53 protein-coding genes and 1 pseudogene (1 of these 54 only partly in view) are annotated in these 48869 nt (G+C 71.0%); 21 read left to right on the forward strand and 33 right to left on the reverse strand.

Annotation, left to right across the window (positions count from 1 at the left end):
• Together ABH941_RS29420 and ABH941_RS29425 are read left to right on the forward strand one after the other, a co-directional pair.
• Positions 1-406, forward strand: partial view of a DUF402 domain-containing protein gene (locus ABH941_RS29420; protein WP_370132599.1) — the 3' portion only. 272 nt of this gene lie to the left of the window's left edge; the window shows 406 of its 678 coding nt (coding positions 273-678); the start codon falls outside the window, past its left edge; the stop codon is at positions 404-406.
• 160 nt (positions 407-566) lie between these two features.
• Positions 567-908 (forward strand): WhiB family transcriptional regulator, encoded by a 342-nt coding sequence (locus ABH941_RS29425; RefSeq protein WP_370132653.1) that lies wholly within the window; start codon positions 567-569, stop codon positions 906-908.
• A 143-nt stretch (positions 909-1051) separates the two neighbouring features.
• On the opposite strand, the gene ABH941_RS29430 is transcribed toward ABH941_RS29425, so the two are convergent.
• On the reverse strand, positions 1052-2323 hold the full coding sequence (locus ABH941_RS29430) for a hypothetical protein (RefSeq protein WP_370132600.1): 1272 nt from the start codon (positions 2321-2323) through the stop codon (positions 1052-1054).
• Between the two features lie 1130 nt (positions 2324-3453).
• On the opposite strand from ABH941_RS29430, the gene ABH941_RS29435 reads away from it, so the two are divergent.
• A complete protein-coding gene (locus tag ABH941_RS29435) occupies positions 3454-4551 on the forward strand; it encodes a hypothetical protein (RefSeq protein WP_370132601.1) in 1098 nt (365 codons plus the stop codon).
• A gap of 26 nt (positions 4552-4577) precedes the next feature.
• The gene (locus ABH941_RS29440) at positions 4578-5240 is read left to right on the forward strand and encodes a helix-turn-helix domain-containing protein (RefSeq protein WP_370132602.1); all 663 of its coding nucleotides are present in this window, start codon (positions 4578-4580) and stop codon (positions 5238-5240) included.
• A 149-nt stretch (positions 5241-5389) separates the two neighbouring features.
• Here the strand turns inward: ABH941_RS29440 and ABH941_RS29445 are convergent, their stop codons facing one another.
• From ABH941_RS29445 to ABH941_RS29470, 6 genes are all read right to left on the reverse strand, one after another.
• Positions 5390-6022, reverse strand: a complete 633-nt coding sequence (locus tag ABH941_RS29445) for an HAD-IA family hydrolase (protein WP_370132603.1) — start codon at positions 6020-6022, stop codon at positions 5390-5392.
• Between the two features lie 182 nt (positions 6023-6204).
• Positions 6205-7188, reverse strand: coding sequence for a phosphotransferase family protein (locus ABH941_RS29450; protein ID WP_370132604.1), 984 nt, complete (start codon positions 7186-7188; stop codon positions 6205-6207).
• Positions 7148-8473, reverse strand: coding sequence for an MFS transporter (locus tag ABH941_RS29455; protein WP_370132605.1), 1326 nt, complete (start codon positions 8471-8473; stop codon positions 7148-7150). The genes ABH941_RS29450 and ABH941_RS29455 overlap by 41 nt, the downstream gene beginning before the upstream one ends.
• A gap of 127 nt (positions 8474-8600) precedes the next feature.
• The gene (locus ABH941_RS29460) at positions 8601-9386 is read right to left on the reverse strand and encodes a DUF6292 family protein (protein WP_370132606.1); all 786 of its coding nucleotides are present in this window, start codon (positions 9384-9386) and stop codon (positions 8601-8603) included.
• 122 nt (positions 9387-9508) lie between these two features.
• Positions 9509-10384, reverse strand: a complete 876-nt coding sequence (locus ABH941_RS29465) for a hypothetical protein (RefSeq protein WP_370132607.1) — start codon at positions 10382-10384, stop codon at positions 9509-9511.
• 193 nt (positions 10385-10577) lie between these two features.
• Complete coding sequence (locus tag ABH941_RS29470; RefSeq protein ID WP_370132608.1) at positions 10578-10946, reverse strand: hypothetical protein; 369 nt, start codon at positions 10944-10946, stop codon at positions 10578-10580.
• Between the two features lie 162 nt (positions 10947-11108).
• Between ABH941_RS29470 and ABH941_RS29475 the strand changes: the two genes are divergently transcribed.
• Positions 11109-11969, forward strand: a complete 861-nt coding sequence (locus ABH941_RS29475; protein WP_370132609.1) for a hypothetical protein — start codon at positions 11109-11111, stop codon at positions 11967-11969.
• A gap of 151 nt (positions 11970-12120) precedes the next feature.
• On the opposite strand, the gene hisG is transcribed toward ABH941_RS29475, so the two are convergent.
• Together hisG and ABH941_RS29485 are read right to left on the reverse strand one after the other, a co-directional pair.
• Positions 12121-12981: an ATP phosphoribosyltransferase gene (hisG, locus tag ABH941_RS29480; RefSeq protein WP_370132610.1), complete on the reverse strand. Its 861-nt coding sequence runs from the start codon at positions 12979-12981 to the stop codon at positions 12121-12123.
• A 36-nt stretch (positions 12982-13017) separates the two neighbouring features.
• Entirely contained in the window at positions 13018-13350 is a 333-nt protein-coding gene (locus ABH941_RS29485) for a hypothetical protein (RefSeq protein WP_370132611.1), read from the reverse strand.
• 309 nt (positions 13351-13659) lie between these two features.
• On the opposite strand from ABH941_RS29485, the gene ABH941_RS29490 reads away from it, so the two are divergent.
• Positions 13660-15630: a DEAD/DEAH box helicase family protein gene (locus tag ABH941_RS29490; RefSeq protein ID WP_370132612.1), complete on the forward strand. Its 1971-nt coding sequence runs from the start codon at positions 13660-13662 to the stop codon at positions 15628-15630.
• On the opposite strand, the gene ABH941_RS29495 is transcribed toward ABH941_RS29490, so the two are convergent.
• Positions 15627-16664, reverse strand: a complete 1038-nt coding sequence (locus tag ABH941_RS29495) for a hypothetical protein (RefSeq protein ID WP_370132613.1) — start codon at positions 16662-16664, stop codon at positions 15627-15629. The genes ABH941_RS29490 and ABH941_RS29495 overlap by 4 nt on opposite strands.
• Positions 16665-17000: 336 nt before the next feature.
• Between ABH941_RS29495 and ABH941_RS29500 the strand changes: the two genes are divergently transcribed.
• The 3 genes from ABH941_RS29500 (at position 17001) to ABH941_RS29510 (ending at position 19573) form a co-directional block, all read left to right on the forward strand.
• Positions 17001-17420 (forward strand): GFA family protein, encoded by a 420-nt coding sequence (locus ABH941_RS29500; protein WP_370132614.1) that lies wholly within the window; start codon positions 17001-17003, stop codon positions 17418-17420.
• A gap of 127 nt (positions 17421-17547) precedes the next feature.
• On the forward strand, positions 17548-18474 hold the full coding sequence (locus tag ABH941_RS29505) for a hypothetical protein (RefSeq protein ID WP_370132615.1): 927 nt from the start codon (positions 17548-17550) through the stop codon (positions 18472-18474).
• A 184-nt stretch (positions 18475-18658) separates the two neighbouring features.
• Positions 18659-19573: a hypothetical protein gene (locus ABH941_RS29510; protein ID WP_370132616.1), complete on the forward strand. Its 915-nt coding sequence runs from the start codon at positions 18659-18661 to the stop codon at positions 19571-19573.
• Between the two features lie 479 nt (positions 19574-20052).
• Here the strand turns inward: ABH941_RS29510 and fxlM are convergent.
• Positions 20053-21006, reverse strand: a pseudogene (fxlM, locus tag ABH941_RS29515) (methyltransferase, FxLD system); the annotation flags it as partial.
• 586 nt (positions 21007-21592) lie between these two features.
• On the opposite strand from fxlM, the gene ABH941_RS29520 reads away from it, so the two are divergent.
• The 10 genes from ABH941_RS29520 to ABH941_RS29565 all read left to right on the forward strand — a co-directional run bounded on the left by ABH941_RS29520 (position 21593) and on the right by ABH941_RS29565 (position 32062).
• The gene (locus ABH941_RS29520) at positions 21593-22183 is read left to right on the forward strand and encodes an XRE family transcriptional regulator (protein WP_370132617.1); all 591 of its coding nucleotides are present in this window, start codon (positions 21593-21595) and stop codon (positions 22181-22183) included.
• Entirely contained in the window at positions 22180-23373 is a 1194-nt protein-coding gene (locus tag ABH941_RS29525; protein WP_370132618.1) for a M20 family metallopeptidase, read from the forward strand. The genes ABH941_RS29520 and ABH941_RS29525 overlap by 4 nt, the downstream gene beginning before the upstream one ends.
• Before the next feature lie 149 nt (positions 23374-23522).
• The gene (locus tag ABH941_RS29530) at positions 23523-23645 is read left to right on the forward strand and encodes a hypothetical protein (protein ID WP_370132619.1); all 123 of its coding nucleotides are present in this window, start codon (positions 23523-23525) and stop codon (positions 23643-23645) included.
• A 101-nt stretch (positions 23646-23746) separates the two neighbouring features.
• Positions 23747-25336 (forward strand): asparagine synthase-related protein, encoded by a 1590-nt coding sequence (locus ABH941_RS29535; RefSeq protein WP_370132620.1) that lies wholly within the window; start codon positions 23747-23749, stop codon positions 25334-25336.
• Positions 25337-25439: 103 nt separating this feature from the next.
• Positions 25440-27290 (forward strand): ATP-binding cassette domain-containing protein, encoded by a 1851-nt coding sequence (locus ABH941_RS29540; protein ID WP_370132621.1) that lies wholly within the window; start codon positions 25440-25442, stop codon positions 27288-27290.
• Between the two features lie 579 nt (positions 27291-27869).
• Entirely contained in the window at positions 27870-28538 is a 669-nt protein-coding gene (locus ABH941_RS29545) for a hypothetical protein (protein ID WP_370132622.1), read from the forward strand.
• Between the two features lie 157 nt (positions 28539-28695).
• Positions 28696-29334 carry a hypothetical protein gene (locus tag ABH941_RS29550; protein ID WP_370132623.1) on the forward strand — a complete coding sequence of 213 codons (639 nt, stop codon included), beginning with the start codon at positions 28696-28698 and terminating at the stop codon, positions 29332-29334.
• 115 nt (positions 29335-29449) lie between these two features.
• Positions 29450-29746, forward strand: a complete 297-nt coding sequence (locus tag ABH941_RS29555; RefSeq protein WP_370132624.1) for a hypothetical protein — start codon at positions 29450-29452, stop codon at positions 29744-29746.
• A gap of 952 nt (positions 29747-30698) precedes the next feature.
• Positions 30699-31130: a GNAT family N-acetyltransferase gene (locus tag ABH941_RS29560; RefSeq protein ID WP_370132625.1), complete on the forward strand. Its 432-nt coding sequence runs from the start codon at positions 30699-30701 to the stop codon at positions 31128-31130.
• Positions 31131-31132: 2 nt separating this feature from the next.
• Complete coding sequence (locus ABH941_RS29565; RefSeq protein WP_370132626.1) at positions 31133-32062, forward strand: alpha/beta fold hydrolase; 930 nt, start codon at positions 31133-31135, stop codon at positions 32060-32062.
• A gap of 165 nt (positions 32063-32227) precedes the next feature.
• Here the strand turns inward: ABH941_RS29565 and ABH941_RS29570 are convergent, their stop codons facing one another.
• A complete protein-coding gene (locus tag ABH941_RS29570) occupies positions 32228-33232 on the reverse strand; it encodes a hypothetical protein (RefSeq protein ID WP_370132627.1) in 1005 nt (334 codons plus the stop codon).
• Between the two features lie 293 nt (positions 33233-33525).
• Between ABH941_RS29570 and ABH941_RS29575 the strand changes: the two genes are divergently transcribed.
• Positions 33526-33756, forward strand: a complete 231-nt coding sequence (locus ABH941_RS29575) for a hypothetical protein (protein ID WP_370132628.1) — start codon at positions 33526-33528, stop codon at positions 33754-33756.
• Between the two features lie 351 nt (positions 33757-34107).
• On the opposite strand, the gene ABH941_RS29580 is transcribed toward ABH941_RS29575, so the two are convergent.
• From ABH941_RS29580 to ABH941_RS29645, 14 genes are all read right to left on the reverse strand, one after another.
• Positions 34108-34797, reverse strand: a complete 690-nt coding sequence (locus tag ABH941_RS29580; RefSeq protein ID WP_370132629.1) for an RES family NAD+ phosphorylase — start codon at positions 34795-34797, stop codon at positions 34108-34110.
• Positions 34794-35378: a hypothetical protein gene (locus tag ABH941_RS29585; RefSeq protein ID WP_370132630.1), complete on the reverse strand. Its 585-nt coding sequence runs from the start codon at positions 35376-35378 to the stop codon at positions 34794-34796. Before ABH941_RS29585 ends, ABH941_RS29580 begins: the two co-directional genes overlap by 4 nt.
• An 886-nt stretch (positions 35379-36264) precedes the next feature.
• Positions 36265-36591: a hypothetical protein gene (locus ABH941_RS29590; protein ID WP_370132631.1), complete on the reverse strand. Its 327-nt coding sequence runs from the start codon at positions 36589-36591 to the stop codon at positions 36265-36267.
• Between the two features lie 137 nt (positions 36592-36728).
• A complete protein-coding gene (locus ABH941_RS29595) occupies positions 36729-37772 on the reverse strand; it encodes a hypothetical protein (RefSeq protein ID WP_370132632.1) in 1044 nt (347 codons plus the stop codon).
• A gap of 194 nt (positions 37773-37966) precedes the next feature.
• Entirely contained in the window at positions 37967-38272 is a 306-nt protein-coding gene (locus tag ABH941_RS29600) for a hypothetical protein (protein WP_370132633.1), read from the reverse strand.
• A 757-nt stretch (positions 38273-39029) separates the two neighbouring features.
• A complete protein-coding gene (locus ABH941_RS29605) occupies positions 39030-39455 on the reverse strand; it encodes a hypothetical protein (RefSeq protein WP_370132634.1) in 426 nt (141 codons plus the stop codon).
• A 79-nt stretch (positions 39456-39534) separates the two neighbouring features.
• Complete coding sequence (locus ABH941_RS29610) at positions 39535-39852, reverse strand: hypothetical protein (RefSeq protein WP_370132635.1); 318 nt, start codon at positions 39850-39852, stop codon at positions 39535-39537.
• A 188-nt stretch (positions 39853-40040) separates the two neighbouring features.
• Positions 40041-40211, reverse strand: coding sequence for a hypothetical protein (locus ABH941_RS29615; RefSeq protein ID WP_370132636.1), 171 nt, complete (start codon positions 40209-40211; stop codon positions 40041-40043).
• Positions 40212-40261: 50 nt separating this feature from the next.
• The gene (locus tag ABH941_RS29620; RefSeq protein WP_370132637.1) at positions 40262-40717 is read right to left on the reverse strand and encodes a hypothetical protein; all 456 of its coding nucleotides are present in this window, start codon (positions 40715-40717) and stop codon (positions 40262-40264) included.
• A 65-nt stretch (positions 40718-40782) separates the two neighbouring features.
• Complete coding sequence (locus tag ABH941_RS29625; protein ID WP_370132638.1) at positions 40783-41214, reverse strand: hypothetical protein; 432 nt, start codon at positions 41212-41214, stop codon at positions 40783-40785.
• Between the two features lie 148 nt (positions 41215-41362).
• Positions 41363-42391, reverse strand: coding sequence for a hypothetical protein (locus tag ABH941_RS29630; RefSeq protein ID WP_370132639.1), 1029 nt, complete (start codon positions 42389-42391; stop codon positions 41363-41365).
• A 544-nt stretch (positions 42392-42935) separates the two neighbouring features.
• A complete protein-coding gene (locus tag ABH941_RS29635) occupies positions 42936-43244 on the reverse strand; it encodes a hypothetical protein (RefSeq protein ID WP_370132640.1) in 309 nt (102 codons plus the stop codon).
• Positions 43245-43263: 19 nt separating this feature from the next.
• A complete protein-coding gene (locus ABH941_RS29640) occupies positions 43264-43986 on the reverse strand; it encodes a mucin-2 (protein WP_370132641.1) in 723 nt (240 codons plus the stop codon).
• A gap of 177 nt (positions 43987-44163) precedes the next feature.
• Positions 44164-44958, reverse strand: coding sequence for an RNA ligase family protein (locus ABH941_RS29645; RefSeq protein WP_370132642.1), 795 nt, complete (start codon positions 44956-44958; stop codon positions 44164-44166).
• 285 nt (positions 44959-45243) lie between these two features.
• Here ABH941_RS29645 and ABH941_RS29650 point away from each other — a divergent pair, with 285 nt between their 5' ends.
• Positions 45244-45456 carry a hypothetical protein gene (locus ABH941_RS29650; RefSeq protein WP_370132643.1) on the forward strand — a complete coding sequence of 71 codons (213 nt, stop codon included), beginning with the start codon at positions 45244-45246 and terminating at the stop codon, positions 45454-45456.
• 56 nt (positions 45457-45512) lie between these two features.
• Here ABH941_RS29650 and ABH941_RS29655 read toward each other — a convergent pair whose 3' ends face one another.
• The 7 genes from ABH941_RS29655 to ABH941_RS29685 form a co-directional block, all read right to left on the reverse strand.
• Complete coding sequence (locus ABH941_RS29655; protein WP_370132644.1) at positions 45513-45776, reverse strand: hypothetical protein; 264 nt, start codon at positions 45774-45776, stop codon at positions 45513-45515.
• A 50-nt stretch (positions 45777-45826) separates the two neighbouring features.
• Positions 45827-45985: a hypothetical protein gene (locus ABH941_RS29660; protein ID WP_370132645.1), complete on the reverse strand. Its 159-nt coding sequence runs from the start codon at positions 45983-45985 to the stop codon at positions 45827-45829.
• Between the two features lie 218 nt (positions 45986-46203).
• Positions 46204-46917, reverse strand: a complete 714-nt coding sequence (locus ABH941_RS29665) for a mucin-2 (protein ID WP_370132646.1) — start codon at positions 46915-46917, stop codon at positions 46204-46206.
• Positions 46918-47138: 221 nt separating this feature from the next.
• On the reverse strand, positions 47139-47645 hold the full coding sequence (locus ABH941_RS29670) for a hypothetical protein (protein WP_370132647.1): 507 nt from the start codon (positions 47643-47645) through the stop codon (positions 47139-47141).
• Positions 47646-47740: 95 nt separating this feature from the next.
• Complete coding sequence (locus ABH941_RS29675; protein WP_370132648.1) at positions 47741-48112, reverse strand: hypothetical protein; 372 nt, start codon at positions 48110-48112, stop codon at positions 47741-47743.
• 65 nt (positions 48113-48177) lie between these two features.
• Positions 48178-48450, reverse strand: coding sequence for a hypothetical protein (locus ABH941_RS29680; protein ID WP_370132649.1), 273 nt, complete (start codon positions 48448-48450; stop codon positions 48178-48180).
• A 41-nt stretch (positions 48451-48491) separates the two neighbouring features.
• Positions 48492-48725, reverse strand: coding sequence for a hypothetical protein (locus ABH941_RS29685; RefSeq protein ID WP_370132650.1), 234 nt, complete (start codon positions 48723-48725; stop codon positions 48492-48494).
• Positions 48726-48869 lie beyond the last annotated feature (144 nt).

Genomic DNA, 48869 nt, shown 5'->3' on the forward strand with positions numbered 1-48869 from the left:
GGTGCTGCTGATGTGGAAGCCGCCCGACGCCTGGTACTCGATCAACGCCTTCTTCGAGCCAGGACCCGAGCAGCACGACCTTCTGCGGTGGTACGTCAACTTCGAGCGCCCAATGCTCCGTCGGGCCGTCGGCTTCGATACCTTCGATCTCCTACTGGACCTTGTGATCGCCCCGGATCTGTCGCGATGGGAATGGAAGGACAGCGACGAGTACGAGCAAGGACGCAGACTGGGCATCATCGGACCCGAGGACCACCAACATGTCGAGGCTGCCCGCGACCAGGTCATCGACCTGATCGAGCACCGGTCCGGCCCGTTTGCCCCGTCGAGCGGCTGGGCGACGTGGAGATCCGACCCGACAGTGCCGCTCCCGAAACTGCCCGACCTCATCGAGATCCACCCCTGACGCCCGGTCGGTCGTGGCCTGACCTGCCCGAAGGGCATCGGGTACAACGCCGCGGGGAGCGTCACCCGATCGTGCGGCCCACCGCGCCCGCTGTCAGACGGGTGTCGTAGCCTCACCTCTCAGAGGTGACGCAGGCGGGGGAGAGGACGACGACGTGGTGATGTCTGAAACAGCCGACGACTGGTGCAAGGACGCCAGTTGCCGGACAGGCGACCCGGAAGAGCTGTTCGGCGAGGGATCGGTCCAGAACCGGGCAAAGGCCCGATGCGCCGGCTGTCCAGTGTCAACAGAATGCCTAGCCCACGCGCTGGACGGCCGTGTCGAATTTGGCGTGTGGGGCGGCATGACGGAGAGAGAGCGCAGGGCATTGCTGCGTAGAAGGCCAACGGTGACGTCGTGGCGTCGCTTGCTGGAGGCGGCGAGGGCCGAACACGACCAGAGCCTCGACCGCAGGGGGCCGCTGAAGGCCGCGAGAGGCCACGACTTGTCACGTGCGAGCTGAACACCACAGACCGCCGCGTTCACCCAGGACGGTATTCGTGGAAGATCACCATCCGGCACCCCGAAGCGCAGGGGACCGGATGGTTGGCCTGACCCGGGCCTACGGGGTGGTGACCGCGGTCAGCCCCGCCGCGGCCCCTCACCTCATGCGTGGGCCGCCCGCCTCTTCCATCGTTTGGCAGTAGTGGAATGAATACCGAGCCTCGCCGACAACTCGTCAACTGATGCGTCCGCGGCGGCATTCAACAGTGCCGACGCCCGGCCCGCCTTGACCTGTATACCGTACGTGTTGAGTCGGGCACTGAGTGCTGTGGCGGACTGGTGGCGAGTGTGGTTGCTTGAACTGGGGAAGAGCCAGCGCGACGGTACACGCTGCTGATCCTCTTCGCTGGTCGTATCCGTGGCCGTCAGTCGGGTCACCAGAAGCGTCAAAGGCTGCGGCATCAGGACCGGTACCTCTCCCAGGACGATGTAGCCCTCAGCCCCTCGAGAGCGAAGGCGATCTCGCGAGAGGGAGGAAATCCGACTGACGTGCTGCCCGTAGAACAGGACGAGCACGCCGGCAACCCGCACATCGAGAGGGAGCTCCTCGTCGCGAAGGCACCGCTGCAGCGCTCCCCAGTGAGCTCGGGCACCCATGCCGACCGGCGAGGGCTTCTCGCGGTGCGGCACGACCAGCTGCCGCGCACGACCGTGGTCCGCAGCCCAGACCAGGAAGTCGCGCGCGTTGTGACGGGTACTGGGGCCTTCACCGACCCACTGGTCGAGCTGCTCCTGGGTGAGCTGACTCAAGGCGATGCCCTGGCGCCGTGTCGAGGTCAGCAGTTGGGCCGCCGCGTTCATGCGGGCCATGGCCCACCCGACGACGTACTCCGTGGCAGGGCGCTCGCGACCGCGCAGTCGGGGCAGCACGGACTGGTAGCCATAGGCATGGAGGTGGTCGGCGAGGCCCGGATGTTCGGCGATCAACCGCGCGATGCGCCGATCGACCACGGCGAGATGCTGGTCCAGAGGCGGGAGGACCCGGACGTCGGCCAAGAGATCGCGAAGATTGCCGACAACCTGTTCGAGGCCAGCGCTGCGGCAGACCGCATCGAGCATCTCGTGGCTGAGCGGGGCACCGGCGGAAGCCAACTCGGACAGCAGCCGGGCGGCACCCGACTGCCTCAGCCACGACTTCACTGTCCGCGGCGTCGGATGCTGCAGGAGGCGGTCTTGCAGCGGACGCAGTTGCTCCCGGACGGGAGGGGGCAGGACCTCGAAGAATTCGGCGACCCTGTCCCCGAGGTCACACCGTCCGCACAGGCCGCCGCCAGAGATGGCGACCGATGTGGAGCAACGAATACAAGGACGGTCGTCCTCCGCGCCGGCGCACCGGCCGCAGATCGGTTCCCTGCCGTTGCGGCCGGTCAACACGCGGGTGACCCCGCATGCTGAACACGCTGCTGGGCTCCGTCGGGCCCGGTTGTAGCAGCTGATGCATACCGGCCCGACCGGCCAGCGTGCCTGGGCCTTGGCGTGCTTGCCGCACAGAGAACACGGCACGGAACGGTGCGGCCTGCATGCGGCGCACCGGGACTTGCCGTCACCGCGTGAGCGCTGGCAGACACGGACCTGATGGCAGTCCGCGCAGGCCGTCTTCGGACTCCTGCGTCGCAGGTGCCGGGCGTAACAGGCCGAGCATAGGCCTTGCGATGGCAGCGGCTGGTCACGCCGGCACTGCCGACAGGTTCCAACGGATGCGGCATATGCGAGTACACCCGCACATCCGCCGCACACACGCCCGCCCTCGACAGCCTTGACCAACGGCCGGACGCCCCCGCATCGACTGCAGAGGGGAATCTGGACGCGATCGGCCCCGGAGTCGGCGAGGGCCTGAATGAGCCGTTGGACCGGCGGGGGTGCCAAGGAACTTCCGCTGACCAGCGCGTCCCCGTGCTGGGCCAGGTGATCGTGCACCGTCCGGAGGGATCTCCCGTAGATCGCCGAGATGATCTCCTCGATCCGGGCACGCTTCAGCGCGGGCAGCACTGCGGATATCTGTTGGACGACTTCGGCCCGCATGAGAGAGACCTCGGTGGCCGCAGTTCGCACGGTCCGTCCGGACGTCGCGTTCGTGGTGTGCACAATCCCCCTTGTCCGCTGTCGGCTTCACCAGCTGAGGCTGCTGGTGATCCGGCACTGTCCGGGACGTCCGCGGCTCGCCGACCGCTTCGCAGCCGTCGAGCCGCGGGCCCCACACCTCATCGCCCCTCCTACATGATCCCCATGATGCCGCAGGCCTCTGACACTGCCGGCTGAGATGTCATCCGCGGACCGCAACGACCCGCCGCCCCCGGAAGGCGATGGCGGCCGGCGAGGTGAGGACGTGTGAGGCGAGGCCAGCCGGGTTGAAGGCGCGGCCGACGCCGTTGAAGGTTCCAGGGCCTCGCTTCCGCTCGTCTCCGCAGAGGAGCGGAGCGGCATCCGGTCGCTCGAACCGTCTCTGTGGCAGTCGGAGGGTGGCGTTTCGGGCGAAGCTATATTCTGATGCGTAACGCATCAATATGGAGCTCGATCTTCGCGGCAGAAGCGGAATGCCCAGACCGGAGGACTTGATGACCAGTGCCCAGCCCACGGCCGACTCGCAGCCAAGGAAGCACGTCGGCCACGGGAGCGCCGATGCGACACACGTTCCCATAATCATTCCGAAGCGTAGGCGAACTGCGGATCCTGCTGAGGACGAAGCAGGCCACAGGGCTGGCGGCCGGCGGCGGATTCCGCTGCACCGCGGTCCTCGCTGGTCCTGTCGCGCGGGACGGCGAAGCGAGGGAAGTGATCGGACCGCGACGATCTACCGTATCCAGGCGCTGCTGAGACGCTTCGACGAGTTCGACGTGAGCCAGGGGCAGCTGACCGGCCTGCTGGGGTTGGCCTTCGGCGAGATCCTCCTGCTGGACCTCCTCGCCCATTCTCTCGGACCGGTCGGCGCAGAGCTGCTCGCCGAGCGGCCTCGCCGCGATGACGCTTCCTTCGACCCCCTGCTCGCACCCTGTCCGTCGGTCAGAGACCTTGATGCGTGGCTCGTTGTGCCAACGCGCTCGCTGATCGCCGCCGAGTGCAAACACTGGACCGCATCGTCGATCGACGCACGCAAGAGCGTGCCAACGGACCCCGATGCACTGGGCATCTATGCACGCACCCAATGGGAGGCCCTGACCGCCCCCGACTGCTGGCAGCAGTGGACGGGGACGACGAAGGTCGCACTGCCCCTTCGAGCCCCTACGGGATTCACGGCAGAGGACGTTGACGCAGCCCGCCGCATCTTGATCGTTTGGCGTCCCGTCTCCGCGGACGGCGTCTCACCTCTCTCCCGACACACCACCACGACGCTCCGGAACGGTGTGTGGGTCGACGTCATCGTGGAGGTCTTCTCAGCCTCCCTGTACCTGCGCCAGCTCCAGGCCCGGGGCGTGACCGAAATACCCGCCGCCTTCAGGCAGATGGCGGCACTCCTGGAGGCGATGGACGCTCTGGTCGGTCCCCGCCGGCCCCGATCACGGGCGAGCCTTCGATATCCGACCGAACCGCCGCTCCCGAACCGCGCAATCGTCGAAGCCCGGTCGGCTCCGGCGAGCGCGTCGGGAAGGCCCGACACGCAGTGATGCTTCCTACCCCGAGGAGTGCGCCCATGCTTCCTACGCTCACGTTGACCAGCCCGGTGCAGGACAGCGACGAGGAGACCCTCACGCGGAACCAGGCGGCGCGCCTGCTGGGGCTGTCCCCGAACACGGTCTCCAAGCTGCTCGCCAGCCGCTTCCTGCCGGACCTTCAAATCTGGAAGGTCCTCGCCTTGTCCCGCCATCCGCAGGTCACTGTCGCCTGCGGCGTGCTACCGGTGTTGCGGACGGGGCCTGCGGCGCACGTGACCAGGGCGGAAGACGAGGCCCCGGTACTGCAGGGCGACGGCGTCGGCCTGAACGATGAACAGTTCCTGGACGCCAACCGCATGTGGTGGCGCTGCGATCCGGAAGCAGTCACCGAGGCCGGGTTGCTGCCGGTTGCCGTGGCCGGATTCGTGACGGGCGTCCTGGCGATCCGAGGAATCGAGGAATCCCGTCGCTTCGCCCCGGGGGAGGTGCGCCACGCCTTCACCGCCACGGTTGCCGGCCGGGTCGGTGTGCTGCACGATCCGGCAACCTATCGGGTCCTCGGCTCGGATTCCCAGACAGCCCAGCTGACCGCTCAGCTTCTCGGTAGTCGCGTGACGGCTGCCGTCTCCGGCGGCCCGATCGCCTACCTTGTCGCAGAAGTGAACCGGGAGCCGATCTACGGTCCTCCTTCTGGCCACTGACGTCCGCTGCCACCAACCGTGCAGGCGTGCGCCGAGCACGGCCAACTTCGTCCAGCTACTCCACGAGAAGGTCCCCCACATGCCCCGAGAGCCGGGAGAGGTTCGGCACTTGGTCAAGGACAGCTCAGCACTGCGGGTCCTCGGCGCGACTACGGATCGACCCGAGTGGCCAGGGGGATGCCCAGCAGCGATTCGACCTCGGCGATGGTCGACCGTGGGTTGCCGCCAGCCAGGACGGTAGCGATTCCGAGCTGCTCGGCCGGCACGAGATTGCGTTTGGTGTCGTCAACGAAGACGCACTGGTCCGCCGGGAGCTCCATCAGGTCCAGCATGATCGGGTACAGCTTGGCGTCGGGCTTGCGCATCCTGTAGTCCTCCGAGACCAGCACCGGACCGTACTGGTCCAGCCCGTACCCCTGGTAGATGTCGAAGGGCTCGCGTCCGAGCGAATTGGAGAAGATGCCCACGCGTATGCCGGCTGCTTTCGCCGCCATGGCAGCACTGATCATCCCCGGCTCGGGATGCAGATCCTCCAGCACCCGCTCGAGAAGGTCCGTGCCGTCGATTCCAAGAAGTTCACCGGTCTGCCGGTTCCACTCGGCCTGGCTGATCGCCCCGCGCTCGAGGTCTGCGTACAGGGCTGCACCCTGCGGGTTCTGCGAGATGACGGCCAGGAAGGAGCCCGGCGCCAAGCCAGACCGGGCGTCGAAGGCATACGCGCAGTCCGGCACGGCGGAGGTCAGGACGCCGCCGAAGTCGAGGATCAAGCCGCGGCGGATCATACGGGACTCCCCGCGTCGTCAACGGCACAGCGGCATCGGTCACTCATCGCAACTCCCCGGGAGGCGAGGGGACAACCGCAGGAAGACGGGCAGCAGGGCAGGTGAGGTTGGAGCCGCCGAGCGCTCGCGGGGCATACAACGACCGTCGTGGTCCCCGAACGGGGCATCTCGCACAGGGGGAGTCACAGTGGCACCGGCCCCTCCGCGCTCAATGCGTCCAGAACACGGGGCGTCAGCACGCACACCTGCTGGGCGAGTTCGGCGTCGATCTCCGGCGCCCACTGCAGGACCCAACGGAAGTATCGGGCGGTATGGAAGAGCAGGTGACGGGCATCGATCGGTCCGCCAGAGCCCAGCAGCTGTCGTTCCTCGCGGTAGCCGGCAAGGGCGACAGCGGCGTCCCGCCCGCCGATCAGGCAGTCCTGTACATAGAGGTTCGTCAGGTCCTCGTAGCCACAGCCCAGACCGCACCCCTCGAAGTCGACCACTGCGGGCGGCAGCCCCGGGGCGATGAGGAGGTTCCGGCTGGAGAGATCGCCGTCGACGAAGCAAACGTCACAGCGGGTCAGCTGCTCTACCTCGAGGCCGACGAGTACTGCAGACAGCTGAGCCCGCTGCGGATGCGGGTCCCGGTCAATAGCACGGATGTTGCGGCGGAAGGGCTCCAGCCCGGCCAGGGCCGTCGTCGGCATGGCGTGCAGGCGCGCAGCGACCTGGCCGAGCATCCGGGTCTCGGCCGCATCCTGCACATGGCCGGGGGCAGAGCCCTCCAAGGCTGTACTGACGACCCAGGCGAGAGCACCTTCGATGCACTCGGACCCCAGCACCTGGGGAATCCGAAGCCCGCCGGCATGCCCAGCGGCGGACAGGCCCGCGATCTCGCGCCGCGCACGTTCAGCAGGCCGGTGAGTGTAGATCTTCAGAACTGAGTCCCTGGCGAGGAAGACCACGGACCGGCCACCGTAGCCGACGATGGCGCCAGCGTCGAAGACTACGGCCAGCGCCGACTCGGCGGCCTGCCGCGTACGGTCGATATCGTCGGCCAGCCGGGCCAGGACCGGGTGCTGGTTTCCTCCACCGGTGGCCGTGCCAGATTCCCTCATGCCCCGTTCCTCACGGTTGCTTCTACCTTCGTGCCGTTTCCAGCAATTCGTCCTCGACTGCAACGGCGATGGGTGCCAGAGACAGGCCACGGACCTCGGGGAGCAAGAGGGGCACGACCATGGCCGCGCCGATCAGCAGCGCACCCGAGCCCAGTGTCGTCCGTACCCCGATCGCCGAGGCAAGCGGCCCCGCCGCAAGGTAGCCGATGGGGACGGGCAGGACCTGACCCAACGTCGAGTAGGACATGGTCCGACTCAGCCGCTCTGCCGGGACGCGTGACTGGACGAGACTGGCCCACATGGTCATGCTGACCGCCAGCCCTGCGCCGGCCAGCGCCATGGCAAGCGCCAGCACCGCGAGCGGCATGCTGAGTGCCATGGAGGCCAGGGGGAGCGACATGGAGCCGATTCCCACGCAGACCGCCAACCCGATCAGACGGGGTTTCCACAACAGCGCGATCGCCGCGCCGGCCATCAATCCTGCCGTGAATCCGGAGACCACGATGCCCCACGGCCCGGCACCTCCGAGGTACCTCTGTCCATACACGGGCCCGAGCAGTTGGAAGCCGACCAGCCACACCGGGACCATCACCGCGGACTGCACCACCATCACCCACAGCCAGCGGCGGGACCGGAAGTCCATCCAGCCCTCCCGCAGATCGGCCACGAAGCCGCCTCGGACTTTCGCCCTCGCGTCCCCCATGTCGATCCTGGCGCACAGGATCGCGGCGACGCCGAACGTGATCGAATCCCATCCGATCACCCAGCTCGACCCGAACGCCGCCACCAGCATTCCGCCCAGGGCCGGCCCGCCGACCTTCACGAGGTTCTGCCCGATCTTCAGCAGCGCGTTCGCGGCATGGCGCATCTGCGCGGGGACGACCTGGACGACGACGCCGGACGCGGCGGGCCCGAAGAAGGCGCTGGCGCCGCCGCAGACCGCGGACATGGCGACCAGATGCCACACCTGTGCCTCCCCGCACCACAACAACACCGCCGCCACGGCCTCCGCTGCACCGGACGCGACGTTCGACCAGACCATCACCCGGGCGCGCGACCAGCGGTCGGCAACCACTCCTCCGACCAGCAACAGCAGGATCTGAGGAGCCACGCCGGCGGCGAGCACCAGGCCCAGTCCGTCGGCGCCTCCGCCGAGGTGAAGCACAGCGAAGGCCAGGCCGATCGAGCTGACGGCCGATCCGGTCCACGAGAGCACCCGGGCAGCGAAGTGGAGCCGGTACGGGGGGATCGTCAGCGGAGCCCCGGCCTCCCGCAACCGAGCTGCCCAACCTGCCCGTTGCGCAGGTGACACGGTCGTGCTCTTACGACGCAGTGGCCCAAGACTCATGATCCAACTCCCTCCGGGCCGGTCGTCCGCACCCGCTCCCGGGATACGGCTTCGACCCTAGGACCACGGGGAGGGCCGTGTGTCCCCGACGCGCCTTCCGGGTCGCTCGGACGTTTGCGCGGTGAGGTCAGGGCTGTGGGCGGTGGTGGGCAGCTGCTTGGCGGGCGAGGCGGTGCTCGAGCCCGTTGCCGGGGTGCCTGATGCGGGCATGCAGGTCGTAGGTGAGGGCGTGCAGGCCGGGAGCTGTGACGGGGGAGTTCTGCGCGCAGGCCAGTTGCAGGTACGCCTTCAAAGCGGTTACCTCGGAGGCTCGCAGGGCGATTTGCAGGACGGGGTCGGGGCCGTCGGTGAGCAGGGCGGTGAAGGCCTTGCCCTGGTAGGTGTCGAGGAGGTCCTGCTGGAACAGGTCCGGCCAGGGGGTCCCGTCGTCGCAGGGCTCGGGGTAGGGCGACAAGCGCTGTTCGAGATCCCGTAGGTCTTCGGCGGTGTTGTCGTTGCGGTAGTACGGCCGTTCAAGGCTGCCGTGTTCCTGCAGGCCGAGCTGCGCGGCCTGCAGGAACGAGGCGACCTTGCCCGGGGCGGGGACGATGCCTGCGCCGAGCCAGCGGGCTCCGGGCAGGAGGTCATCGCTGTCGAGGTCTTCGACGTGGAACAGGGCCCAGCCGGAGGTGGACGTCCACAGCAACCCGCAGGCACCGGCAGGGACAAGGAGACGCTGGAACGGCTCGGAGAACTCGATCACGGCCTCGAAGGCGTGGTCGATGTCGTCGTCGCTGGGTTCCGCGATCACGTCGACGACCGGGATCTCTAGGTCCAGGAGTCTGCGGGCTACCGCACGGGCGTAGTGGCCCAGCCGCTCCTCCAACCGTTCGACGACTTCCTCGTTCCAGGCCGACTGCCGCCCCAGCGCCATGACCGCTCCTTGCTGTGCCCGTTGAAAGGTCCATCGTGACGTGTCCAGTCCCCGCGGCGCTGCCGAAGGCGGAGTCGGGTCCGCGGGCGACCGCCGTGCAGGGCTTCGCGCAGGGGTTCAGGTCAGCTCTGCTGCCATTCGCCGGTGGCGCTGGGGTGGATCACGTGGAGACCGGAGCGCGCGCACAGTGCGGCCAGATCAGCGCGGGGAGGGGTAGGAGTGAGGAGGGCGAGGTGCGGAGTGGGGGTGAAGAAGCGGGCCTGGTCGAAAATGCTGCCGCGCGCGCCCAGGATATGGGTGCGGGCAGTGCTGCCGGTCGCGGTGATGAGGTGGTTGGTGGTGTGGTCGAAGAGGTCGACGGCAATCTGGTCGAGAGTGTCCGCGGGTCGGATCCGGTAGCGGCGGACGTCGTGGCCCAGGCCGCGGAGGTGGTCGCGGTATTCGGTGAGCAGGTGCTGAGCGGCGGCTTCGATGGGGATGGGGTCGTTGCGCCGATGTCCCGGCGGCGGGCGGAAGCGGTCGAACAAGTCGGTTTCCTCCACCTGGGTCTGCTCGGGCACGGGTGCGGCGGGCAGCAGGCCCACAGGGTCACCGTCGACGGGCAGGAGACGGAAGACGAGGGTCTCCACGGTCGGGTGGTGGGGGTGGGCGTGGTCCTGGGCGTCGACGCTGAGCCAAGGGATTGCCGCATCCAGGGTGTACGCGCCGAGGTAGCGCACCAGGCCCTGGTCCGGGCGGAACAGCCGCAGAGTGCGCCCCTCGACTGCGTGACGCGCCAGGGCGGCATTGCCCCCGATCAGGCGGTGGTCGACTCCGGGGGCACCCTCGCCGGTGAAGTGGACGTGACGGCCGGTGAAGCCGTCGAGGGTGCCCCCGGTGAAGAGCATCACGTTGGGCGTAGTGGCGCTGGGGCTGATCCGTGAGCGGAGTCGGCCGCCTACCTGGCGGTGGAGATCGGATCGGGCGATGGTCTGGCCAACGGTGAGCGGGAACGTCAAGCGGGACCTCCTGGGATTGGTGAATGCGGTGAAGTGCCGCTGCTCGCGGGCTCGGTGCGGGACTCTGGCGGGTATCGCAGGTTCGCTGCCGTGGCGATTCTGAGCGCGGGCGGGCGCGGCGGGCCGGTGCAAAGCGTCCGGTTGCCGGCGCACAGCGATCTGCGTCCGAATAGGTGCCCACTGCCCCGGGATGTCAGGAGCGGCTGTTGGTGCGGGCGCTGTGGAGGGCGTGGAGTTCTCGCAGGTGGTGGACAGCGGTCTCGGTAGCGGACTGAACCGCGTCCTGGAGCCACTGGCGGGGGCCGTAGGAGACGAAGTCGTAGGGATCGAAGGGACTGCTCGTGCAATCAGCCAGTACGACGGAGCCGTTGCAGGCGAGTACCTCGCTCCGGGCCTGGACCTGGGTGTCGGTGCCAGGACAGTCCGCCAATCGGAGGCGGATGCGGAAGCCGTTGTGCTCGACGAGGGCGCGGCCGTGGTGGTCGAAAGCGATGCCGTAGTCGGTGGTGCCGATCTGGTGAATGGTGGATTCCCCCGACGCTTGGAGTGGAATGAGTTCCAACTGATAGGCATAGTCTATATCCGAAGGGGCTAAATATGCAAGTAGAGGGAAATGGGGTGCTGCCTGCGCCCACCCGCCCGGTGTCCTGGAGCAGCGCGAAGGTCCGACCCGGTCGCCGCGGGTGAGTTGACGTCAGGGGGGTTGGCCGCGAGAGCATCGAGCATGAATTCTTCTGTTTCCCCGACCTCCTCGGTCGACTTGCGCGAGGTCGCTATCGCCGATGTCGTCGGCCGTGTGGAGAGGGCGCTCGGAGTGCGCCTGGACGGAGACGCCGTGGTCTTGAAGCGTCGCTCGGTCGGCGCGCCGTCGGATCGCGGGACATGGGTGAGGATCGAGCGTCGGCCGTGTGAGCGCGTCGGTACCCAGGGCTGGGGAATCGAGTGCGCCGCGGGGTTGCAGGGGGTGGCGATGCCGGCCTGGTACGCGGGGTTGGCCTGGCGCGAGCGGGACGGGGACGCGATGTGGCGGGCTGACGAGATCGGACTGCTTCCCGCAGCACCCTTGCGGAAGGGCGGGCCGTTGGTCGCGGACCCCCTGCTGACCGACTCGTGGTGGGAGACGATGAACCAGTCGCTGGACGCCCTGGCCGGCACGGGTACATCGCGGATCGCCACCCCTGACACCGTCGAGGCCACCCAGGACCACGTGCTGGAGGTGCTGGGAAGCGCCTTCCATATCGACTTCGACGCCAATATCAGCGAGTGGACCGCAGCACACGCGGACCTGAACTGGGCTAACGTCACCGGCCCAGCGGAATGCTTCCTCTTCGATTGGGAGGATTGGGGACTGGCTCCGCGAGGCCTAGACAGCGCCACGCTGTGGTGCTCGGCGCTCGCGGTCCCCGCCCTGGCTGACCGCGTACTGAAGGAGCGTGAGGGGGACCTGACGTCCCGCGGGGGCATGATCATTCGGCTATTCGCCTTGGCGAAGATCCTGGCCCAGCCAGACGAGAGCGACCCCCTACTCGCACCCGCGCTGCGGGCAGCCGGGCTCCTACTGGAGTCGGTTCGCCGAGGAGCCTGACGCTTCTGCTTCCGCCGCGCGAATCAAAACTGAAGCGCTGATCAGGTTCCGGCGATGAGCAGAGAGGCCTTCGCGCTGAGAGGTGGGAACACCGGAAGGCCACCAGGTCCTGGCGGCCTTCCGGGGCGGGCACAGAGACGGTGGCGCTTGGTCAGATTCGGCAAGCGTGGATGCGTGTGACCAGGATGGCGCGGGCGCCGACGGTCTCCAGTTCGTCCATGATGCCCTGGGCGTTGTCGGCGGGGACCATGGCGCGCACTGCCGCCCAGCCCTTCTTGTGCAGCGGGGAGACGGTCGGGGACTCCAGGCCGGGGGTCAGTGCCACGGCCGCATCCACGTCCTCCACCCGGATGTCGTAGTCCATCAGAACGTAGCTGCGTGCCACCAGTACGCTGCGCAGGCGGCGCAGGAAGCGGTGGGCGGCGTCCTCCTTGGCGTCGGTGCTGCTGGCGGCGGCGGGGCGGATGACGATGCCCTCGGATTCCATGATGGGTTCGCCGATGATTCCCAGGCCGAGGTGGGCCAGGGTGTTGCCGGTCTCCACGACGTCGGCGATGACCTGGGCAACGCCGAGCTTCAGTGAGGTCTCAACCGCGCCGTCCAGGCGCACGATCGTCCCGGCCTGCACGCCCTGCTCGGCCAGGTGCTTGGCGACCACGCCGGGGTAGGAGGTGGCGATGATCATCCCGCCCATGTCCTGGACGGAGACGGCGGTGCCGGGGGTGCCGGCGAAGTGGAAGGTCGAGCGGGCGAAGCCCAGCTGCAGCACCTCCTGGGCTGCGGCGGCGGAGTCGAGCAGCAGGTCGCGTCCGGTGATGCCGACGTCGAGCTGGCCGGAGCCGACGTAGACGGCGATGTCGCGCGGGCGCAGGTAGAAGAACTCGACGTCGTTCTCCTCGTCGACGATGACAAGTTCCTTGGAGTCCGTGCGCTGGCGGTATCCGGCCTCATGGAGCATCGCGCCCGCCGGTCCGGAGAGGGAACCCTTGTTCGGGAGGGCAATACGCAGCATGAGGATCCTCTGTGATCTCGTTGGGTGAGCTGACGGTCACCCATGGTGCCAGCGTCGGGGTGCCGGTGCGATGGAGTAAAGCGGCGGCCGGTCACGGGGGTTCGCCTGCCGCCCGGCTGTTTTGGAGCAGGGCTTCCAGGTCGTCCGGGCGGAGGTAGCGGCGATAGAGGGGGCGGCGTCGAGCTGATCGCTGTCCCGGCCGCAGAACGCCGCATCCAGGTACATCAGGCGGCGCAGGGACTGGGCGTGGATCGGGCGACGGACGCGGTCCAGCGTCTGGCCAGGGCCCAGGGCGCGCAGGGCGCGGGTGCCGATCAGCCGGTTGGCGTCGAGCAGGCGCAGGTTCCCGCCCGTGACCCTACCGGCCAATCTTCGAGCCCGCGATGACCGTTCTGCTGCCCAGCGGCCAGGCCGTGAACGATGCGTGCTGGAATAGGCGCTGATGGGGGCCAGCACCTCGGCGCTGAGGGCCTCCGACGGGCGGAACGCGGGCATCCAGCGCTCGCGGCTGCACGAGGCCGGCGCGGACACAGCGCTCTGACGGAGCAGAGCGGCCGGGGCACTCGCAGGACCGCGTCCCCACTAGGAATCTCCGATCCGCGATCGCATTTGCGGCTGGCCAGCCGGTCCTTCGGATTGCGGAATTCATCCACAGGCTGGTAGATCCAGGATCATGGCATGACGAATACGAAGCCCAGTGTCAAGGAGCATCTTCTGACCAGCAGTTGCCGACCGTCTGTCCCGGTCGGCGGGTACGACTCCGGCGATCACCAACCGCCTCGGTCGCAGCCACGCCCCCATCAGTTGGAGGCGCTGGACAGCGCCGAAAGTCACCTGACCCTGCCGGCCTCCGGGGTCCTGCCTTCGGAGGGCCTACGGTGCCAGATCCGGTCGGCTACCGGGACAGGCAAATCCCTGACGGCAGTATGGCTCGCCGACCGATTGAACGCCGACAGGGTCCTGGTTCTCGCACCGACCCTGGCGCTCTTGGAACAGAACGTCGGCGTGTGGCAGCGAGAGGGCAGAGGCGGCCTGATGCTCGGACTGTGCTCGCTGAAGGCAGGCCACCGACCGCAGGGCATGGACTGCACCACCGACCCGGACGCGTTGCTGGAGTGGACGAGGGGCGCCGACCGGGTGACCGTGTTCGCCACCTACTCCTCGCTCAAGAATTTGGAGGCAGCCCACCAGAGGGGGCTGATCCCCTGGGATCTCACCGTCGTAGACGAAGCCCACCGTACAAGTGGCGCCTGCGATAAATCATGGGCCGTGATCCACGACAACCAGCGGATCCCCTCGGACCGCCGTTGCTACATGACAGCCACCCCGCGTATGTGGGAACCACGGGAGGAGGATGCGGTTGCGGCCTATGAGAGAGGCATGGGGCCGGACGACCTGGTGGCGTCCATGGACAGCCCCCTCTTCGGCCCGGTGGCCGCGGACTTCTCCCTCGGTGAGGCGATCGCGGCGGGAATGATCGCCCCGTACCGGATCCTGTGCGTCGACATTCGTGACGATCACCTGAACCACCTGCTGGCCGTCGGCCACGACAGGAATTCCCCGCAGGTTCGCGGAGCCCGGCTCGAGGCGCTGCGGACCGCCGCTCTGACCGCCACGGCTGCCTACGACCTGCGCCGCACCCTGACCTTCCACCATCGCGTCGCAGAGGCCCGTTCCTTCAACGCCGGACTCGGCGAGGTGGCCCGCGAGCTCTGGCTGCGCCACCCGACCCAGAGCCCAAACCCGAACCGCCTGTGGACCAGGACGCTGCACAGCGCGGACAGCATGACCGTTCGACGCCGGGCCCTGAGCGAGTTCGAGGCCGGAGCCGACATCTACGGGACTGCGATGGAGCGCAGCCTGCTGTCCTCCGTGAAACTGCTCGGGGAGGGGGTCGACACCCGGGAGTGCGACTCCGTGATCTTCTGCGACATGCCGGGATCGATGCCGGACCTGATCCAGGCAGTCGGCCGATGCCTGCGGATGCAGCCTGGGGAAGGCAAGATCAGCACGATCATCGTGCCGATCTTCCTGGGCCCCGGGGAACTGCCCGGCGACATGCTCACGTCCAAGGCGTACAAGGACCTCGTCCGACTCCTCGAAGCCCTCCGGGCCCATGACAGGGAGGCAGTCGAGCAATTGGCGCTCCCACGCTCCGGGGCCGAAACCTGGCGTCCGGAGATCCTGCAGTTCTCCACCTGGCGCGATCCCGTACTGCTGGCCACCTGCATGAAACTCCGGGTACTGCGGCCCGAGCTGGTCGAGTTCACGCGCGGCGTCGCCGCCAGCACCCTGTACCGCGATCAGGTCGGCGACCTGCGGGTCCCCTACAACTGCAGGATCGAAGTCCCCGGCATCGGCCTCTACTCGCTGGGTGCCTGGATCGCCGCAGTCCGCCGCGACCGTTCCGCGGGAGCTCTGGACAACGATCAGATCGCGATCCTGGACGCACTGGACATGGAGTGGGCCCCCTCCGCCGGACGCATCGGCGGGGGAGGCCCGGGACGGCACCACGGACTGCTGGCCGGGGTGCAGTTCCGGACGCGGGAGGGCCACATGAACGTACCCCTCGCCCACATGGAGCCGATCGTCCTGGACGACGGCAGCACCGTACTGGTCAAGCTGGGGCGGTTCCTCGCCAGCTGCTAGATCGCCTGAAGGACATCGGCCCGCAGGCGTGTCAGCGGCTTGCGCGCACCGAGGTGATCGAGAAAGTCCTCAGCGGACCAGGTTGCGAGGGTGGCATTGCGGGTCAGGTACCAGCCGACCGAGGTGATCCCGTACTCGTCCCTGGTGTCGAGCAACAGGTATCCGAGGAGTTGGTGGATGTCGTTCTCCGGCAGCTTCAGCGGTTCGCTGGCGCTCTTGAAGTCGATCAGCAGCCCGTCGACAAGGAGGTCGCCGTCGGCGGGCATGCCGGAGAAGACGGGGCCGCCGTGGCAGACCTCGCGGGTGGTAGCGGCGCGCAGTTCCCCGAGCGGGCCGGTGCCGGCCAGATCGAACTGAAGGAGTATGTCGTGCACGACGTCGTGATTGACCAGATCCAGTGCGTGCTGCAGGGTGAAGGTGTCCGGGCGGCGCGCCGCGGTTCGGGCCAGAGGAGTCCGGTTGAAGGCACGCCCGGCGCGCTGGGCCACCGCGAACCACGCAGCGACCACGAGAACCCGCGCGAGTAGGTCTTCGTCGTCGCGCGCTCGGCCCATACTGTTGCTGCGATCATCGGTGCTCATGTCTTCGACCAGGCCTTTGGCCAGGTCGGCCAGATCCCTGCCCACGGACGCGAGCGCGATGGCCGTGCGCGGATCCGAGACGACCAGTAGGACCTTCTCGATCCCCCGGAGCGTAGCCTCGTCCAGCGGCGCCTGTGCGGTGAATGCAAGCCGCAGCCGCTGATCGATCGCGGTACCGACCGTGCCTGCCTCGCTACCGAGGCTGCCCGGCGGCGAGAGGACGCGGCGCTCTGCGGCTCGTCGATCCCCTGGGAAGTACTTGGCCCTGAATGCCTCACGCAGTGGGGCCGCCCCGGCCGGGAACTCCTTCGCCAGGAACTGCCGTAGGGGGCCGCCCGACATCCGAAGTGCCTTGGTAAGGCTGAGCCCGCCCCCATAAGTCCCTTGCCCTGGACCGATCAGTCGGAGGTCGCCCGGTGTGCCGCCCACGATGCCCATGTCTGTGCTGTTCATGGGAGCAGCCTGGGCGCGCGAGCCTGTGGATAAGTTCTACGCCCGGCACGGTCAAACCGTTGGTGCGCTGGGGCCCGACGCCGACGCGGCACACGGCCCTGCCGGCCACCGGTGCGGTCCGCGACATCCTTGTGCCGATTCTCCGACAGATTGCCCACTCCGCAGGCAGCGGATCCCACCTCGCGCGGCGGTGGTCGAGCACGGGAAGGGGACGGCACGGTTCACCGTCAGGAGTGAACCTGCCCGGGCTCGATGGGGGCGGGTGCCCCGAACACCGATACGCCGCCACGGGACGAGGCACACTGGCGGGCGGAAGTCTTGTCGGCAGCAAGGGAGATGCGCGTGTCCGGACCGACGCCGGTACCCGAGGTACGGACAGGGAGCTGTCAGTGCGGTGACGTCACCTACGCGGTAACCGGCCCGGCAGACGACCCGCACCTCTGCTCGTGCAGCCACTGCACCCGGATCTCCGGGGCGCCGACCGTGGAGTGGGTCGGCTTCCGAGCACAAGACCTACGGTGGACCGGACCGGGAGGCGAGCCGACATGGTTCGCGACCTGGCCGACCCTGCGCCGCGGCTTCTGCCCCCGCTGCGGGACGCACCTGATCTCCGTGGCGGACGGCTCGCTCATGGTGATGGTCACGGCCTTCAGCCTGGACGACCGCACCGGCCTGGAGCCGGTCGGCCACAGCTTCCGGGCGGAGGCGGTGCCGTGGATGACGGTCACCCTCGCCCCTGACCCAGCCCATCGGTAGGGCCAGGACGGGAAGCGATCCGCTGGCCGCAGCAGGATGCGCGCGACACACTGCGCGAGGTCTTCAAGGTGGACACGGACATACGCCCGGGCCTGCGCCTCCGCGCCGGGCTCAGCGCACCGAGGAGGTGGACGACACGAATCGCCGCGAACTGCTCTCTCTCGGGCTGGCGGCCCTGCCTGCAGTGAACCGCCAGCCCACCCGGCTCCAGCAGGTCGATGTTGCACGGATCAGCGAGCGGACCCATGCCTTGGAGGAATGGGACCGCCGCAGCGGCGGGAGAACGGTGCTGCACTACACCCGAGCCGAATTGCAGCGCACCCTGGACCTCGGTACGACCAGCATGACCCCATCCGTCCGGACAGCCTGGACTGCCGCGGTCGCCGCGCTGGCCGGCTTGGTCGCCTGGACCGGGTTCGACGCCGGTGCCGATCCCGACGGCACCGCCTTCAGGCTCGGCGCGACGGCCGCCCGCCAGGCTGGCGACAGCGGAGTGCTGTGCCACATCACCAGCAACTGGGCCCGCCAAGAGATCCACCACCGGCGTCCGCACGCTGCGCTGGACTTGCTGGACTCGGTCTCCGCCGGGGCACTGCCGCTGACTGCCCGTGCCATGCTCTCGGCCGTCCGAGCCCAAGCCCACGCAGCCCTGGGTGAGACCCGGGCCGTGACCAGCCACTTGCTCGCGGCAGAGCGCTGGCACGCCCGTGTCACCGACCCAGCCGGGCAGCCGACTTGGACCCACACCATCACCGCATCGAAGGTCGCCTCGGACGGTGGCTTCGCCTGGTGGCTGCTGGCAGACGCGACCGGACAGCGCGGCCCGGCGCTGACCGAGCAACTGCGCGACTCCCTTGCCCAGGCACAAGGAGGACAAGCCCGCGTCCGGGCGATGACCACCGCCCGCCTGGCCGGTGTGCTCTACCAGCGCGGCGACCGCGACGAAGCCGACCACTACGCCAGCAGCGCCGTGAACCTGGCCGTCGGCATCTCCTCCATCCGCCTGGGCAGATCCCTGGTGGAGATGAAACAAGCCGCTCTCCTTGCCCGATGAAATGCGCACCACCGACTTCCGACGACGAAAGACCGCAGCATGAATGCCCGTTGCCACGCCTGCTGGAGTGGCCCGCGACCGGCTGATCCGTCCAAGGCCAGCACGAACACTGTCGGACCGACCGGTCCGCAGTTCGCGAGAAGATAGCCTCGAAAGGTCTCCCCTTGCCGCAGAAGGAGCCCACGTGGGCCTGACCCGCACCGACCTGTCCTACAACACCTTTGGACCGGCGGACCTGATGAGAGTCGACTACGTCGACTGGTCACTTCGCGTCAATGACCCGCATGAGGCCGCCCCGGAGGAAGTCGGCGAGCTGACCAAGACCGCAGTGACCGAACTGGCTGACTCCCTGGGCTGCAAGTTTCAGCACTGCGTGGACTACGACTCTGACGGCGGCACCCCCTACTACAGGTGGTCGGTCCTGGTGCCCCAGGCCGAACACCGGAGCCAGGACCCCGACGGTGTCCCCACCGCGGTCAACCGGATCCACCAGTTACTCCGCGGCATGCTGCCGGGTTTGGATTCCTGGCATGTCTCCCCGGACCGCGACTGGACCCGCCGACGGGCTATCGGGGAGCTGATGAAGGAAACCTATTGCGACCTCGTCACCGCCCTCGACGAGGAGTTCCTCGCGGCGCGCACCGGCGGCGCCGAGGACTTGGAGCCCTCGGCACAGCTATGGCACGAGGACGAGAGGACGATGGTCGGCTCCTACGCGATCTGGCTCGGCCATGACCCCGCCTACGATCCCCCGCACACGTGGCTCGTCCTGACAGCGGGAACCTGGCCGGAGACCGACGCGGACCAGATGGGCCCGCCCTGGAGCACCTATGACAGGCCAGACCCCAACAAGCGCGAACTCGACCGGTTCAACGTGGGCGACTCCGCGCCCGTCCTGCTCCTGCCGCGTCCGACCTGGCCGATCTTCACCGCGAAGGTCACCACCGGCGCCACCCCGGGGAGAGGGACCATCTTCAGCAGCGACGCCAAGGCCGTCGGCGGCACCCACCAGTGGAACGCCCGCGACCCCAGGGTTCTGGCAGCCAACATCCGCCGGGACCTGGACCTGCTCTTCCCCGGATTCCTCAAACACTCCTAGGCCCGCTGTCCGGCCGGCGCATCGCTACAACGCAACGCGAGGAACACGGAAGCCGCCTACAGCAACCCGTCGCTGGCCACCCGCGGCGGCCCCCTGCATGCCGACCAAGCGGCAACTGGCCGACAGACTCTCGGACTCCCACATCCTCTTCGACGATGCCCGGCCCAGTGGTACGGGACACCGCTGCTCCACGGTGCCAGCTCCGTTCCCGACACCGGCCGACCAGGTCAACAGGCGGCGTAGCCCGGGCCAGCGGACCTGAAGGTCAACTGACCTGGACTACGAATTCCTGCGTCGTCACCAGCCGATGGCCAGGCGGGTGTCGGGACGGGTGACCTGGACACCAGCGGCAAGCTGGTCGTCGGGTGTGGTGGCGGGGTAGGCGGTGACGACGGGCTGCGCGGGCCAGTCCTGGCTCCACTGTTGCAGGAGGTCGTTGACCTGCCCGATGAGTTTGTCGCTGTCCGGGCCGTGCGCGATCAGGCCCAGCTCGTTGGAGTCATCGTCTGTTGGGCGGGCGGTGAGGTAGACGAGGGTGCCGCTGTCGTACAGGCCCGCTCCGGCCCACCGCAGGGGGGGTCGGCCAGGCCGAGGGCACGTGCGGAGGGACTGACGGACAGCCGGCCGAAGCGCAGGCCGCTGGCGATGGTGGCGAGCCACAGGTCGAGGTGGGCAGCCGCTTCGTCGTGGCGGACGTGGATCCCGGTCAACTGTTCACGGGCGCGGTGGGTTAGGGCCTGGGCGAGGGCGGCTTCGTCGGGCAGGTCCTCGGCATCGACCTTGAGGATGACGTCGTCGGCGAGGCGGACGTGGCGCTCGCCCATTTCTGAGGCGCCGCGCATGGGCACGAACCCGCAGACCTCCGCGTTGGTGCTGAGCATCCGATCTTGCGCTGTGCGGTCGAATGCGAGGGAGCGGGTCAGGCCGCTACCGTGCAGGCGCAGCGGCACGACGAGGCGGCCGCCGACGGCGAGTTGCTGCCACCAGGCGGCGGAGACGTCCCAGGCACCGGCGGTGACGATGATCCTGTCGAACTTCGTTCCGCGGGGGTAGCCGAGCGCGCCGTCGCCGCAGACCACCTCGACCTGGGTGTATCCGGCGGCGGTCAGGCCACTGCGGGCGCCGGCCGCGAGGTCCTCGTCGAGTTCGATGGTCACGACCGAGCCGGCCGGGCCGACCAGCTCGGCGAGGAGGGCTGCGTTGATGCCGGTGGCCGCGCCGATCTCCAGGACGCGGTGGCCCGGGCGGACGTCGAGCTGCTCGAGCATGGCGGCCACGAGGCTGGGGCTGGAGGCGGAGGAGATCGCGGCGCCGTCCTGGGCTCGTTTGGTCACCACGGGCTTGGGCGCGTAGGCGGTCGCCAGGTCCACGCCGGGCAGGAAGAGGTGCCGGGGCACAGTGCGGAAGGCGTCCTTGACCTGGGGGTACGGAAGCTCCCGAGACTGTCGATCCTGGCGATGAGGGCCTCACGCAGCTCGTGCACGTCGGGGGCCGGGGTGTCGGTGGAGGGCATGGTCACTGGCCTGACTGTAGTGGGGTGGGCAAGGTGCGTCCGGGCAACCTGCGGGGCGGCGTCGGGTAGCGGCTCCCGGTGGAAGACCACGCGGCTGGCGGCGGCCGCAAGGATGTTCTGGTGCTGCGCGGAGATGCCGAGCCGGTTGAAGGCGAGCCAGCCGATGGCCACCAGCGTTGCATCGCCGCCGCTCTCCACCCGTCATCGCGCAGTCCGCGCACCCGCTTCGCGCAGACTGGTGGTGGGCAAGCTTGTCCCGTCAGTGGAAGCGGGGACATCGACCGGTCCAGGGGGACAAGGGGGATGCAGTGAGCAGGGGAGAATCGGCGTTACGTCGGGCACGGGTCGCCCAGTGCTGGGTCCTTGAGGAAGCAGCCGAGGCCCTAAACCAGATCACGGGAGGGTCGGCGGACGCGAGCCTCCTCAGCGCTTGGGAGTCGGGCCGCAGGCGGACCGGATCACGAAACCGCGCAGGACTGTGCAAGCTCTACGGGGAGCGCGCCGAAGTGCTCTTCGCGCACCAGGACGGCCCGGCCGAGAGCGTGCTCGAGGCGACGGGGACGGCGGTGGTCGTGCAGGTGCTGACCCGGTACGTCGACCTGGTCGAGGCCATGGGGGAGGTCGTGGCTGGTGCCCGGGAGGTGCTGGTGGTCACCGGATCCCGCTCCCGGGAGAAGAGCTACCTGGCAGGTATCGAGACCACGGTGGCGCAGCGCCCGGACCTGGTGCACTACCGGGTGCTGTACGGGCCGCCGCGGCACCACGTGCTGGCTGAGCATCTGGTGCGGCTACTGGAACTTCGTGATCCCGCGGCACGTCGCAACGGCGTGAAGACCCTGCACATCGGCCTCGTAGAGCCGGAGCAGGCGCTGGAGCGGTTCTTCGTCGCCTCCGAGAGCTCCGCGGTGCTGCCGCTGCCCTCGTTCAACGGTGCAGAGGGGTTCGACTGCGGGATCCGGGTGGGTGCCGAGGCCGCGGTGGGCCTGGTCCATCATGGCCGGGAGGCGTGCGCCTCGGCGCGGCCGGTGGAGACGATCGAGGCGGTGCGCGCCCTGCCGGTGCGCCACGGCCCAGTACACGGACAGGGAGCAGCATGATCAACGACCTGATGCGAGCGGCCGAGCAGCGTTCGGCATCGGTGACCGGACTGGCCCAGCGGCTGGTGCAGGTTCCCAGCCAGGGCGGAGTGGACTCCTACGAGCCGGTGCTGGCGGTGGTCGAGGACTGGCTCGACGGCCAGGATCTGGGTTGTCGGCGCCTGCGCAGCCCGGCCGGGGAGCTGGTGGGCCTCCTGGTCGAGGTGGCCGGCGCCGGGCCGGGCCCGTGGTGGGCGCTGGACGCCTGCCTGGACACCGCCGGATTCGGAGACCAGTCGGCTTGGTCGTTCCCTCCCACGAGCGGAGAAGTGCGCGGGCACATGCTGCTCGGGCGTGGTGCCGCGGACTCCAAGCTTGCGGCCTCGATGTTCTGCCACCTGGCCATGGACCTCAAAGCGGTCGCCGCCCGGTTCGCGGGCGGGGTGGCGGTGCTGCTGGACGTGGACGAGCACACCGGCGGCTTCGGCGGCGCCCGCGCCTATCTGGCCGACCCGGCAGTTGTTCGGCCCAGCGGCGTCATGATCGGCTATCCGGGCCTGGACGAGGTTGTGGTCGGCGGCCGCGGCCTGTGGCGGGCGGTCCTGCGCGTCCACGGCACGTCTGGGCACTCCGGCTCCAGCCGCAGTGCGGTGTCCGCCATCTCCCGCGCGGCGCGCATGGTCATCGCCCTGGAGGGGGCCGAGCTGCCCCCCGCGCCGGTAGGGGCTGCGTTCGGGTTGTCTCCGAAGCTGTCGGTGACCGCCGTGCACGGCGGTGAAGGCTTCTCGGTCACCGCGGACCTGTGCACCCTGAACGTGGACATCCGCCTCACCCCGGCTTTCGACGCCCACGACGCGGAGACCCTGGTCCGTAAGGCCATCGCCGAGGTCGACGGCGCGCTGCCCGGCCCGGCCGCCACCGACGTGGTCACAGGCGCGGTCTGGCCGCCCTTCCAACTGACCACCGGGCAGCAGCCCGGCGCCGCACTGGTGTCTGCCGCCCGCGCGGCCGCACTGGCGGTCACCGAGAAGACCGCCGGCCCCTCCAACATCGGCAATTTCCTGGCAGGCGAGGGCATCGCAGCCACCGCCGGCTTCGGCGTCCCCTACACCGGGCTGCACGGCACCGACGAGCAGGCCGACCTGCGCGAACTACCTCGCGTCTACGCCGTCTACCACCGCGCTGTCCTCGACCTCCTCGGCGTCAACTGACGCCGGGCACGGGGGCAGGGTTCCAACTGCGTCCCATATTGCTCCCAGCGTGTTCCAGCCAACTCCCACGCCCGTCTCTTCCGCGACCCGCCCATCGGCGCTGACATGGACTCAGCACACCGTCGACGCACCGCAGACAGGAGTTGGACATGGAACCGACCGACCTGAACCAGGTGTTCACCGGCCCGGCCCGCACCGCGGTACCGGGCGCGACCACCGCCCAGGACAAGCCGCAGGGCTCGGAGGACCAGGGCTACCGCGACGAGAACTGATCCACCGCCAGCCACAGGGGCCGGCCGCGCACCTCCAGCGGCCGGCCCCCGCCACCTCCCACCCAGTCCAGGGCGACGAACGTGAGAGCGAGGACAGCACGATGTTCACCATCACCCTGGCCACCGCGGACCTCTCCTCCCCGTGGGCATGGAACGACGGACACCTGACCACCGGCACCAGCGACATCGCCGCGCTGCGCCACCCAGCGCTGGAGACCATGGTGGCCACAGACGGATCCCGCACCCTGCTGTCCGTCCGAGAACGGGCCGCCGATCACCGCACCACCAGCGACACCTGGTCCTGCGTCAGCCCAGCCCGTTTGGACACCCTCGCCGCCCAGTGCACGCAGTGGAGCCTGGAACACACCACGCTGGTCATCGACGCCACCACACAGGAAGCCACCATGACGGCTGGCTCCTTCGGCACCCTCCCGCTCTACCTCACCACTACCACGAACGGAACGCTGCGCGCCTCCTGGCAGCTACCGGACCTGCACCGCCAGTGCAGCCTGAAGAGTCTCGACCAGGCCACGGCGGCCGCTCTGCTCGGCGGAACCCGCACCTACTCCCAGCACACCCTCTTCGAGACCGTGCGAATGCTCACCGAACGAGCAACCGCCACCTTCGACCACCACGGCCTTCGCCTGGCCTACCCCGAGCCGGCCGAGCACGGCCTGCCCCGCGACCTTGCCCTCGGAGTTAACCCCGTCGCCGTGTTCGGCGCCCTCCTCACCGAGGCCTGCACCCGACGCCCCCTATCCGCGCGGCCCGTCGCCGTCCAACTGTCCGGCGGCATCGACAGCGCCAACGTCGCCATGACCCTTGGCCAGCTCCACCCAGGTCAGACGACACCAGCAGGCCTGCTGATCGGCGGCGACGCCGGCCCGCAGCAGGCCCGCCGCCGCACCCGCATGATCGACACCATGGGCCTGGGCACCGACATCACCGTCCACGCCAGCGATCACCTGCCCTACGCCCCCGACACACTGCGCACGGCCCGACCGCTGGCCGCCGGCCCGGACGAGGAGCCCTACCTGGAGATGGGCGACGCCCTCGCTCAAGCCCTCGCCCGCAGCAACATAACCATGGTCTTCACCGGCTTCGGCGGCGACGAGTTCAGCGCACCCCACACCCCCGCGACCCCGACCCTAGCCGCGCCACGCCGCCGCGGACTGTGGCCATGGCTGACTCCGATCGCCCGAGAGGCCGCCCAGGAAGCACGGTCGCGAACAGCCCCCGCTCCGCGCGTGCACCGCACCACGCTGCAGGCGCTGGCCTGCGCCGACCCGCTCCAAGTCCGCCAGGGGATCTGGCCCGTCCACCCCTTCGCCGACCAGCAGATCATCCGCTTCGGCGAGTGGCTCCCAGACCAGTGGCGCCACGACAAGAGCCTCCAACACCACCGCCTCGCCATCCTGCTGCCCGCCGACGTCGTCCACGCCCCGCTGCGAGAGAACTTCGCGCACCTGATGACCCGAGCAGTGCACCAGCACCTCGCCCCACGCCTCCTGGCCCAGCTGCCGCAGCTCCGACTGGCCGACACCGGCCTCATCGACCCTGACCGGCTCGCCCACACCGCCCGGACAGCCGCCTCCGACCACGCAGCTGCCCACGACCACGCCGGCCTTTACGCAGTCCTGGCGCTGGAGAGCTACCTGCGCGCACTGGAGCAACCAGACACCACGCGGTGAACAGGGGGCGAAACGGTGCGAGCGATCACACCGGGACACCAGACTGGCTCAGGTGACCGGCATCCCTCCCGCACCACCACCCGCCCCAGGCCCACCGCCCGTAATGACCCTGCGGTCCGATCCCCGCTACGAGGAGATCGCCTCCGCCAGTTGGGCCCAGATGGCAGCAGATCTCCCCAGAACCCTCGGCCGAGCCGCCCGCCTGGGATGGAACGCCGACCACCGGGCACTGCTGCGCATGGCCGCCGCCCAGCTCGCTGTAGCCCTGGCCTCGGCTCTGCTGCTGGCCGCAAGCACACGGGTCTTCTCGCACTTCCTGACAGCAGCCGGCCCCACCGACGGCCTGGGAGACCGTCTCCACCAGGCGATGCCCGCCCTTGCGGTCACGGTCACCGCCGCAGCGGTGCGAGCCCTGGCCGACGGCTACGCGCAGGCCACTGCCGCCCGCCTGGCCCCCAAGGTCGTCCGAGCCGCAGACACCGCCACCCTGCTCGCAGCAACCCGCGCCGCATTGTCGGCCTACGACACCCCGGGCTTCGAGACCGCCCTGGAAGCATCCGAACGCGGCGCTGAAGCCACCCAAGAACTGATCACCGATAGCCAGGCCATGGTCTCCGCCCTCGCCCAGCTCACCACCGCCACCGCCGTTGCCGCACTGCTTCAGCCCATCCTGCTCCCGCTGATCCTCCTCGCTGTCATCCCCCGCGGGATCGCCGCCGTCGCAGCGGCCCGCATCGAACACCGAGCCGCCTACCGGACCCTGTCCGACCAGCGCCTGCGCAGTGTCCTGCGCTCCGCGATCACCGACCGCAAGACCGCCGCTGAGATCCGCGCCGCCACCATGGCCGACTTCCTCATCGACCAGTACGGCCACATCAGCGACCGCATCGAAGCCCACAACGCCGCAGCCGTCACCCACGCCGCCCGCATCCGCCTCCTCGGCACCACAGGCACAGGCCTGGGTACCGGCCTCGCCTGGACCGCCCTCGCTGCCCTCGCCGCCACCGGCCACGTCCCCCTCCCCGTCGCCGGCACTGCCCTCATGGCCCTCCACGCCGCCTCCGGCTCCCTCGCCAGCGCCGTGACCATCGCCGCCCGACTCTTCCGCAGCAGCCTCTACCTCCAGGACTGGAAACGCTTCCTCACCCTGGCCGACGAACACCGCGCCCACCGCGGCGGCCACCAACTCAACCAGGTCGGACCAACAGTCATCCGCGCCCAGAACCTGACCTACACCTACGCTGGCGCCGACCAACCCGCACTGAAGGACATCAACCTCACCCTCCACCGCGGCGAAGTCGTCGCCCTCGTCGGAGAGAACGGCTCCGGCAAAACCACCCTCGCCACCCTGCTCACCGGCCTCCTCCAACCCACCACCGGCACCGTCACCTGGGACAGCACCGACCTTGCCAACGCCGACCCCACCAGCATCTGGTCCCACGTCGGCATGGTCCCCCAGACCTACACCCGCTGGCCCATGGCCTGCCGCGAGAACATCACCCTGGGCCAGCCCCGCACCGCCGACGACCAAGCCGTCCACGACGCCGCAGCCGCAGCCGGTGCCGACACCACCATCGCCGCCCTCCCCGAAGGACTCGACACCCTGCTCGCCCGACCCTGGTGGGGCGGCCACGACCTGTCCGGAGGTCACTGGCAGCGCCTGGCCATCGCCCGCGCCTTCTACCGTGACCCAGCTGTCCTGATCCTGGACGAACCCACCAGCGCCCTCGACGCCCGAGCCGAAAACCAAGTCTTCACTCGCCTGCGCGCTCTCGCGGCTGGCCGAACTACCGTCTTCGTCACCCACCGTCTAGCCAACGTCCGGTCCGCAGACCGGATCATCGTCCTAGACCACGGCCTCATCCGCGAACAGGGTACCTTCGACGAACTCCTCAACCAGGCTGGCCTTTTCGCAGAGCTCTACAAACTCCAGCAGGACAACCCAGCCAGCTAGAATCCACGCAGCGTCAGCGCACGCCTAGGGCGTGGACCCACGCGGACCCGCAGGTGCGGGCGGCCTCGCGGTTACCGGGGCTGCTGCGAGGGCGTGCCCGACAGGCCTTGGAGCGGGCGGCCGGTCACCGGTGCCCGGTGCGGGGGCGGGCTGCCCGCCGGCCGGTGCGAGCGGGACGTGCCCGGCGGCGTCGGGGCTCTTCGGGCGGGCGGCGGATCTGGCCGCCGCGTGCGCGCCCAATATCCGGACGTGATTGGACTGCTCGCTGCAGGGCTGGCTGGGGGTGCGTCAGCGGGTGGGACGCCGGATTGTGTCGGCGGGTGCGTCTCAGTTCTGGCCTGGGGGACGGGTGGGCCGATGGTTCGGCCGTTGCGTCTCACCTGGGCCGTCTCACTGCTCGCGCCCGCCGCGGCACTGGTCCTTCAGGTCCGGCCCGCTCGCCTGGTGCTCATGGCCCGGCGGGGACGCGCTGCCGGGTGTCGCTGGTCGGTCGTGACGTGGTGGGCTGGCGAACTTTGTCCACAGCTACCGGAACGGAGGCTTGCGTCTGTCCGATCCTTACGACGAGGGGTAGTGCCGATGACCGTGAACGATGTCGATGTCCAGCGCCTGCACGGGCCGTGTGCCATCCCTGGCTGCGACTGTATGGAGCTGCGGGGCGCGTACCTGCTGGAGCGCGCCCGGGCCGGGACCTTGGCCTCGGTGGAGTTCGAGGTGGAGGACATCGACGTCCTGGAAGGGTTCATCGGCTTCGGAGGGGTGAACCGGGATGCCTGTGCGTGGGTGTTGCGGGTCGAGCACTGGGTGGTCCTGGGAGCGCTGAACACCCAGGATGGCGCACGCTACCTGGAGGACCTCACCTACCGGAGCCGGGGATCGGAGCTGTACCGGCACGTCGGCGCACTACTGGACCAGGGTGCCCGGGGCGGGGGAGGGTTGGCGGTCGAGGCGGTGCGGGTGCTGGTGTGCGGGTGTGGGGTGCGTTTCGAGTCGCGGACTGCGTGCGGGGAGGTCCACTCGTACTGGCGCCCGCACCGGGAGCACCCGAGGTGCGATGACTGCGTGGGGGACGACGCGGCGTCGGCCGGGCGTGCGCTCGCGGGTGTGTTCTTCCACAGGGACGAACGCTGCGGGTACTGGAACGTGGTCGTGCGGCACTTGCCGCCCCACGACGGTGAGGACGAGGACACCTGCTTCGACCCCGAGTGCATCGACGTTGACGGGGCCGAACTGGACGTCGTGGAATAGCCGTTTCCGTCCCGCCGTCGCTCGGTGGGGTGAAGCTGCAAGGATCCCGCCGTCGGGCCGCCGCCGCTGGGGGCGTCGGCCCGGCTGGCAGGCCCTGCTGCCAACCAGGCGTTCCGCCACCCCGCCGTCTGTGCCGCCCGGGGGTAGGTTGTCGCGGGTGACTGATTCCCTGCCGCCCGGTGGCCTGGTGCTCGATGCGGTCGAGGTGGATGCCCGGTGGGCGCACGCTTGGCGGCCGGAGCAAATCGCCGAGCGGTTGGGCGCGGTGGGTGCGCCGTGGTGTGTCGCGGCGGGGTGGGCGTTGGATCTGTTCCGAGGCGGTCAGTCACGCCAGCACGGTGATCTGGAAATCGCGGTGCCTGCAGCCGGGTTCGCGGAGGTCCGGGACTGCTTTCCCGAGTACGTGTTCGACGCGGTGGGGTCGGGGCGGGTCTGGCCGGCAGCGGATGCCGGGGTGCTGGCCGTGACCCACCAGACCTGGCTGCGGGATCCGGGGAGCGGCCGGTTCCTGTTCGACGTTTTCCGTGAGCCGCACCGGGGCGAGACGTGGATCTGCCGGCGCGACGAGAGCTTGCAGTTGGGGTACGAGGCGGTCATCGAGCGGACAGCGGGCGGGATCCCCTATCTGCGGCCGGAGTTGGTACTGCTCTTCAAGGCGAAGGCCGCGCGGCCCAAGGACCAGGCGGACTTCGAGGGAGTGCTGCCCCTGCTGGGCCGGGCGCGGCGCGACGCCCTTGCAGGGTGGCTGGAGCGGGTGCACCCCGGGCACCGGTGGCTGGCGGAGCTGACAAGGTAGCAGCGTAGGACCCCGGCAGATCTCGCCAGCAGAGAAGCGGCGGCGGTGCCGGGCGGGGTGTCGGCGGGTCTGCTGCCGGGGCGGATTGTCGGTGGTGGGTGGTGGGATGGTCTGTATGAACGCTTATGAGGATGACACGGAGATGCTGGCGGCACAGGTCCGCGAGGAGGTGCGGGTCACGCCGGCGGTGGCGTTGGATCCGGTGGTGGCCGCGGTGCTGGCTGAGTTCCGGCGCAGCGTGCCGGGTCTGGACCAGGCGGTGCTGGGTGAGGCGTTGATGCGAGCCGCGAGTGCGGCGTGGCGGGTCTCGCTGGGCAGGGATGTTGCGTTTCAGACCGCGCAGTCGATGGCATTGGCGTTCGCGGCGACGGGTCTGCGGCTGCACGAGGCCGCCGCCGAAGAAGCGCATTGATTGGGCCGGTGGCCGGTCCGGGTACGGCGCTTCACGTCGGGGTGTTGAGTCCGGCCCGGAGCGGTCCCTTGCTCCCGCGGGCGGTGGCCTGGCCCGGTGGCCGCAGCGGTTCCGCGCTGTTCCCGGCCGTGGGCGGGGGCGGGTCGGTGGGTGCTCCTCGGCCCTGTCGTGGGCGGAACCGGTTGCCTCGGGCCAGGACGCCGCGCCACCCGCCGCCCCCGTTTCGGTCAGGCTTCGGTGGCCTCGACTGCCGGCCTGGTCCGCTATCCCGGGCCCGTTGGCCCGTCTCGGCCGTGCCTTGGTCGACTTGCGACAGTCGGTTCCCGGAGGGCTGCCCTGCCATCGATGTGGAGCGTCGACCCTGATCGTCGTGCCGTGGAATGCGACCACTGACCGCCTGACCCTTGATCACTGGCCTGGACTTGGAGTGTGGATGACCGGAGTGAGCAGTACACCGCAAGGCGAGAGCGCGGGAGCCCGAGGGACCCGCTGGGAGAGTGTGGTCGCGTCCGCAGAGGTCATCGTCCCCGACGATGAATGGGAGAAGGAACTCGCTCCCGCGAGTCGGGCCGCGCGCCGTGCGATAGGACGTCAACGCCGTGCGGGTCGCGGGTCGGGCCTCAGGTGACTGGCCAGTAGCGCCGGCCGGGCTCTGTCCACAGGCGCGGAACCCGAACCTATCCCTGCCCCCGGCCCGCCGGCGTTCCAGGCGTGCCCTTCTCGTAGACGAAGGAGCAGCGGATTGTCCACCCCGCGAAACGTCACCTCCACCCCACCGTCCGCCCCAGCGGATTCCCCGCCGACCATCGCGCTGTCCGTTCGACTGGAGGAGTCTTCGTCGTCGGTCCGACGGCTCGCTTCGTCGGAGAGTTCCGGATCATCCGCCCAGAGGTTCCCGCAGGGCGCATCCTTGGTCGTCACGCGTCGGGCGGGGGTGGGTGACCTGGGTCCGGTGAACGCGTTGCATCGCCGCTGCTCGCTGGAGTCGCGATTCGCCCGGTACGCGTCCGGGCGCAGGGAGGTGAAGGCGTCGGAGTTCGCGAGGCTCGTGCACCCGGCGGCGGGCATCAGCTGGCTGACCGTACTGCGGGAGGACCCTCGGACCGCCGTCGCGATCACGCACCTGCTCAAGACCCGCACCCCCGGCGCTTTCGAACTCGCGGTCCTGGTGGGTGACCCCTGGCAGGGCCAGGGGCTGGGCACCCGTCTCACTGCCCGCGCCTTGGAGGCGGCGGCCGCGGATCCCGGCTGCCTGAGTGTCACGGCGATGTTCGGCGCCGCGAACGGGCGGGCCCTGGCGATCGCGCGCCGACACGGGATCACGATTCCCGCGGCCAGTGCCGGCGTCGTGGAGGCCACCCTCGCCCTGTCTGGAAGGAGCTGACCGTGCCCGCGTTCCCCGCGTCCCGTGCGTCCCGTGTTGAGTTGCTACGTCCGGACGGGGCCCGTCTGGCGCTGTACGTCGACGGGCCCGCCGATCCGGACCTGGTGCTGGTTCTGGCTCATGGATGGCAAGCGGCGGCCTCGGTGTGGGACGAGCACGTACGCCACCTGTCGCGGCCACGGACCCGGATCGTGCGTTACGACCAGCGCGGGCACGGCGACTCGACCGCTGGCAGGGCGCTGCCCTCGATTCCGCTCCTGGCGGACGACCTGAAGGCTGTCATCGCGGCCACCGCCCCCGGTCGACTGCCCGTCCTGGTGGCCGGGCACTCGATGGGCGGTATGGCGGTCCTCGCGCTCGCTGCCCAGCACCCGCACCTGATCGGCGGCAAGGTGACCGCTGCCCTGCTCGCCGCCGCCACCACCAGCGGCGGTCTGGACCTCGCGGCGCCCCGGCACCCGCCGCTGCGGCGCCTGGTCGGGATCACCCGACACGCGATGGCCGCCATGTGCATCAGTGCCCCGGCTCCGGCTGGGCGGATCCGCGAACTCCTCCGGCCCCGCCCCTACCCCCAGCCGCCGATCGAGCACACCGCACGATGGTTCAGGGCCATCATGCGTCACGACGTCGCCGGCCGGATCGAGGCGCTCGGACGCATCCCGGTGCACATCCTGGTCGGCGACGACGATCAGACCATCCCGCCCGTCCACGCCCTGCGCCTAGCCGCGCAGATCCCCTCCTCCCGGCTCCACGTAGTCGCCGACGGCGGCCACCGGCTGCCCACCGAGCACCCCGAGGCGTTCCTCACCGCACTGGAGCAGGCCTGCGCCGACGCACTGCCGCCCGCCGCCCGCCGGCACCGCAGGCCCCGCCGCCGCGAGCGGCAGACAGTCCAGGCCGCAGGCCGCCCAGATGGCCCACAAGCCGGCTGACCGCCGCCGTGCCGGGGGGTTCCTCGCGGCCCCGGCGCCGCCAACCCGCTCACCGGGCTGTTGCCAGGCAGCCAGGGAACGCGCCGCTCGACGGCACGGTGCCGTCGCCTCCCTGCGTCGCGGGCCCTCCGATCAGCCGACGGCTTCGTGGTACGGCCGCAGTCTCTACACCGGCAGGGGCTGGGCGGGTGCCGGTTCGGGCGTCTGGATGTGGGTATTGCCTCCTTCGTCCCGGCACCAGGGGCACCATGGCTGAAGACGGCCGTGGACGCGGTTGAGGACCAGGACCGCGACCAGGAGGAGTCCGGCCAGGGCCAGGAGCAGATGCCCGGCAGTGGTAGCTGCGAACACCCACGACAGAACCCACAGCGCCCCGACCCCTATGGGGGCGGCGATGCGGGTGCGGTGGGTGGTGCGCAGCCAGGTGCCGCGGCGTTCCGCCTGGGCACTGCCATTGTCGGGCAGCCGCACCGCGCACAGGACGCACAGGGAGTCCGTGTGGTGGCCGAAGACCATGAGCAGAACGTAGGCGATCACCAGCAGGCCGGTGCCGTAGCAGACCTGCAGGCCGGTGCGTCCGTGGGCGGTCAGGGCCAGCGCGCAGGTCGCGGGAACGGCGACAAGCATGATCCACAGGCCGTGATGAGCCAGGACGCTCTGCCAGGGGCGCGGGGTGGGACGCCGGCTGGCGCGGCATCGCTCGTCGGGGCACTCCTCGCGGTGGCGTCCATGGACGGTGACCTGCGTCAGGTCGCGGGCCAGGTAGAGCGCGGCTCCGGCGTAGGCGGCGGCCACGGCGGGCCGCCACCAGCCCAGGTCGTGCAGGTAGGGCTTGGGCATGACGACGAACACCGCCGCGAGTACGACGGCGGCCCGGGTGCCGGTCGTGTGGCCGCGGCGGTGCAGGCGGGTGGCCAGGCGCAGCCGGGCCTGCGGGCTGGCCACCGCCGCGGGCGGGCCCTGGCACAGCGGGCACACGTCCCACTGGTGGACCAGGGACATGGCCAGCGCGGTGATCGCGCAGAGCCAGGCCGCGACCGCGGCGGCCAGGACCGATGTGCCGTCCTCGCGGAAGGCCGTCAGCGCGGCTGCGAGCACGATCGCGGGGGTGGTGAACCGTTCGGCGAAGTGGATCCGGCTCGACTTGGGGGGCCGGGCGATGTCGTCCATGGCAGAAGCCTAGATTCAGGCCTGGCCCCTCGGGGCCGAATGGGCCCAACGGGCTTGGATGTGCGGGAAGATGACGGCACCGGGCTCTCGCGGCGAACGGCGGACCTGGGAACCGTGGGCGACTGCCGTTCCCGGTGGCGTAGGTGGGTGCGGGTGTGAAGCAGCTGACCTGGAGGAGTGGCTCCGTGATTCCCGTGACCGATGATCCGGCCCGGGCGGCCCCGGCCCCGGCGGCTTCGGCCCGGGTGGGTGGGGTGTGTGGCTGTTCGTCGTGTCCGGGTGCTCCAGGGCGGATGGTGGAGTCCTCGGTCACGACGGTGCGAGCGCTGGTGGGTGAGTGGCGCCGGTGGTGGAACTGCCCGGACGAGGCGGTCCGCGGCCGGGTGCGCCGGTTGACCCGGGCTCTGGTCCCGCTGGTCCTGGCCCTGGCCGGGTTGGTGGTCGCGGTGGTGGTCTTGGTGGTTGTCGTGGTCGCGGTGGTGGTGGTCGGTGTGGTTGGGGCGGTGGCGGGCCCGTTCGGGTAGGAGGGCGGCCGTTCCGGGCGCCGTGGTCGCGGGTGGGTGCACCCGGGGGGTGAATCATGCTCAGCGCGGTGATTCACCGGGGCCCTTGGCTGCCCGGGCGGGCCTGTTCGCTGGTGTCGAGATGGTGCTGTGCCCAGGGGCATGGGTGCCGCTGCTGCTCCCGGGTGTTCTGCGCGGGTGCTGTGAGCTGCGGGGGCCGGCCCGGGTTCCGGTGGTCGCGCGGTGATTCACCCCTCCCGCTGCCGGCCGCCCGTCGCTGGCCGGCGGGGTCGGCGCGGTGCGGGTGCTGCTCCCTGCGGCCGGGCGCTAGCTGTTCCCCGTCGTACGCGCGGCTGAGGCTGCGGGGGCGGGTCAGGTGGTGGTCGGGTCCGGGTCTGGGAGGACTTCGCAGTCGGTGAGGTGGCCGCCGATGGGGAGGTGGTAGGCGTGGGCGAGGCGTTTGAGGTAGACGTCTGCCGGGCCGGGGTGGTGGTCCGGTCGTTGTCCGGGGTCGTCGGGTTCGAACAGGGCCAGGGATCGGACTCGGTCGCGGGAGTCGTGGCGGGGGTGGTAGAGGATGCCTTCGAAGCCTGCGTCCTGCCAACGTTGTGCCCACGCGTGGGGGAGGTCGTAGGGGGTCAGAGCGGATAGTTCGCGGCCGCAGGCCCAGAACTTGAGGCTGTCACGGCGGGTGAGGTTGGCGACGTGGTAGGGGCGGGTGGTGGTGATTTCGGACAGCAGTGCTTCGTCCAGGGCCGTGTAGGGCAGGTCAGGGCCGACGAGGACCTTGAATCCAGCGCGTTCGGCCAGCGCGGTCAGTGGGTCGGTCGCGGTGTAGCAGGTGCCGTGTGCGGGGCCGGGGCCGTCGAAGCGGCCCGGCTCGAGTCCGTTCTGGAGGTTGGCGAAGTACCAGCAGTTGTTGCCGAATACCTGTGCGTGGGCACGGTAGAGCCGTTGGCCGGCTGCGATCGTGCGGGAGGGGAACCGGCTCAGGTCGAGGTCCTGGGGCGGCAGTGGCAGGGGCTGGCTCCGGTGCGGGACTTCGGCGGCGGCCTGGCTCATTGGGACCACCGGGCGGCGTAGCGGCGGGCGTCGGCGAGGACGGCTTCGATGTCGTGTCCCTCATGTAGGGCCTGGATTGCGCTGGTCCCGCCGAGCTGAGGGTCCGGGGCGGTGGCCCATTGCACGATCATCCACTGGTCGACCGGGACCGAATGGAAGATCTCGAGGATCTTGGCTACGTGGGGATGCACGCGGGGACCGTCGAACTGCCAGGCGGGCAGGAGCTTGACGCCTTCGATCGTGGTGACCACCAGTGCTTCGCCGGCCTTCGCTTCCTTCTCCAGTATGTGAGGTTCCTTGCCGACCAGGTGAGCGGCTCCGGCTAGATCGTAGAAGGGTCCTCGGCCGCGATGGACCGGGGTGGTGGTCGTGCGACGTATTTGTCGGACCCGACCTGGAGACGGCTCTGAGCTGGCAGGGGGAGCGGGTGGAGACCGCTTCGGCTTCGGGGCATCGGAGCGCCTGGTGCCCTGCTTGACGGGGACTGCCGTCCCAGTGCGGCGCAGGCTGAACTCGTCGGATGCCGAGGTCCCTTTGGACTTCGCGATCTTCGCGCCGGTTTGGCGTGTTCGTTCGGTCATGTGCTCACCTCGCCAGCCTCCCTTTCCACAAGTGTCCCGCAGCCCGGGAGGTTGTGCGGTGCCAGCGAGAACTCACTTCCTCGCTCCGGTCGCCGGGCCTCGATCCCGGCTGCTGATGGTGGTGGTCGCCGGGGTCGTCGGTGGGTGGGGTTTGGTTGTCGGGGTGGGTCGGTGGTGGGTGCTGTTGGTGTCCTACCGGTGGGGTAGCGGGCGGGTAGCTGTGAGGTAGTTGTTGCAGGTCAGCGCCTGGTAGGTGGTGGGGTAGGCGGGTTTTTGGGTGGTTCCGCGGTGGTGGGGGAGGGGCCGGGCGGCAGGGTTCTGTGGTGGCCCGGCGGGGGCCGGGGCGGCGGGGCGCCGGGGGAGGCCCGGAACCGGTGCGGTGGAGGCTCCTGGGCCGGGGGTGGGGAGGGGGGTCCGGTGCCCTGGCGAGGTGGTTCGTGGCGGTGCTGGGGAGGCTGCTGCCGGGTGTCGGGGGAGGGTGTGGGTGTCCATGGTCGGGGTTGACGGTTTCCGGGTCGCGTCGTCGCGGTGGGGGAGAGCTTTCCGCGCGGCTTTGTGGTCGGCTCCTCCGACAGCCTGCCCGGACCGGAAACCGTTGCCGTTCCGGGGTGTTGTCCGTACCGTCGGGCCCGGTGCGGCGGAGGTCGTCGTGGTCGCGGTCGGGAGCCCGTGGCCGTGATTGTGGGGGCCTGGGAGCGGGTTCGGCCGGGTGGTTGGTGTTCTCGTGGCCGACTCCCCCTCACGTGCTCTCACCTGGTGGTTTCCAGGGTTGACGGCTTTGGGTTCACGGTTTCCGAGTCCCTGGTTTCCGGCTTTGGGTTCACGGTTTCCGTGTCTGCCTGAAGTTTCAGGTTCACGGCTTCTGCCTGCGCCGGTGGTTTCCGCTTCACGGTTTCCCGGGCTCGCTCCCGTGGTCCCGTGCTCGGTTCACGGTGGCCGGTCGCGGTCGCGGTCGCGGTCGGCCTGGTCGGCCGGTGGTGTTGTGCGGGTCGTCCTGGGCCGGGCTGCTGTGGTGGGTGTCCGCGTGCTGGCGGCGGCCGGCTGTGGTCTGCTGCTGCTCACTGCCGGCGGTGTCCGTGTCCGGGTTGCCCGGCGGGTGGTGGAGGGCCTGGTGTGCGGGTGCCGGCGCGTTGCCGGGGCGGTGGTTGGTGTCCGGGTCGCCGCGGCCGGTGTCGGCGGTTTGCGGGGCGATGCCTCGGCCGGGGTCGTCCACCTCACGTCCTGACCGGCATTCCCGGTGGTGGTGTTCGCGGGCGCCGCTGTCAGGCGGGTTCGCGGCCGGTTTCGGTGACCGGGCGCTGGCCGGGGGGTCACGGGATTGCCCCGTGACCCCCCGGGGCCTCTCTTCTCTTAGAGCCCCAGGCCGTCAGCGACGGTGTAGGCCGGGTTCAGCCATACCACGGTGGCACCCGTCCAGCCGTACAGGTGCGGTTCGGTTGCTGTGTCGGGGTCCTGCGTGTCTGTCGCCCGCGCTCCGTCTGCGGTCAGGTAGACCGCGTCCCATTCCCCGGCGACCTCGGGCCAGTTGGGGAAGAGAGGAGAGTCGTCGAGGGCACCGCCTGCCGGGGGGTTGGGGTACTGCTGGACCAGGGCGAGCAGGTCCTGCCTGTTGTCGATCAGCACGATGCGTGCGGTGGGGTTGGGCACGATCCGCAGGTGCTCGCAGTAGTGGTCTTCGCCGGGGTACTCGGTGGCGTACCACTGCGACCAGACCGTCACCAGTACTGTGCCGTCGTCGTCCTGTTCCACTGCGGGCGACGTCCACAGTCCGGCACCGCGCTCGGGATGGGGACCGCGCACCACCGGATCGGGGCCCAGGGCCCGGAACATCTGGGGTTCGGTGTGCCCGTGATAGTGGTCCGGAGCGTGCGCGTAGCCGAGCACGGGCAGCTCGCCGGCGTCGATCGGACGCACCGGGCGGTCCACGGTGGGCGGTGCGGCTTGCGGCCGGGGGGTGGGGGCCGGCCACCGCTGCCGGATGGCCTCGCCTTCCGCGCGGGTCGCCGCGTTCGCCTCCTGGGCAGTGGCGGCCCTGTGCCGCCGGGCGCGGGTCCGGGCCTCGCGGCGAGCGGCGGACTCCTCGGGGGTGACGGCGCGGACCAGCAGCGTGAACAGTCCCTCGCCACTGCCGAGGGGGGTCTGCTGGCCGTCCTCGGTGAAGCCGTCGGCGGCCAGCCTCCACGGGCACGCGGCGGACTCCATGAGGGCCCGCGCCCCGGTGAGCGCGAGCCGTCGGCTCGTACGCTCGTCAGAGAAGGCGGGCCGCTCAATGAAGCGGACGCGCAGGCCCTCGCCGTCGGACTCGACGGCGAGGGACGATTCGTGCTCGGCCAGCCAGGCGGCCAGTTCCGGCGCGGTGGGCTGCGGTGATACGGCAGGGGGCAATTCGGACATGACTCTCTCCTGCTGGGAGGTGGACGAGAGGCACGGAAACTCCGTGCACCCCTGCGCAGGCAGGGCAGCCCGGCCTTCCGGCCGGTATTGCGGGGCCCCGCGGCATCACCGCGGCCCAGGAGAGATCCCCTTCGATCGTAGTGCGCCAGTCCCGCACGAGGGCCGGATTCGCGGAACGTCAGGGGCCGGACCAGTCAGGCGTGGCGGGTCGGGGTGGGGCTGTTCAGGACGACATCGACGGCCTCACCGCGCAGCCGGACAGCCTCCAGGAGGCCGCGGAGCTCGTGGTCTCGGGGGAACCGGGCCAGGAGCTGGTCCTGGTCGATGAACAGGACGAACCGTTCCCGCGCGGCCGCCTGAGGGTTGGTCTCGCGTTGCTGGATCTGGGCCAGGGCGCGGCCGAGCTGGTGGGCGAACGCGAAGGCGGGTGCGTCGTGGGGCAGTGCCTGCTTCCCGAAGGACGGCCGCCCGAGGATGGTCGGTGGTGTCGGCTGATCCATGGGCGCGGTCCTTTCCGGGACTTCGGCGGGCGGCCGGCGCGCTCTGGCGCGGGTGGCGGTCCCGGTGCCCGTCCATCATCGGCGCCGCCCGCGGGCACCGTCCACCGGCCCGGCCAGAGGCGCGGCCGTCGGCCGGCACAGCCGCCGTGCTGCTCCCGCCCTGTGCTGCTCCCCCGGGCCGTCGTGCTGCTCCCGGTGTCGGGGTGCTGGTGGGTTCTTTCGGGGGTGGGGAGGTCATGCGGGTCGATGGTCGGGGGTGGCTCGAGGTCATGGGGCATGGCCTGGGACTCGCGCGGGTGTTGATCTGCCGGTGCCGGTGGTGTTGGGAGTGTCGTGGTGGTTGGGGGCTGCCGGCGTGGACTGCTGGTGCCGGGTTCGCCGTGCCCGGGTCGGCCGGTGCTCGGCGGACCGGCGGCTGCGGGGCCGGGTGTCGGAGGTGGTGCTGGCTGAGGCCAGCGCCGTGTTCGCCACCGATACGGCAGTCCTGGGCGTCTCCCTGGCCGGGGACCGCCTCTGCGGCCCCCGGCCCTCCACCGTCACCGCCGCGCGCTGACAGGCGGGGGTGGCCCGGGGTCGCAGCGCTTGGGACTCACGCGGGTGTTGAACTGCCGGTGCCGGTGTCGTGGTGGTGGTTGGGGCTGCCGATGTGAGCTGCTGGTGCCGGGTTCGCTGTCCCGGCTCGGCGGGTGCTCGGCGGGCTGGTGCCCGTCCGGGTGTCCGTTGGCTCGGTGTGTTCCCGGGTTCGGGCTGCGGATGGCTATCCGCGCCGGACCAGGCCGTCGGGGAGGTCCTTGAGGACGTGGGTGACCGGGATCCAGGTGGGGATGTCGGGCTGGGGGGAGGGTTCGGTGGGGTCGATGCGTTCGATGAGGTGGTAGGAGCAGTGTGGGATCCACAGGGCGATGCCGTCCTCGGTTCCGGTCAGCAGTGCCCAGCTGCCGTTCTCCACGTACATGGAGAACGGGGCCTCACTGGTCAGCTGGACGGTTGCTGCGGCGTAGAGGCCGCCGGTGATGTCGCGGCCGATTCCCCGCAGGTTCGCTCCTGTCTGGCTGTCGGTCAGGCGCAGCCACGCATGGGTTCCGGCTTGTCCGTGGAGCCCCAGGACGGTGTCCGCGGGGTCGGTCCATCCGGGCAGGTCGGCGACGTTGGCGTGGGGCGGTTGCTGGCTGCTGCCGGTCATGGTGGGGCCTTCCGGATCGGGTGCTGGTGGTGGCCGCGGGGTACCGGCTGCGCCGGGCGGGGCCGGTGCTGTCGGCGGGTCAGGTGCTGGCGCGGGTCGGGGTGTTGTCGGTGGTCAGGGCATGGTGGAGGTCGGTGTCCAGGATTGGGGCGAGGCGGCGGGTGAGGGCGGCGGCGGGTCCGGCGAGGGAGCGGTCGGTGCGTTCGTGCAGGCCGGCGTCGAGGAGGTCGGCGCGGGTGCAGATGATCCGGCCGCCGGTCGTGGGGACGTCGTCGGCGGGGACGACCTGGGCGCGGCCCTCTCGCCAGAGCAGGACGTCCTTGAGGCGGCCGCCGGCCATGGGGGGTGCGCACAGGGCGCGGACCATGTCGGCGGTGATGCGGCGGGTGGCGGGCACGGGGTCCTCCATGGTCCGGGCGGGCGGTGTCGGCGGGTCGGGTGGTTCGGAGCTTGTCCCGGGTTTCCGCAGCGCCGGGCCGGTGCCGACCGGGGAGGGTGCGTGTCCGGGAGTCGGGCGTTCACGGAGCCGGAGCAGGGGCTGGGGCCGGCTCCGTCGCCGTCGCGGTCGAGCCCGGTGTTCGGCGTTCAGCCGTCGGCGGGAGCGGGAGCGGTCGGCTCCGCCGGTGCGGGCGGGGCCCAGGTCGTGAGGTCCGTCGGCGGGTCGTGGTCGATGAGCGGTCCGTTCTCGGCGACGCACAGGCCCAGGGCGCTGCTCATGAAAGCCTGCCAGTCGCGGTCGTTGCTCTGTGCGGTCATGAACGTGTCCTTGTGCGCGAGGAGTTCGGGCGGTGGGCCTGGTGGGGGTGTCAGGGGTGACGGGGGCGGTCGAAGGGCAGGGGTTGCCACTGGCCGGGGGTCAGCGGTACGGGGTGGGCGTGGTGGGCGTGGTCCGGGTTGTGCTGGGGGTCGTAGGGCTCCCAGGTCGCGGGGATGTCGTCGCGGACGGGTTCGGTGGTGGTGTGGTGGCGGGTGCAGTGCTGGGCGGTGTACTGGGCGGTGAGGTGGTCGGGGACGCGGGTGGCGATCACCCACAGGAGGCCTTCGGGGGTCGGCAGGGCGAGCATGACGTCGTCGTCGAGGAAGGCGAGCTTGGCCACGCAGCGGAGGCCGCTCGTGTTGCGGGTCACGCAGCGGACGCTGCCGTTGCCGGGGGCGAACAGGGTTCGGCCGTCCAGGAGGTAGACCCCGCCGTCGTTAACGGGTCCGGGGTGGTCGGAGAAGCCCCCGGTGAAGTCTTCGGGAGAGTCCTCGGGAAGGTCCATCGTGTCCATTCGGGTTGCGGGCTGTTGGCCGCGGTCGGTGTCCGGCTCAGCCCGGGTGGGGGTTCTTATGTTCGGGGGGTGCGGGGGTGGTGGGTGGGCGGAGCATGCGGTGCGGGTCGCCCGGGGATGGGGGCGGGGGTGAAGCCGTGCCGGGTGTACCAGGCGCGCAGGGCGTCGCGGTCGGGCCCGGGTCCGCCGGCGGGCTGGGGGACTGCGGCCAGTTCGTGGGCGGCGTCGAGGCTGTGGGCGAGGACGGCGTGCAGGATCGCGGCGACGTGGCCGTGCCCGCGGTGGGGCGGGAGGACGGCGATCCGGGTGATCCATACGGTCTCGCCGTCCAGGGCCTCGTCGCGGCCGGCCATCTGCCCGTCGGGGGTGCGCAGCTCCCAGGCGAGTTCGGGGTAGCGGGTGGCGAGGCGGACGGCGGGCATCGTCGTCTCCTTCCCGTTCGTCGGTGCGGTTGCACCCTCGGCATGGCGGCGGAGGCTGCGCTTCATGGCTGCTCCTGACCTGGAGGCGATGGGGAGCACTTCCCCGCAAGAACATACTCTATGTCAAATAGTGCTAATTCATCAAGTATGGCTCTGTGGTGATCGGACACGGGAAGGGGCGGCCCCGGCCCCCGGCTGGAGCTGGAGCCGGGGGTCAGGCCTGGGTGCTGTCGTCGCCCTGCTCGGTGTCGCCGCCGGTGTCGGTGTCGGTTTGTTCGTGTTGGTTCTGGTACCAGGTGATCAGGGCGTCGCGGTCGCGCAGGCGGCTGGTGCCCTGGCGGTGCAGGGGCGGGAAGCCGGGCAGTTTGGTCCAGGCGCGCAGGGTGCCGGCGGAGATGGCGGCGGCGGTCTGGATCTGGTCGTTGGTGATCAGTTCGGGCAGGGCGGCCAGGTCGGTGACGACGCGTTCGGGGTGTTTGCGGCCGTGGCGGGCGAGCCAGTCCAGGACCTGTTCGACGTCATGGGCGCGGTCCTCGTCGGCGGGCGGGAACGGGTCGGTGCTGTCGGGGCCGTGGTTGCGGATGTAGTTCTTGACCTGCTCGGTACCAAGGCCCACGGCCCGGGCCAGGGCGGGTCGTCGCAGGCGGGTGCCGGTGTGGTGGCGCAGGATCGCCAGGGCGGTGGTGCGGCGGATCCCGAGCTGCTCGGCGAGTTGGGCGGCGTCGGTGTCCTCGGGGAGCGGGGTGGGGCGGATCGGGTCGGGGTTCTCGCGCAGGAACCAGTCCCGTACGGCCGGCCACCGGCGCAGGCCGCGGGGGTCGGCGGGCGGGAACGGCGCCCGGGAGTCGGGTCCGTAGACGCCGACGTAGTAGGACGCGACGGCGGCCGGGGTCAGTCCCAGGGTCTCGGCGATCTGGCCGGTGCTCATCTCCACGTCGGGGGCGGGCAGGGCGCGGGCGCGGTCCGCGGCCCGGTTGCCGCCGGGGCGGGCGGGCCCGGCGAGCGGCTGCCGCAGGTACCAGGCCAGGACGGCGTCGCGGTCCCGGCGCAGGCCGCGGTCGGTGTCGCGGTCGTGGCGCTGCCGGCGGGCGGGGCCGCGGTCGCCGGGGGGGAAGTCCTCGGCGCTGGCCCAGTTGGTCTGGACGGATTTCAGGGTGCGGCCGGTGGCTTCGGCGACCTGTTCCAGGGTGACGCGCGCGGGTAGGGCGGCGAAGGCGGCGCGGACGTCGTCGGGGTCCTTCATCGGGTGCTCCTGGTCGGTGGTGGCCGATCGGGTCCGATCGGGCGGCGGGGCTACTGGGGAGGGGCGGGCTGGGTGGCGGGGGCCGTCGTGGTGGGGGACGCGGTGGTGCGGCGGGTGGCGGCCTTGATGCCGTCGAGTTCGGCGGACAGGGTCAGGAGCCGGCCGACGTTCTCCAGCAGGATGCGGATGTTGCCGGTGGCGGGGCCGGTGCCGTGGGTGATGTGGCTGGCGACGGTGGCGGCGAGCTCGGCGGTGTGTTCGGCGGCGGCAAGGAGTCGGTCCTGGTGGTCGGCGGTCAGGTGCTGGAGCTGGTCGATGGTGTTCCTCCGGCAGTAAAGGGGACGGTAGTCGATTCGGTGTCCCGCCCGCCCGGGGGTCGGGGCGGGCGGCAGGCAGGTCGGTGACCGGGGCGGTCGCGTTCCCGGTGCCCGGGTGGTGGCGGTCCCGGTCGCGGTGTGCTGGTGGTGGGCCAGGACCTGGTCCCTGCCCGTGGTGGCGGCCGGGCAGGGGGTGGCACGGTGGTCGCCGGCCGGGGGTGGTGCCGCTACGGCTGGTCCATCAGGTTCAGGGCGGCCAGGATGCCGTCCTGGCCGGCGACGTCGGCCAGGGAGGTGGCGGCGAAGTCGAGGTGGCTGACGGCCTCGGGGTGGACGTCCTCGGGCAGGGCGGCGAGGCGCTCGGCCACCGTTTCCAGGACGGCGCCCATGGCGGTGGCCAGGGCGTTGTCGTCACCGCCCAGGATGCGCAGGAGCTGCAGGTGGACGTCCACGTCGTCGGTGGCGGCGGCGTTCGCGAGTTCGGCGAGCGCGGCGCGGGCGCGCGCCGCGGCGTCGGTGATCTGATGCGGGGTCACGGGCGGGTCCCTTCCGGGGTCAGGGGCGCAGGTCGGCGACCAGGGCGGTCGCGTTGTCGGCGCAGGGGCGGCGGTGTTCGAAGCGGGCGACGGTGTACGAGCGGTGGACGGCGGTGTGGACCAGGGCGGTCGCGGCCTGGGCGGGGGTGCCGGTGAGCAGGTCGTCCAGGGGGTGGCGGACCTGCTGGTGGGGGTCGTAGGCGCCGTGCGTCATCAGGACCAGGCGGCCGGCGGCCGGGGCGGTGGCGGTCCCGACCGCGCGGTGCCCCCGGTGGGCCCGGGCCCCGTCCCCGGTACTGTCCGGGCAGGAGGCGTCGCAGGGGTGGTCGCGGTTCGGGTCCTCGTCGAGGGTCAGCAGGTGGACCTGCCGGTCCTCGTCCATCCGGTAGGCGCGCACGTCGCCGCACCAGGCCACGGTGAGCAGCGGTCGTCCGGGGACGGTGACCGCGACCAGGGCGCGGGTCCCGGGCAGGTCCTGGTGCGGCCGCGGACCGGCCCCGGCGCGCTCGGCGCGGTGGGCGGTGTGCAGGCGCCGCAGTGCCTGCTCCCCGTCGCCGCTGCGGGCCGCGGCCCGCGCGAGGCGCCTGGCCGCGGTGACGGTCCGTTCCCGTACCTCGGCGCTGTCGCCCCCGCCGTCGAGCAGCACGTGGGCGCGCACGCCCTCGCGGGAGGTGGAGACCGCGGCGGCGGCGCACTGGTGGCTGCGGTCCCCGGTGTGCTGGGCGGTGGCGTAACTGGGCAAGGGCGGTTCTCCGTTCGAAGGCGGTGGACGGTGTCGGGCCGGCGGTCCCGCACCCGGGTGGTGTGCCCGCGGACCCGACGGGACCGGCCCGGGAGGGGCCGGCCGCCGGTCTGGTCCCGCCGGGCGGCCGGCCCGCTGCTCCCGCGTCCGGTTCGGGGCGGGGGAGCAGCGGCCGGGTCAGCGCTTGGCAGCGGCGGCGGCCTCGGCTGCGCGGAGCTCAAGGGTGCGCCGGTAGTTCTGGAAGCGGGCCTTGGAGATCACCGAGCGGGTGGAGTCGCGCAGGACGATGCCCTCGGGGCCGCCGCGTGCGCCGTCGTCCAGGGCGACCAGGGTGGCGGGCAGGGTCCGGGCCAGCCAGGTGTGCATGTCCTCGATGCTCTCGGGCAGGTCCTGGGCGGCCAGGGTGGCCAGGCGGGGCGTCAGGGGGATGGCGTGGTGGGCGGCCAGGTCCTGGAGGATGTCCTCGTCGGCCCAGTTCTGGCCGCCGTTCTCGCGCCAGGTGGAGATCGCGGCGGGGTCCAGGCCGAGGATCTCGTCGGGGGTGTGGGCGACGTCGAACAGGCGGTGGCCCACGCCTCCGCCGCTCTGGTACTGGTTGGCGGCCTTGCCGATCCGGTCCCCGTAGACCTCCAGGAAGTACGTGGTCGCGCCGGAGTGCACGGTCCGCAGCTCGGCGAGCCGCTCGGCCAGCGGCAGCAGCGCCTCCACGATGCCCAGGGTCGGGTTGATGATCCGGTCCCCGCGTGCGTGGAGCAGGTCCTCGCGGGAGCCGATGGCGTAGTCGCCGCCGGGCAGCAGGACGATGCGGCCGCCTGCGCCGTCGACCTTCTCGGTCGCGATGACCTGGCCGGTGAACCGGGTGGGCTCCTCCAGCAGCGCGCCCCGCTCGCCCAGCGCGTGGTGGGTGCGGATCGAGGGGTACTTGGTGGCGGAGTTCAGGCGGGCCGGGTCCGTGATGTTCGGGTGGGTCAATGCGGCTCCTCGTGGTCGTGCGGCACCTTCACCGCTTACTCATACTCTATATCTAAAGGTGCAAAGAGTGCAAGACGAGTGGTGCGTCTGCCCTACTCCGCGGACTATCCACCGGCGCCCGGCTCCACCGGCGCCCGGCTCCACCTGCGGGCAGGTGGTGGCCCGGCCTGGTGGGTCGGCCGGCGTGAGGGGGTTGCGGTGTCAGGGCGGGGCCGGCGGCTGGGGGACCCGCCGGGGATGGTGCCGGTGCGATTCCAGACGGCGCCGGTCTTGGCCCGGTGCGGGATGCCTAACCGGGCGCAGTGGCGGTTGGTGTCCCTGGTCGCCTCGGTCTGCGGGCGTTCGGCGACGGCGGCCGCCTCGGCCCGCAGGGCCCGGTCCATGGTCGGCCGGGTGCTGGAGGCGCGGGGGTCCCGGTCGGCCCCGGCGGCGGGCAGCGGTGCGGCGTGCGCGGTGGGCGGGGGTCCGGCGCGGATGCCGCTGGCGGGCGGGGTCTGACGGTGGCGTGCGGGTCTACGGCGTCGGCGCCGTTCCGCGTCCCGGGCGGGTGCCGTTCACGGGCGGTGGTCGAGTTCGGGGTAGGCGCGGGCTACCTGCTCGGTGGCCCAGGCCAGGACGGCCCGCTCCCGGTCCCGGTCCTGGTCGCTGTCCGGGCCGGCCAGGACGTCGGAGCCCTTCTCGGTCAGGGCTTCGCGGATGATGCGGCGGGTCGTGGGGGTCCGCATCAGCGGCAGCGGTTCGTCGGTGACCTGGTGGTGGGGCTGGGCGGCGGCCAGGATCCGGGCCAGGGACCGCAGGTCGAGGTCGAGTGTGATCACCGCGCCCATTGTTCCCGGTCGCGGTATCCGCGCAAGGGGGTGGGTGCTCTTCACGGCCGCCGGTTGGGTTCGGGGTGGGCGCGGGTGGCCTGCCCGGCGGCCCGGGCGATGACGGGCTGCTCCTGGTCGGGGTCGTGGTCGCTGTTCCGGTCGGCCGGGCCGTGGGGGCGCTTCTCGGCCAGGTGTTCGCGGATGCGGCGGGCGGGCACGGGCGGTCGTCGGCGGGCCGTCGGTGGCCGGGTGGTGGGACTGGGCGCGGGCAAGGCGCAGGCCAGGTTCCGGGCCGGGGCCGCGGGTGGAGGTGGTGCTTGGTCCGCGGGTCGGCCTGGTACGTGCCGTCCGGGCCCGGGGTGGCCGCGGTCCTGGTGGGCTCCGGTTCTCGAAGGGGTTGGGCGGGCCCGGCCGGTGCCGGGCCCGCCGCGGGCGGTCAGGGGTGCAGGTCGGCGACCAGGGCGGTCGCGTTGTCGGCGAACGGCGTCTCGCGGCGGGCGCGGGACTGGGCGCGGGAGTCGGCGACGGCGCGGTGGGTCAGGGCGCGGGCGGCGGTGGCGGGGGTGCCGGTGAGCAGGGAGGCCAGCCGGCCCGGTTCCCCGGTGTCCTCGTGGGGTTCGTATCCGCCGTCGGTGAGCAGGGCCAGGCGGCCGGTGGCCGGGGCGGTGGCGGTCTCGATGGCGGGGTGCCCGTAGGTGTTCACGGTCGCGGTCTCGTCCCGGGGGCTGCCCAGGTAGGAGGTGATGCGGTGGCGGTTGCCGCCGGTGAACGCGCGGCGAAGGTTGTGGTCGCGGGTCAGCGCGACCAGGGTCCCGTCGGTCCCGAGCAGGTAGGCGCGTGAGTCGCCGCACCAGGCCAGGGCCAGCGGCCGGCCGGGGGCGGTGACGGCCACGACGGCGGCCGCGCCGACGGGGCCGCCGGCCAGGGCGGCGTGCAGGCGGCGCAGCGCCTTCTCGCCGTCCCCGCACCGGGCGGCGGAGCGGGCCAGGCGCCGGGCGGTGGCCCTGGTCCAGGCGCGCACGCTCTCGCGGTCCCCGATCCCGTCGAGCAGGACGTGGGCGCGGGTGCCGTCGGGGGCGGTGTGGACGGCGGTGGCGTCGCACTGGTACTCGCGGTCACCGATGTGCAGGGCGGTGGCGTAACTGCGCAAAGGCGGTTCTCCGTTCGAGGGGCGGCACGGCGGCCGGGTCCGGTCGGGTCGGTGGTGCCGCGCCCGGTGGCGGGCGCGGACCGGTCGGGTTACGGGTGGGTGGCCGGGGCCGGCGGCCGGTGCGAGGGGTTCGGGGCGGTCGGTCATCGGCGTCCGGGGTCCCCTGGTGTTCGGGCCGCCCGGGCTTCGTGAGCCGTGAGCGGCCCGGCCCGGGGGGCGGTCTACCGGCGGCCGGTGGCCTGCTGGAGGTCGTGGGCGTCGTCGATGCCCCAGGGTGCGGCGTCGTAGCCGGGCAGTGCCTGGACTGCGTGCCGGCGAAGGGCCTCGCAGAAGTGTGCGGCCTCCGACTCCTCCCACTGCGGGTGCTCGCAGGCGTGGTACTCGTAGTAGTCCAGGGCCTTGAGCACGGCCAGGGGGCGCGGGGGCGCGGTGCTCTCGAAGAGGTAGGGGGCTTCCCAGTCCTCGGCGGCGTAGCGGTGGTTGACGCTGCGGGCGTTCTCGGCGAGCAGCATCGCCCCGACCCGGCCGGCGCTGTCGGGGGTGAGCTGGCGCATCACCTTGCGGTAGTTCGCTTCGGCGTCGGGCCCCCAGGCCCGGCCGCTCTCGTGGCTCGCGGCGAGCTCCTCGGGGGTGAACCGTCGGGCCTGCCAGCGCAGGACGTCGTGGAGCCGGCCCGGCAGGTGCAGTCCGGCGGACACGAGGAAGTGGATGTGGAGGTGCGAAACCATGCTCGCGGCCAAGGTTCTCCGTTCTGGGGCGGCACGCGGCCGCGCTGCGGTGGGGGGTCCGGTCGGCGCCGCGCCCCGGGGCGGGGCGCGGCGGGTCAGCGGGTCGGGTGTTCGGCGTCGTAGGCGGCCAGGAACGCGGCCAGGGCCAGCAGTCGGTCCTCCCGGGCCCAGGGCGAGTCGGTGCCGGGGTGGAGCTTCGCGCCGGTCACCACCACCTGGCGGGCGTCCGCGATCCGCTGCGCCCAGGCGACCTGTTCGGCGGTGGCGAAGCGGGCGGGGTGGCCGTGGCGGCTGCCGTCCTCCTGGGTGTCCAGGCGCATCCGCCAGCTGCCGCCGGGGCCCGCGAGGTCGACCCAGGCCCGGCCGATCTTGACGACCGAGGCCGGGTAGCGGTCGCCGGCGTTGTTGTTGCTGATGACGGTGACCTGGTCGCCGACGGCCAGGGGGCCGAGCTCGGGCTTGGGCATGGGTGGGGCTCCCTGTCGGGTCGGGTGGGGTGGTCGTGTTCGGGGCGGTGGTTGGGTCCGGCGGGCTACAGGCGGTGCTGGGCGCGGTAGCCGCGCACCAGGGCGATCGCCGCCTCGCGGGCCGCTCCGTACTCGGTCTTCCCGTCGGCGCGGGCCCTGCCGTAGGCGAGGGTCGCGCGGACGATCGTGCCGGTGGTGCTCAGACGCTCACGGACGGTTTCCAGGTCGTGGCCGGGAAGGTCCTGCTTGGCGATGTCGTGGACGGCGGCGACGATGGCGTGGGCCGCGCCGTTGGCGTCGGTGATCGGCTCGGCGGCGGGGGTGGGGCTGTCGGTCAAAGAGGTCTCCCTGCGTGGCGGGGGCGGTCGGGGTGGGCGGTTCAGTGCCGGGTGTCGTCCCGGTCCCATGCGGTGATGTGTGTGGCGAGCTTGGCGTACAGGTCGCGGGCCTGGGCCTCGCTCAGGGGGAGGTGGTCGCCGTCATCGGCGACGAAGTGGAGCCGGTCGGTCTGGCGGTCGCCGCGAACATGGCAGATCCACAGTTCGCGCCTGGTCTCCCGGGCCGGGGTGAGGGTCGGCATGATCTCGGGGGCCGTGTCTTCGAAGTCGGTCAAGGGGCTCCTCGGGAAGCGGGTGCGGTGGAGGGACGTTGGGGCCGGGGGGGCGCCCGCGCGGGCCCCCCGGGGGGGGGGGGGCGGGGGGGCGGCCGCGCCCCGGGGCGGGGGGGGGGGGCCCGGGTCCGCGGGCCGGGGCCGGCG

This window comes from Streptacidiphilus sp. EB103A (assembly GCF_041261405.1).
GTDB lineage: Bacteria > Actinomycetota > Actinomycetes > Streptomycetales > Streptomycetaceae > Streptacidiphilus.

Bases quoted from the DNA above. Each gene is read 5' to 3' on its own strand.
- ABH941_RS29425 (WP_370132653.1), top strand. From the start codon at position 567: ATGTCTGAAACAGCCGACGACTGGTGCAAGGACGCCAGTTGCCGGACA.
- ABH941_RS29435 (WP_370132601.1), top strand. From the start codon at position 3,454: ATGGAGCTCGATCTTCGCGGCAGAAGCGGAATGCCCAGACCGGAGGAC.
- ABH941_RS29440 (WP_370132602.1), top strand. From the start codon at position 4,578: ATGCTTCCTACGCTCACGTTGACCAGCCCGGTGCAGGACAGCGACGAG.
- ABH941_RS29445 (WP_370132603.1), bottom strand. From the start codon at position 6,022: ATGATCCGCCGCGGCTTGATCCTCGACTTCGGCGGCGTCCTGACCTCC.
- ABH941_RS29455 (WP_370132605.1), bottom strand. From the start codon at position 8,473: ATGAGTCTTGGGCCACTGCGTCGTAAGAGCACGACCGTGTCACCTGCG.
- ABH941_RS29460 (WP_370132606.1), bottom strand. From the start codon at position 9,386: ATGGCGCTGGGGCGGCAGTCGGCCTGGAACGAGGAAGTCGTCGAACGG.
- ABH941_RS29475 (WP_370132609.1), top strand. From the start codon at position 11,109: ATGAATTCTTCTGTTTCCCCGACCTCCTCGGTCGACTTGCGCGAGGTC.
- hisG (WP_370132610.1), bottom strand. From the start codon at position 12,981: ATGCTGCGTATTGCCCTCCCGAACAAGGGTTCCCTCTCCGGACCGGCG.
- ABH941_RS29490 (WP_370132612.1), top strand. From the start codon at position 13,660: ATGACGAATACGAAGCCCAGTGTCAAGGAGCATCTTCTGACCAGCAGT.
- ABH941_RS29495 (WP_370132613.1), bottom strand. From the start codon at position 16,664: ATGAACAGCACAGACATGGGCATCGTGGGCGGCACACCGGGCGACCTC.
- ABH941_RS29500 (WP_370132614.1), top strand. From the start codon at position 17,001: ATGCGCGTGTCCGGACCGACGCCGGTACCCGAGGTACGGACAGGGAGC.
- ABH941_RS29525 (WP_370132618.1), top strand. From the start codon at position 22,180: ATGATCAACGACCTGATGCGAGCGGCCGAGCAGCGTTCGGCATCGGTG.
- ABH941_RS29530 (WP_370132619.1), top strand. From the start codon at position 23,523: ATGGAACCGACCGACCTGAACCAGGTGTTCACCGGCCCGGCCCGCACC.
- ABH941_RS29535 (WP_370132620.1), top strand. From the start codon at position 23,747: ATGTTCACCATCACCCTGGCCACCGCGGACCTCTCCTCCCCGTGGGCA.
- ABH941_RS29540 (WP_370132621.1), top strand. From the start codon at position 25,440: ATGACCCTGCGGTCCGATCCCCGCTACGAGGAGATCGCCTCCGCCAGT.
- ABH941_RS29545 (WP_370132622.1), top strand. From the start codon at position 27,870: ATGACCGTGAACGATGTCGATGTCCAGCGCCTGCACGGGCCGTGTGCC.
- ABH941_RS29555 (WP_370132624.1), top strand. From the start codon at position 29,450: ATGAACGCTTATGAGGATGACACGGAGATGCTGGCGGCACAGGTCCGC.
- ABH941_RS29570 (WP_370132627.1), bottom strand. From the start codon at position 33,232: ATGGACGACATCGCCCGGCCCCCCAAGTCGAGCCGGATCCACTTCGCC.
- ABH941_RS29575 (WP_370132628.1), top strand. From the start codon at position 33,526: ATGGTGGAGTCCTCGGTCACGACGGTGCGAGCGCTGGTGGGTGAGTGG.
- ABH941_RS29580 (WP_370132629.1), bottom strand. From the start codon at position 34,797: ATGAGCCAGGCCGCCGCCGAAGTCCCGCACCGGAGCCAGCCCCTGCCA.
- ABH941_RS29585 (WP_370132630.1), bottom strand. From the start codon at position 35,378: ATGACCGAACGAACACGCCAAACCGGCGCGAAGATCGCGAAGTCCAAA.
- ABH941_RS29595 (WP_370132632.1), bottom strand. From the start codon at position 37,772: ATGTCCGAATTGCCCCCTGCCGTATCACCGCAGCCCACCGCGCCGGAA.
- ABH941_RS29600 (WP_370132633.1), bottom strand. From the start codon at position 38,272: ATGGATCAGCCGACACCACCGACCATCCTCGGGCGGCCGTCCTTCGGG.
- ABH941_RS29605 (WP_370132634.1), bottom strand. From the start codon at position 39,455: ATGACCGGCAGCAGCCAGCAACCGCCCCACGCCAACGTCGCCGACCTG.
- ABH941_RS29615 (WP_370132636.1), bottom strand. From the start codon at position 40,211: ATGACCGCACAGAGCAACGACCGCGACTGGCAGGCTTTCATGAGCAGC.
- ABH941_RS29620 (WP_370132637.1), bottom strand. From the start codon at position 40,717: ATGGACCTTCCCGAGGACTCTCCCGAAGACTTCACCGGGGGCTTCTCC.
- ABH941_RS29625 (WP_370132638.1), bottom strand. From the start codon at position 41,214: ATGAAGCGCAGCCTCCGCCGCCATGCCGAGGGTGCAACCGCACCGACG.
- ABH941_RS29630 (WP_370132639.1), bottom strand. From the start codon at position 42,391: ATGAAGGACCCCGACGACGTCCGCGCCGCCTTCGCCGCCCTACCCGCG.
- ABH941_RS29650 (WP_370132643.1), top strand. From the start codon at position 45,244: ATGCCTAACCGGGCGCAGTGGCGGTTGGTGTCCCTGGTCGCCTCGGTC.
- ABH941_RS29670 (WP_370132647.1), bottom strand. From the start codon at position 47,645: ATGGTTTCGCACCTCCACATCCACTTCCTCGTGTCCGCCGGACTGCAC.
- ABH941_RS29675 (WP_370132648.1), bottom strand. From the start codon at position 48,112: ATGCCCAAGCCCGAGCTCGGCCCCCTGGCCGTCGGCGACCAGGTCACC.